Annotated in this window: 49 protein-coding genes (1 of these 49 running past the window's edge); 21 read left to right on the forward strand and 28 right to left on the reverse strand. The window is 62.4% G+C overall.

The features are described 5' to 3' along the window. Positions 1–106: 106 nt before the first annotated feature. Positions 107–991 carry a LysR substrate-binding domain-containing protein gene (locus tag N4Q37_RS22155; protein ID WP_260961769.1) on the reverse strand — a complete coding sequence of 295 codons (885 nt, stop codon included), beginning with the start codon at positions 989–991 and terminating at the stop codon, positions 107–109. A 108-nt stretch (positions 992–1,099) separates the two neighbouring features. Here N4Q37_RS22155 and N4Q37_RS22160 point away from each other — a divergent pair, with 108 nt between their 5' ends. The 4 genes from N4Q37_RS22160 to N4Q37_RS22175 all read left to right on the forward strand — a co-directional run bounded on the left by N4Q37_RS22160 (position 1,100) and on the right by N4Q37_RS22175 (position 4,778). After that, entirely contained in the window at positions 1,100–1,555 is a 456-nt protein-coding gene (locus N4Q37_RS22160; protein WP_260961770.1) for a PACE efflux transporter, read from the forward strand. A gap of 489 nt (positions 1,556–2,044) precedes the next feature. After that, a complete protein-coding gene (locus N4Q37_RS28135; RefSeq protein ID WP_260961773.1) occupies positions 2,045–4,027 on the forward strand; it encodes a methyl-accepting chemotaxis protein in 1,983 nt (660 codons plus the stop codon). A 21-nt stretch (positions 4,028–4,048) separates the two neighbouring features. Then, positions 4,049–4,462 (forward strand): hypothetical protein, encoded by a 414-nt coding sequence (locus tag N4Q37_RS22170; protein WP_260961774.1) that lies wholly within the window; start codon positions 4,049–4,051, stop codon positions 4,460–4,462. Positions 4,463–4,487: 25 nt separating this feature from the next. Then, on the forward strand, positions 4,488–4,778 hold the full coding sequence (locus tag N4Q37_RS22175) for a YceK/YidQ family lipoprotein (RefSeq protein ID WP_260961775.1): 291 nt from the start codon (positions 4,488–4,490) through the stop codon (positions 4,776–4,778). An 88-nt stretch (positions 4,779–4,866) separates the two neighbouring features. Here the strand turns inward: N4Q37_RS22175 and N4Q37_RS22180 are convergent, their stop codons facing one another. Continuing rightward, on the reverse strand, positions 4,867–5,295 hold the full coding sequence (locus N4Q37_RS22180; protein WP_260961776.1) for a DUF2628 domain-containing protein: 429 nt from the start codon (positions 5,293–5,295) through the stop codon (positions 4,867–4,869). Between the two features lie 332 nt (positions 5,296–5,627). Between N4Q37_RS22180 and N4Q37_RS22185 the strand changes: the two genes are divergently transcribed. Continuing rightward, positions 5,628–6,146: a DUF4765 family protein gene (locus N4Q37_RS22185; protein ID WP_260961777.1), complete on the forward strand. Its 519-nt coding sequence runs from the start codon at positions 5,628–5,630 to the stop codon at positions 6,144–6,146. Between the two features lie 711 nt (positions 6,147–6,857). Then, complete coding sequence (locus N4Q37_RS22195; protein ID WP_260961779.1) at positions 6,858–7,370, forward strand: RcnB family protein; 513 nt, start codon at positions 6,858–6,860, stop codon at positions 7,368–7,370. A gap of 52 nt (positions 7,371–7,422) precedes the next feature. Here N4Q37_RS22195 and N4Q37_RS22200 read toward each other — a convergent pair whose 3' ends face one another. Next, positions 7,423–9,285, reverse strand: coding sequence for a sigma-54-dependent Fis family transcriptional regulator (locus N4Q37_RS22200; RefSeq protein WP_260961780.1), 1,863 nt, complete (start codon positions 9,283–9,285; stop codon positions 7,423–7,425). A 293-nt stretch (positions 9,286–9,578) separates the two neighbouring features. Between N4Q37_RS22200 and N4Q37_RS22205 the strand changes: the two genes are divergently transcribed. The 6 genes from N4Q37_RS22205 to N4Q37_RS22230 are packed head-to-tail and all read left to right on the forward strand — an operon-like array spanning position 9,579 to position 15,532. Beyond that, positions 9,579–10,673, forward strand: coding sequence for an ABC transporter ATP-binding protein (locus N4Q37_RS22205; protein WP_260961781.1), 1,095 nt, complete (start codon positions 9,579–9,581; stop codon positions 10,671–10,673). Further along, a complete protein-coding gene (locus N4Q37_RS22210) occupies positions 10,673–11,782 on the forward strand; it encodes an ABC transporter ATP-binding protein (protein ID WP_260961782.1) in 1,110 nt (369 codons plus the stop codon). The genes N4Q37_RS22205 and N4Q37_RS22210 overlap by 1 nt, the downstream gene beginning before the upstream one ends. Beyond that, positions 11,779–12,645 carry a carbohydrate ABC transporter permease gene (locus N4Q37_RS22215; RefSeq protein WP_260961784.1) on the forward strand — a complete coding sequence of 289 codons (867 nt, stop codon included), beginning with the start codon at positions 11,779–11,781 and terminating at the stop codon, positions 12,643–12,645. Before N4Q37_RS22210 ends, N4Q37_RS22215 begins: the two co-directional genes overlap by 4 nt. A gap of 10 nt (positions 12,646–12,655) precedes the next feature. Beyond that, a complete protein-coding gene (locus tag N4Q37_RS22220) occupies positions 12,656–13,456 on the forward strand; it encodes a carbohydrate ABC transporter permease (RefSeq protein ID WP_260961785.1) in 801 nt (266 codons plus the stop codon). A gap of 10 nt (positions 13,457–13,466) precedes the next feature. Next, complete coding sequence (locus N4Q37_RS22225) at positions 13,467–13,739, forward strand: DUF2160 domain-containing protein (protein WP_260961786.1); 273 nt, start codon at positions 13,467–13,469, stop codon at positions 13,737–13,739. A gap of 50 nt (positions 13,740–13,789) precedes the next feature. Then, on the forward strand, positions 13,790–15,532 hold the full coding sequence (locus N4Q37_RS22230; protein WP_260961787.1) for an ABC transporter substrate-binding protein: 1,743 nt from the start codon (positions 13,790–13,792) through the stop codon (positions 15,530–15,532). A 186-nt stretch (positions 15,533–15,718) separates the two neighbouring features. Here the strand turns inward: N4Q37_RS22230 and N4Q37_RS22235 are convergent, their stop codons facing one another. The 18 genes from N4Q37_RS22235 to N4Q37_RS22320 all read right to left on the reverse strand — a co-directional run bounded on the left by N4Q37_RS22235 (position 15,719) and on the right by N4Q37_RS22320 (position 34,398). Further along, positions 15,719–16,027 carry an addiction module antidote protein gene (locus N4Q37_RS22235; RefSeq protein WP_260961788.1) on the reverse strand — a complete coding sequence of 103 codons (309 nt, stop codon included), beginning with the start codon at positions 16,025–16,027 and terminating at the stop codon, positions 15,719–15,721. Then, entirely contained in the window at positions 16,024–16,323 is a 300-nt protein-coding gene (locus N4Q37_RS22240; protein ID WP_260961789.1) for a type II toxin-antitoxin system RelE/ParE family toxin, read from the reverse strand. Before N4Q37_RS22240 ends, N4Q37_RS22235 begins: the two co-directional genes overlap by 4 nt. Before the next feature lie 87 nt (positions 16,324–16,410). Beyond that, the gene (locus N4Q37_RS22245; RefSeq protein WP_260961790.1) at positions 16,411–17,205 is read right to left on the reverse strand and encodes a ChbG/HpnK family deacetylase; all 795 of its coding nucleotides are present in this window, start codon (positions 17,203–17,205) and stop codon (positions 16,411–16,413) included. Next, entirely contained in the window at positions 17,177–18,355 is a 1,179-nt protein-coding gene (locus N4Q37_RS22250) for a GNAT family N-acetyltransferase (protein WP_260961791.1), read from the reverse strand. Before N4Q37_RS22250 ends, N4Q37_RS22245 begins: the two co-directional genes overlap by 29 nt. A 5-nt stretch (positions 18,356–18,360) precedes the next feature. Next, complete coding sequence (locus N4Q37_RS22255; RefSeq protein WP_260961792.1) at positions 18,361–19,050, reverse strand: N-acetyltransferase; 690 nt, start codon at positions 19,048–19,050, stop codon at positions 18,361–18,363. Further along, positions 19,047–21,038: a hypothetical protein gene (locus tag N4Q37_RS22260; RefSeq protein ID WP_260961862.1), complete on the reverse strand. Its 1,992-nt coding sequence runs from the start codon at positions 21,036–21,038 to the stop codon at positions 19,047–19,049. The genes N4Q37_RS22255 and N4Q37_RS22260 overlap by 4 nt, the downstream gene beginning before the upstream one ends. A gap of 23 nt (positions 21,039–21,061) precedes the next feature. Next, entirely contained in the window at positions 21,062–22,366 is a 1,305-nt protein-coding gene (locus N4Q37_RS22265) for an oligosaccharide flippase family protein (RefSeq protein WP_260961794.1), read from the reverse strand. Continuing rightward, entirely contained in the window at positions 22,363–23,367 is a 1,005-nt protein-coding gene (locus N4Q37_RS22270) for a polysaccharide deacetylase family protein (protein ID WP_260961796.1), read from the reverse strand. Before N4Q37_RS22270 ends, N4Q37_RS22265 begins: the two co-directional genes overlap by 4 nt. A gap of 12 nt (positions 23,368–23,379) precedes the next feature. Further along, positions 23,380–24,516 (reverse strand): glycosyltransferase, encoded by a 1,137-nt coding sequence (locus tag N4Q37_RS22275; RefSeq protein ID WP_260961799.1) that lies wholly within the window; start codon positions 24,514–24,516, stop codon positions 23,380–23,382. Next, entirely contained in the window at positions 24,509–25,468 is a 960-nt protein-coding gene (locus tag N4Q37_RS22280) for a glycosyltransferase (RefSeq protein ID WP_260961800.1), read from the reverse strand. Before N4Q37_RS22280 ends, N4Q37_RS22275 begins: the two co-directional genes overlap by 8 nt. Beyond that, positions 25,465–26,832 carry an O-antigen ligase family protein gene (locus N4Q37_RS22285; protein WP_260961801.1) on the reverse strand — a complete coding sequence of 456 codons (1,368 nt, stop codon included), beginning with the start codon at positions 26,830–26,832 and terminating at the stop codon, positions 25,465–25,467. The genes N4Q37_RS22280 and N4Q37_RS22285 overlap by 4 nt, the downstream gene beginning before the upstream one ends. Then, complete coding sequence (locus tag N4Q37_RS22290) at positions 26,829–27,932, reverse strand: glycosyltransferase family 4 protein (RefSeq protein ID WP_260961802.1); 1,104 nt, start codon at positions 27,930–27,932, stop codon at positions 26,829–26,831. The genes N4Q37_RS22285 and N4Q37_RS22290 overlap by 4 nt, the downstream gene beginning before the upstream one ends. Then, positions 27,929–29,521 (reverse strand): GumC family protein, encoded by a 1,593-nt coding sequence (locus N4Q37_RS22295; protein WP_260961804.1) that lies wholly within the window; start codon positions 29,519–29,521, stop codon positions 27,929–27,931. Before N4Q37_RS22295 ends, N4Q37_RS22290 begins: the two co-directional genes overlap by 4 nt. A gap of 14 nt (positions 29,522–29,535) precedes the next feature. Further along, positions 29,536–30,558 carry a polysaccharide biosynthesis/export family protein gene (locus N4Q37_RS22300; protein WP_260961805.1) on the reverse strand — a complete coding sequence of 341 codons (1,023 nt, stop codon included), beginning with the start codon at positions 30,556–30,558 and terminating at the stop codon, positions 29,536–29,538. Between the two features lie 20 nt (positions 30,559–30,578). Beyond that, positions 30,579–31,223, reverse strand: coding sequence for a CpsD/CapB family tyrosine-protein kinase (locus N4Q37_RS22305; RefSeq protein WP_260961806.1), 645 nt, complete (start codon positions 31,221–31,223; stop codon positions 30,579–30,581). Further along, a complete protein-coding gene (locus N4Q37_RS22310; protein WP_260961807.1) occupies positions 31,224–31,970 on the reverse strand; it encodes a sugar transferase in 747 nt (248 codons plus the stop codon). It lies immediately after the preceding gene. Next, on the reverse strand, positions 31,967–33,037 hold the full coding sequence (locus N4Q37_RS22315) for an NAD-dependent epimerase (RefSeq protein WP_260961808.1): 1,071 nt from the start codon (positions 33,035–33,037) through the stop codon (positions 31,967–31,969). Before N4Q37_RS22315 ends, N4Q37_RS22310 begins: the two co-directional genes overlap by 4 nt. Further along, complete coding sequence (locus N4Q37_RS22320; protein WP_260961809.1) at positions 33,034–34,398, reverse strand: UDP-glucose dehydrogenase family protein; 1,365 nt, start codon at positions 34,396–34,398, stop codon at positions 33,034–33,036. Before N4Q37_RS22320 ends, N4Q37_RS22315 begins: the two co-directional genes overlap by 4 nt. A 377-nt stretch (positions 34,399–34,775) precedes the next feature. On the opposite strand from N4Q37_RS22320, the gene N4Q37_RS22325 reads away from it, so the two are divergent. The 4 genes from N4Q37_RS22325 (at position 34,776) to N4Q37_RS22340 (ending at position 40,913) form a co-directional block, all read left to right on the forward strand. Further along, the gene (locus N4Q37_RS22325; protein ID WP_260961863.1) at positions 34,776–36,473 is read left to right on the forward strand and encodes a sulfatase-like hydrolase/transferase; all 1,698 of its coding nucleotides are present in this window, start codon (positions 34,776–34,778) and stop codon (positions 36,471–36,473) included. A 246-nt stretch (positions 36,474–36,719) separates the two neighbouring features. Further along, positions 36,720–37,388, forward strand: coding sequence for an ABC transporter ATP-binding protein (locus N4Q37_RS22330; RefSeq protein ID WP_260961810.1), 669 nt, complete (start codon positions 36,720–36,722; stop codon positions 37,386–37,388). Continuing rightward, positions 37,388–39,853, forward strand: a complete 2,466-nt coding sequence (locus N4Q37_RS22335; RefSeq protein WP_390897955.1) for an ABC transporter permease — start codon at positions 37,388–37,390, stop codon at positions 39,851–39,853. The genes N4Q37_RS22330 and N4Q37_RS22335 overlap by 1 nt, the downstream gene beginning before the upstream one ends. Then, positions 39,843–40,913: a lipocalin-like domain-containing protein gene (locus N4Q37_RS22340; RefSeq protein WP_260961813.1), complete on the forward strand. Its 1,071-nt coding sequence runs from the start codon at positions 39,843–39,845 to the stop codon at positions 40,911–40,913. Before N4Q37_RS22335 ends, N4Q37_RS22340 begins: the two co-directional genes overlap by 11 nt. A gap of 340 nt (positions 40,914–41,253) precedes the next feature. Here the strand turns inward: N4Q37_RS22340 and N4Q37_RS22345 are convergent, their stop codons facing one another. The 6 genes from N4Q37_RS22345 to N4Q37_RS22370 form a co-directional block, all read right to left on the reverse strand. Continuing rightward, complete coding sequence (locus tag N4Q37_RS22345) at positions 41,254–41,772, reverse strand: Hcp family type VI secretion system effector (RefSeq protein ID WP_260961814.1); 519 nt, start codon at positions 41,770–41,772, stop codon at positions 41,254–41,256. 217 nt (positions 41,773–41,989) lie between these two features. Further along, positions 41,990–43,366, reverse strand: a complete 1,377-nt coding sequence (gene hglS / locus N4Q37_RS22350) for a 2-oxoadipate dioxygenase/decarboxylase HglS (RefSeq protein ID WP_260961815.1) — start codon at positions 43,364–43,366, stop codon at positions 41,990–41,992. Between the two features lie 88 nt (positions 43,367–43,454). Next, positions 43,455–44,699: a glycolate oxidase subunit GlcF gene (glcF, locus tag N4Q37_RS22355; protein WP_260961816.1), complete on the reverse strand. Its 1,245-nt coding sequence runs from the start codon at positions 44,697–44,699 to the stop codon at positions 43,455–43,457. Position 44,700: 1 nt separating this feature from the next. Next, entirely contained in the window at positions 44,701–45,759 is a 1,059-nt protein-coding gene (gene glcE, locus N4Q37_RS22360) for a glycolate oxidase subunit GlcE (RefSeq protein ID WP_260961817.1), read from the reverse strand. Then, the gene (glcD, locus tag N4Q37_RS22365; RefSeq protein ID WP_260961818.1) at positions 45,759–47,258 is read right to left on the reverse strand and encodes a glycolate oxidase subunit GlcD; all 1,500 of its coding nucleotides are present in this window, start codon (positions 47,256–47,258) and stop codon (positions 45,759–45,761) included. Before glcD ends, glcE begins: the two co-directional genes overlap by 1 nt. Before the next feature lie 50 nt (positions 47,259–47,308). Then, a complete protein-coding gene (locus tag N4Q37_RS22370; protein WP_260961819.1) occupies positions 47,309–48,238 on the reverse strand; it encodes an alpha/beta fold hydrolase in 930 nt (309 codons plus the stop codon). A gap of 207 nt (positions 48,239–48,445) precedes the next feature. Between N4Q37_RS22370 and N4Q37_RS22375 the strand changes: the two genes are divergently transcribed. Next, positions 48,446–49,684 carry a M20/M25/M40 family metallo-hydrolase gene (locus N4Q37_RS22375; RefSeq protein WP_260961820.1) on the forward strand — a complete coding sequence of 413 codons (1,239 nt, stop codon included), beginning with the start codon at positions 48,446–48,448 and terminating at the stop codon, positions 49,682–49,684. Positions 49,685–50,210: 526 nt separating this feature from the next. Here the strand turns inward: N4Q37_RS22375 and xthA are convergent. Beyond that, positions 50,211–51,023, reverse strand: coding sequence for an exodeoxyribonuclease III (xthA, locus tag N4Q37_RS22380; RefSeq protein ID WP_260961821.1), 813 nt, complete (start codon positions 51,021–51,023; stop codon positions 50,211–50,213). 173 nt (positions 51,024–51,196) lie between these two features. Here xthA and N4Q37_RS22385 point away from each other — a divergent pair, with 173 nt between their 5' ends. The 4 genes from N4Q37_RS22385 to N4Q37_RS22400 form a co-directional block, all read left to right on the forward strand. Continuing rightward, positions 51,197–51,841, forward strand: coding sequence for a GNAT family N-acetyltransferase (locus N4Q37_RS22385; RefSeq protein WP_260961823.1), 645 nt, complete (start codon positions 51,197–51,199; stop codon positions 51,839–51,841). 78 nt (positions 51,842–51,919) lie between these two features. After that, the gene (locus N4Q37_RS22390) at positions 51,920–53,647 is read left to right on the forward strand and encodes an autotransporter assembly complex protein TamA (RefSeq protein WP_260961824.1); all 1,728 of its coding nucleotides are present in this window, start codon (positions 51,920–51,922) and stop codon (positions 53,645–53,647) included. After that, the gene (locus N4Q37_RS22395) at positions 53,644–57,330 is read left to right on the forward strand and encodes a translocation/assembly module TamB domain-containing protein (protein WP_260961826.1); all 3,687 of its coding nucleotides are present in this window, start codon (positions 53,644–53,646) and stop codon (positions 57,328–57,330) included. Before N4Q37_RS22390 ends, N4Q37_RS22395 begins: the two co-directional genes overlap by 4 nt. 171 nt (positions 57,331–57,501) lie before the next feature. Continuing rightward, on the forward strand, positions 57,502–57,671 hold the start of the coding sequence (locus N4Q37_RS22400) for a MarR family winged helix-turn-helix transcriptional regulator (protein ID WP_260961827.1). It continues 304 nt past the right edge of the window; 170 of the gene's 474 nt are visible here — the first part of the coding sequence; the start codon lies at positions 57,502–57,504; its stop codon lies off the right edge, out of view.

Below are 57,671 nucleotides of genomic sequence, written 5' to 3' on the forward strand. Positions count from 1 at the left end.
GAAGCGGTTTCTTTTTGGTTGGCATACATGCACCTCTTACTCATGTTATGCCCGAACACAAAATTTCTGACACCCTCTTAAAGCCGGGTCCAGCCGATCACAACCATCAGCCACCGTTCAGTCCCAATAGCCACTCACTAAAAGCCCGAATCTCTACCTGCCGCTCCCGCCCCGGCACGCACACCACCGTATACCGAGCGCCCTCCAAACGCACCTCAGGTCGATAGTCGATCAATTGCCCGCGCGCAACCGCCTCAGCCACCAGAACGTTGCTCGCGAGCACCAGCCCATGTCCGGCAATCGCCGCCTGCAGGGCATGTTGTTCTTCGTCATAACGTCGTAAACGAGCGTTATCCAGCCAAGTCAGGGTGCCGGCCTTGACGCACCAGGCAGGCCAGTCAACCGCCACGTTTGCGCCGCTTAGCCAAGGCACGTCGATCAGTTCGATGGGTGAACCCGCTGTCGGCGGTTGCCAGTCGGGGCGGCTATACACGCCAAAGTACTCGTCCAGCAAAGGCTGTTCGAACAGGTGTGGGTCGGGGGCGAAGAGGGCGCGGATTGCCAGATCGATGCTGGCGTCACGCCGCAGGTCTATCACGTCGTTGCTGCTGTGCAACCGGATGTCGATCTCCGGGTGCAGCCGATGAAAATCCCCCAGCCGCGGTATCAGCCACAGGCTGGCGAACGCCGGCGTTGTACTCACCGTCAGGGATTGCGCGGCACAAGTCGGTGAAAGCATTTGTAGACCGTGCTGGAGATCGAGCAAGGCGCGATGTACATGAGGGTGAAGGCGTTCGCCGGCGGCGCTCAGGCGCACGTTTTGGCTGGAGCGTTCGAACAGTTGCACACCGAGGAACGTTTCAAGGCTTTTGATCTGGTGGGATATCGCCGCGGGGCTGACGTTCAATTCTTGGGCCGCTGCCTTGAAGCTGCCCAACCGTGCGGCGGACTCGAAGCCGCGCAGGGCGGTGAGGGGCAGTTTGGCGAACATGGGCGGCAGGATTACTCAGGCTGAGCGTGGTTCAATTTAGCTCAATTGTGCGCGGAGGCTCAACTTGCCAGGCTGTGGGCTTCTCACCCTCAACCCGAGAGAGCCACGATGCAAGGTACCTCCCGCAAGATTCTCCAGGCGATCCTCTATGAGGTCGGCGGCGTGTTATTCGTAGCGCCTGCCCTGGCGCTTACCTACGGCCAGGGTTTGGTTTATTCGACCCAGCTGTCATTGGTGATTTCCGCCGTGGCGCTGGCCTGGAACATGCTGTTCAATGGCCTGTTCGAGTGGTGGGAGCGCCGCCAGTGCTGTCGCCAGCGCAATTGGCGACGACGCTTGCTTCATTCCTTGGGGTTCGAGGGGGGGCTGACGTTGATTCTCACTCCCGTGGTTGGGGCGTGGCTCGGCATCGGCCTTTGGCTGGCACTGGTCACCAATCTGGGACTGTTTGTGTTTTTCTTCTTCTATTCGCTGGTTTTTCAATGGATGTTTGATCGAGTGTTCGATGTGCCACTTTCGGCGCAGCCCGATCAGGATGTTATGGCCAGCGCCAACACCCCCTGAGTCAGTTTCTAATGCGGCAGCTCTTGGACAAGGCGTCGGGGGTTGTCGTTTCTTGTTGGTATTAAGCATGCTCGCCGTTCTAAGCCGGGATAAACGGTTGTCGATGAATTTTATTCGGGTGATCTAATTTAGTAATTATAAGGATATTGCAAATGCGGAGGTCGGATAAGCAGGTTTAAGTATGATTCGATAATCAGAAACGCGACTCGGATGGCTATCGGGGGATGCTGGTTTTTAAGTAGGGGAAGGCCTACCTGTAATCAGCAAAGTTCAGGGTTCAATAAGATCCAGATAGGAAAAAATGCTGGCTAAGTCATCATGCAGTCATAGTCTTTCTCCTAGAAAGATGAGAGGGGAAATCTTTTGTTAAATCTCCATTGAAAGATGGTGACAAAGTGACACTACTTATGAATAATCCGCCGCCAGGATTACACCGCCATATTGTTGGCGGTGCGTGTTGCTTAACTTACTGCCCGCTTGAGAATGTTCATGTCCAATCGCTCTCTGCACTCCAAGTTATTCTCGACGGCCCTGATTGGGACCGTCGTCGTCATGGCATTGTTGTTGGGTTCCATCGCTTATATTTCTTACGGTTCGTCAGTCAAGGTAACCCGTGCGCTGGTCGACGCTATTATCAAAGCCAATGTCGAGACGGTGGAGGGGGAGTTGGGGGTCGCTTTTGCCGTGGCGGAGTCCCTTGGTAGTGCCGGCTCCGCGATGCAACAGCAGAATGTCGATCGCAAGACCGCGGATGCCGTGACTCGTCGAATCTTCGAGGCCAACCCGCAGTTGTTTGGCCTCGCGACGTATTGGGAGCCCAATGCGTTCGATAACAAGGACAGTGAGTACGTCAATCAGCCGAATCACGATGCCACGGGTCGTTACCTGACTTACTGGCAGCGCGCGACGGGCTCCGTTCAATCGGAAGCGCTCACCGGTTATTTCCCGGAAGATGCGAGCAATCAGTATTACTACCAGCCGGTGCGCAGCCGTCAACCGTGGGCCTCCGAACCGTATATCTACAGTACGGGAAGTGGCCAGAAAGTCATGATGGTATCGGTGATGGTGCCATTGTTGCGGGATGGAAAAGCGTTGGGCGCGGCGGGTGCCGATCTTTCCCTTGACAGCATCAGCCGTCAGTTGGCGAAGATCGATGCTTACAAGGGATATGGCGCACTGTTGTCCAGCAACGGTGTATACGCCAGTCATCCTGATGCAAAGCGCTTGAACCAGCCGGCCGACGACTTGCCGACAGCGGCCAGGGATGCGATCAAGGCCGGTCAGCCATACAGCTTCCAGCGCGATGGCTGGAGCTATCAACTGCAGCCGGTGCATATCGGCAAGGCGCCAAATACCTGGTCCTTGATGGTCGCCTACCCGATGGCAGAGGCGACGGCGGACATTAACGAGTTCCTCTATACCGCCATCGTTATCGGTCTGGTGGCATTGCTGGCATTGGCGATTGTGCTTTGGTATCTGCTGGGGTGGCAGATTCGTCCGTTATCAGGCTTGACGACCGGCATTCAGGCCTGGGGCGGTGAGTTGGGTTTGCGTTTTCAACAGCGCAGCGGCGATGAAACCGGCAAATTGGCTGCCGCGTTCAACCAGTTCATCCAGCGCCTGAGCGACCTGGTGGGATCGATTCGTACCAGTAGCGTCGCACTGATGAAAATCTCCGATCATTTGGGCGATACGACTCAGGCTGTTGCCGAACGAGCGGCTTCGCAGCACACCGCGACTGAAGAAATGGCCAGCGGCGTCACCGCACTGGCACACTCGGTGACCGAAATGTCGCAGCAGGCCGACGACGTTGAACAGTTGGCGCGCAACACTGAGGCGTTGACCTCGCATATCTCCGAAGAGATGAACCAGACATTGGCCGGGATCACTCGCATTGACCAGACCATGGATGTTGTTGCCGGCGCTGTGGGCGATCTGGAAAAACGCTCTCAGCAAATTGCCGGGATCATTGCGGTGATTCGTAGCATCGCCGACCAGACCAATCTCCTGGCACTGAACGCTGCGATCGAAGCCGCACGGGCAGGGGAGCAAGGTCGTGGTTTCGCCGTGGTGGCGGACGAAGTGCGGCAGCTGGCGGAGCACACCAGTCGTTCGACCCGTGAAATCGGCGACATGATTGGTGCTATCGGTTCGGATGTACACAACACCGTTGCCAACGTTCAACAGGTCGGAGAAGCGGTGCGCCAAGGGGTCGCTCAACTGACCACTTCCTCCCGGGGTGTCGATCAGATTCGCCAGCATGCGCAGGATATCCTGACGCGCATCAGCGAAGTCGCGCGTCAGACCCAGAGCCAGGCCGCAACCGGCGAGCAGTTGTCGGTCGCCATCCAGGGCGTCAGCCGAATCTCCGAGCAGAACGACCATGCGATCCGCCATCTGCTCGATCAGTCCGTGCAATTGCGCAGTCAGGCCAGTTCGTTGAGCCAGCAGTTGACTCAATTCAAGGACTGATATTGCCTCAACGGGCGACTGATGAATCGCCCGTTATCCAGTTATCAAGTGCTCTGCTCATGCATTAATATTCCTTCCCAAAAAATTCAGGAGCATGTCGTGAGAAACAGATTCGTGATAGGTGGGTTTTTTCTGCTGATGGCCATGACTGCTCAATCTGCCTACAGCAGGGGGGTGGACAAGTCTGAAGAGAATGCCGAATTGCTGTCTCGAATCCTCGATGGCAACGATGCCTTGAACCAGGCATCTGAATTTTCGACTGAGCATCGTACGGTCAACATCTCCATAGACGGATCGGAAGAGGACGCCAAGAAGTTTTGCTCGCAGATCAGCGCCATCGTCGAGCAGCACGGCCTGTCTTTTTCAAAAGGCTGGGTGGTGGTGATCGCGTCGCCCAGCGCTGACTATGAAATTACCAACACGTGCCCGTTGTAGTGCGCGAGCTGCAAAAGAACGCCCCTTGTCCGCTATTGAGCAACTGATGAAATCTTTCTTAGGCGCGTTGACCGTTATGTTGTTGACCGGGTGTTCGACGCTTTCCGAAACCTTTGGCGATCGCCCCATGTGTGGCCCTCATCCCTATTGTGGAACCTCCACGGATGTTGAGCTGATCAAGGCTGCCACGGATGAAAGCGCCGGAGTCCTGCGCGTGCTGGTGCCGCTGGCGGTGATTGACCTGCCGTTCAGCCTGGTTGCCGATACGCTGTTCCTGCCGTACACCGCGTTTGCTTCAGAGCCTGCTCGAGATTGATGGGTGTGAGCCGAACGGCTGTTATCCACAAATAAAAAGCCCGCACACTCATCGCGAGGTGCGGGCTCTTGCCAACCCAGGCCTGCAATCAGAGGCGCATGCCTTTGAACGGGTTCCAGCCTTGTTCACCTTTCACTTCTTTGAGGTAGTACGCGTAGTTGGTCGAGAGCGCATACATCATCGACATGGCGATGCTCAGGCCGGTGTTCAAGGGGCGCGGGAACTCCATGCCGATGACCGCGAATATCACGCTCAATACAATGTTGATCGCCACGATGATGCCGATCAGGGCGAGGTTTTTCTTCCACAGGCCCAAGACGAACAGGTAAATGGGGCCGAAGAAAAACGCGATCACGTTGGCGTTGATCAGCAGTTTTTTCTTGAAGCCCGGCAGCGTCTTGAGGGCTTCCTTGTAGCGCGGGTCATTGGGCGCGCCGTAGGTTTCAAAGAAGTCAAAGCGTTCCTGCCACTTGGCGCTGTATTTACCGCTGCTTTGCACGTTTTCGGTGGTGCTCATGTTCAAGGCTCCTGCTTTCCATGAATGTTTTTTTCTTCCAAGAAATCCTGTGCTCGGTTCTGGAGCATGGATAGCTTTGTTTTTTGACGAGGGTTTCAACTGCATCGCCAGTGGCGTTTATTTTGCCGCTTTATGGTTGTTTGGGTAGGGCTTTGCGCCCTGGCAACTTAAGTGGTCGTCGGGTCTGTGATGCGTTTCACTCTATTGGCTTCAATGGTTCCTACTGTTCCAAGGCTGTCAGGTAGTCAGTCGCCTTCCGATACTTTCAATCCGGTCCAGGTCTGATGCCACCTATACTCGTTGCCCGGGCCCGGCCATTCGTCGGTGCCGTCATGGACGAGGAAGTCAACATGGCCGCCACCAGCAGCACACTTGCTCCAAAGGACGAAAGTGGGATTGTCAGCGCTTTGAATGGAGTCGTCACAAAAACAGAAGTCATTGCCGAGGCCATAAGGACTGGCCGTCACATAGACGTATGGTTGGTGCGAGGAGGGAGCGCGACAGGTTGCAACGCGGCAGTCACCACCAAAAGTGCAGGAGGAGAGCCGCCGAATGTGGCTTGTGGAGCGCCGACAATGCAACAGATGATCAGCCAGGTAGGGGGATCCCAGCCTGGGATACCTCAGGAAAAATTGCCAGAGTTCACCTCTGTCGCGGCCAATTCAGCGAAGTGGGCACGACGTGGCGGGTGGCTCGTGGTACAGATCAATACGAGGTATTTGATTGCCGGGGATGCCGGGGAAAGTGGGTGGATTTGCTTGAAGAATGCGCCACTGGTTTCAGCGGTCTTTCTGCCGCACCCCACACCGGTGTCTGCGCAGGAAGGAAAAGCGCTCCCTAATGCAGATTGAAGCAGGGCTGGAGCGTTCGAGCACAAGGCATGTCGCCCGTTCACGAGCGGGCGACTCATGAGTCAATGTCGGGGTCAAAAAGCCAGGGCTGCCGTCTCCCCACACGAACGGTCTTGTACCCCTACCAGCAGATGCAATGGCATTTCCTGGGTGGTTTGTGTGGACGGCCTCTCAAAGCTGGCGACTATCTGGCTTTGAAGCGCACTCAACCGTATCGACTCTTGCTCCTTTGCCTTTGCCATTCTCGCGTGGTTCGCTGCGATTTCGTTAAGCGTTGACACGGTATATCTCCGTTTGCTGACCAAGCATTGATGAGTGTGCCGCCGCGTCAGAGAGACGTCGTTCCGGGCTGTTGGGCCAACCCAAGCAAGGCCTGAGCCAGGCCCGACGGGCTGTTGGTTACCACATTCGTCAGGTGACGAACGGCAGGAGCCCAGCCAGGCAGGCAACGACACGGGCAACGTTGCCACTATGTCTCACCAATAAGTCACTGATAATACAAAGCGCTTTTGATGACGACTGAGCAACACACTGCTCTTAGGCTCTGTACGAAACGTCTTGAGACGAAGGTCAGGCTGTTTTCAACGCAGCATGAACGAGTATCAAGGCTTTTCGTACCGAGCCTAGGGGAGGAGAGCGGGGTGATGGGGAACTAGTGTCAACGTTAACGTCTACATTGATAGGGCAATATCCTTTTTTTCGAGGACCACCATGCTCAAATCGCGCTCATTGATTGTTGCCGTTACCTGTTTCGCTCTTGTAGCGGGCCCCGCGACGGTTGTCGCGGACCCGGGTAACGGCAAGGGAAATGCTCAATTCGATCAAGGCCCGGGTCAAGGACAAGGTAAAGGCGGGCACGGTAATAAAGGCGGGCAGGGCAATGCCGGAAACAAGGGTAACCAGGGCGGCAAGGGTTACTCGTCCGGTGGCGGTGGGGGCGATTGGCACAATGGCCCGAGCATCGACCGCAGCGGGATTCTTGGCGTGATTGGCGGCTATCGCGATTATTGGAGCCCCGGCCCGGCACTGCCGCCCGGTATCCAGAAAAATCTCGCCCGGGGCAAGCCGTTGCCTCCCGGCATCGCCAAGAAGCTCGATGGACGCCTGTTGGGGCGGCTGCCGCACTACGACGGTTATGAATGGCAGCAGGTGGGCACCGATCTGATCCTGGTGGCGATCGCTACCGGCATCATCTATGAAGTGCTCAACGGCGCGTTCGATTGACTCACTGGTCCCAATAAAATGAAGGGCAGCCTCTTTGGAGGCTGCCCTTGCATCAGTTTTCGACCTGCCGCAAGCGTTTGTACAAGGTGTTGCGGCTGACGCCGAGCCGTCGCGCCAGGTGTGAAATATTCCCGCCCACGGCCTGTAACTGACGGTTCAAGTCCTCGACGTCGTTCAAGTCCACCGTCAACGGTTCCGGGGTTTCCACCGGTTCCATCTCCAGGTCGACGAAGAAGTCATCCGGCAGGTGTTCCGGGCGGATCGGTTGTTCCTCGGCCATCGCCAGGGCCACTTGCAACACGCTGCTGACTTGGCGCAGGTTGCCTGGCCATGGATGGCGCTCGAACAATTCCATCACTTCGCGGCTCAGGCCGGCCCATTGCGTGGGTTCGCGGTGGTGTTCCCACAGGCGTTTGAACAGGGCCTGTTTGTCGCTGCGTTCGCGCAGGGGCGGCAGTTCCAGGGTCAGGCCGCCGATGCGGTAGTACAGGTCTTCGCGGAACCGGCCCAGTTGTACTTGTTCGCGCAGCGAGCGGTTGGTGGCGGAGATGATGCGGATATCCACCGGGAACAGTTCGGCGCTGCCCACCGGTTGCACGCAACGCTCCTGCAAGACCCGTAGCAGGCGGGCCTGGGTCGGCAGGGGCATGTCGCCGATTTCGTCGAGGAACAGCGTGCCACGATCCGCTTTGCGGATCAGGCCGATGCTGCCTTTCTGATTGGCGCCGGTGAAGGCGCCTTTTTCATAGCCGAACAATTCCGATTCCACCAACTCAGCGGGAATGGCCGCGCAGTTGACCGCAATGAACGGCTGCTTGCAGCGCGAACTGGCCTGGTGCAGCGCTTTGACGAACACTTCCTTGCCCACGCCGGTTTCGCCGTGGATCAGCAGCGGAATGTCCTTTTCCAGCAAACGCTCGGCCTGGCGCACGGCTTTTTCCACCCGGTTGTCGCCAAAGTGCAGGGAGTTGAGGCTGATGATATCGCCGGCCGGGGCAGACGCAGACGCAGGGGCAGGTGCGGGCGTTGGTTCGGTGAACAGACGGGGCTTGATCGACACCTGTTTCGGCCGCTTGAGCAGGCATTGAAAACGGTTTCGCCCGGCCGCTTGCAGGGAGAACGGCAGGCCGTCGGGCTGGTTGAGCAGTTCCATCAACGAGACCTTGAACAGGCTTTCGATGCTGACCCGCGACAGGCTCAGGCCCAGCAGGTTGTCGGCCCGGCGATTGGCGGAAAGCACCTGGCCGCTCTCGTCGAAAATCAGCAGCCCGGCCCATTGGCTGTCGAGGTTGTTCAAGCCGGTGTTGAAGGTCAGCTGGAAGTGTTCGCCGCGGAACAGGTTGAGGATCAACCGGTTCTCCACGGTCTGGCTCATCATCTTGACCATGCCCAGGGTATGGGAGGGGGGCAGGTAGCTGTCGCTGGACACGTCCAGCACGGCGATGACCTTGCGCTCGGCGTCGAAGATCGGCGCGGCGGAGCCGGTCATGAAACGGTTGGCCTTGAGGAAGTGTTCGTCATGCTCGATGTGCACCGCCTGCTCACAGGCCAGCGCGGTGCCGATGGCGTTGGTGCCGGTGCAGCGCTCCATCCAGCTCGCCCCGGCGCTGAAGCCGTGGGCCAGTTTCGGTTCGATGAAGCGCTGGGTGCCCCAGGAGGTCAGTACCTGGCCCTGGTTATCGGCCAGCATGATCAGGCAATTGGAGTTGCTGAGGATGTTCTCATAGTACGGCAACACTTCCTGGTGGGTGGTCTGCACCAGCGAATGCTGGCTCTCCAGCAACTGGGCGATGCCCTCGGCGGGTAATTGGTCGAAAGCGGGCACGCTCTGATGGTTCAGGCCAAAGGCGCGGCAGCGAGACCAGGAGGCCTGGATGATGGCGTCGTGGGACAAGGCAGGAGCTGGTGCGGCCATGGGGCTCTCTCGCAGAAGCTGTTTTTATTGTTGTGGTGAGTTTCGCACAGACTCCTTGTGCCGGGGCTGCTCCAGTCCAGGAAAATGCTCATTCATTGTTGTTCAGAATTGTTCATTGTCAATCGGCGAATTGTTCAGTTGTTCAATCATGCCTGTTCACTTGTGTTCATCCGTGAACGCATTTTTCCTACGGAAATCATTAAAGCCCAATAAATTCAGCGTGTTGAAGATTCTGGCACGCCTTTCGCTTTTAAGCTTCGGTCGCTTGACTCCAAAAATAAAAAGGCCGAGCCATGTCATTAACGCTTGAGCACATCTGTCGCACCGTCGAGGGCCAGCCCTGGATCGACGATGCGAACCTGAGTTTCGAACCCGGATCCTTCAATGTCCTGCTGGGCCGTACCCTGTCCGGCAAGACCAGTCTCATGCGGCTGATGGCCGGCCTGGACAAACCCGACAGCGGTCGCGTCCTGATGAACGGCGTCGACGTGACCAAGCGCCCGGTGCGGCTGCGCAACGTGTCGATGGTCTATCAGCAGTTCATCAATTACCCGACCATGACCGTCTTCGAGAACATTGCCTCGCCCCTGCGCCAGGCCGGTGTGTCGAACGAGATCATCCAGGACAAGGTCCTGCAGACCGCCCGCATGCTGCGGATCGAAAAATTCCTCAAGCGCTATCCCCTGGAACTGTCCGGCGGCCAGCAGCAGCGCACGGCCATGGCCCGGGCGCTGGTCAAGGACGCCGAGCTGATCCTGTTCGACGAGCCCCTGGTGAACCTGGACTATAAGCTGCGCGAAGAACTGCGCCAGGAAATGCGGGAACTGTTCCAGGCCCGCCACACCATCGCCGTGTACGCCACCACCGAGCCCAACGAAGCCCTGGCCCTGGGTGGTACTACGACGATTCTTCACGAGGGTCGGGTGATCCAGAGCGGCAAATCGTCCTCGGTGTATCACCAGCCGCAAACCGTGCTGGCCGCCGAGCTGTTTTCCGAGCCACCGATCAACCTGATGCCCGGGCGCATCGCCGGCAACGAAGTGAGTTTCGCCAATTTCGTGCACTTCCCGCTGAACGTCGACCTGCGGCCAGTGGGCGAGGGAGAGTTCCGTTTCGGCGTGCGTCCCAGCCACATCTCCCTGGTGCCGAGCAACGACGACGACCTGGAACTGGCGGTGACCGTCGAGGTCGCCGAGATCAGCGGTTCGGAAACGTTCCTGCATGTGCGCAACGAACATTTCCTGTTGGTGCTGCATTTGCCCGGCGTGCATGAGTACGACGTCGATGCGCCGATCCGCATCTACATCCCGACCCACAAACTGTTTGTCTTCGATGCCCAGGGCAAGTTGGTCCAGGCACCGGGCCAGCGTATCGCGAGGGTTGCCTGATGGCTGAAATTCGTTTGCAGAACCTCGCCCACAGCTACACCAGCACCCCGGCGGGCCCCGAGGACTACGCGATCCGCGAGATGAACCACATCTGGGAACAGGGCGGCGCCTATGCCTTGCTCGGGCCTTCGGGCTGCGGCAAATCCACCTTGCTCAACATCATTTCCGGCCTGCTCAGCCCTTCCGAGGGGCAGGTGATGTTCGACAGCAAGATCGTCAACGAGCTGTCTCCGGAGCGGCGCAACATCGCCCAGGTGTTCCAGTTCCCGGTGGTCTACGACACCATGACGGTGTTCGACAACCTGGCGTTCCCGCTGCGCAACCAAGGCATGGCCGAGGCGCGCATCCACACCAAGGTGCAGGAAATCGCTGAGGTCCTGGACCTGCAGAACCTGCTGGATAAAAAGGCCCGCAACCTCACCGCCGACGAAAAACAGAAGGTCTCCATGGGGCGCGGGCTGGTGCGCGACGATGTGTCGGCGATCCTGTTCGACGAGCCGCTGACGGTGATCGACCCGCACCTGAAATGGAAGCTGCGGCGCAAGCTCAAGCAGATCCACGAGCAGTTCAACATCACCATGGTCTACGTCACCCACGATCAGTTGGAGGCCTCGACCTTCGCCGACAAGATCGCGGTGATGTATGGCGGCCAGATCGTGCAGTTCGGCACGCCCCGTGAATTGTTCGAGCGCCCGAGCCACACCTTCGTCGGCTATTTCATCGGCAGCCCGGGGATGAACCTGATCGAGGTCACGCCGCAACCTGGCGGCGTCGGCTTCGGGTCGACCGTCTTGCCGTTGTCCGACACCTTGCAACAGCGCGTGGCCGAAGCCGAGGGCAAGCGCCTGAAGGTCGGTATTCGCCCGGAGTTCGTCCACGTCTGGGACGGGCCCTATGACGACGCGATGCGCGCCGATGTGGTCCACGTCGAAGACCTGGGCACCTACAAGATCCTGACCCTCAAACTCGATGGCGTGCCGCTGAAGGTGCGCCTGGCCGAAGACAAACCGGTGCCCGCCGGCACGGCGTACATCAGTTTTCCGGCGCAGTGGTTGATGGTCTATGCCGACGAATACCTGCTGGAACCCTTGAGCGAGGTGCAGCCATGAACAAGGTGCAGAACAACAAGGCCTGGTGGTTGGTGCTGCCAGTGTTCCTGCTGGTGGCTTTCAGCGCCGTGATCCCGATGATGACCGTGGTCAACTATTCGGTGCAGGACATTTTCGACCAGTCCAGCCGCTACTTCGTCGGTGCCGATTGGTACAAGCAGGTGCTACTCGACCCACGGCTGCATGACTCGCTGCTGCGTCAGTTCATCTACTCGGCGTGCGTGCTGCTGATTGAAATTCCCCTGGGCATCGCCATTGCCCTGACCATGCCGACCAAGGGCAAATGGTCGTCCCTGGTGCTGATCATCCTGGCGATCCCGCTGCTGATCCCGTGGAACGTGGTGGGCACCATCTGGCAGATCTTCGGCCGCGCCGACATCGGCCTGCTGGGGTCGTTCCTCAACGCCTTGGGCATCAACTACAACTATGCGGCCAATACCATGGACGCCTGGGTCACCGTGCTGGTGATGGACGTCTGGCACTGGACCTCGTTGGTGGCGCTGTTGTGCTATTCCGGGCTGCGGGCGATTCCCGACGTGTACTACCAGGCCGCGCGGATCGACCGGGCGTCCAACTGGGCGGTGTTCCGGCACATCCAATTGCCGAAGATGAAGAGCGTGCTGCTGATCGCGGTGATGCTGCGCTTCATGGACAGCTTCATGATCTACACCGAGCCGTTCGTGCTCACCGGCGGCGGGCCGGGCAACGCCACCACGTTCCTCAGCCAGACCCTGACGCAGATGGCCATCGGCCAATTCGACCTGGGGCCGGCGGCGGCGTTTTCGCTGGTGTATTTCCTGATCATCCTGTTGGTGTCGTGGCTGTTCTACACCGCCATGACGCACTCCGACGCCAACCGTTGAGGCCCGCCCAATGAACAAGAGAAAGCTGATCCCGTTGCTGATCTACATCCTGTTCCTGCTGGTGCCCATCTACTGGCTGCTGAACATGTCGTTCAAGAGCAACACCGAGATCCTCGGCAGCCTGACCCTGTGGCCCCAGGACTTCACCTTCCACAACTACAAGGTGATCTTCACCGACCCGAGCTGGTACAGCGGTTACCTCAACTCGCTGTACTACGTGAGCCTGAACACGGTGATTTCCTTGGGCGTCGCGCTGCCGGCGGCCTATGCGTTCTCGCGCTATCGGTTCCTGGGGGACAAGCATCTGTTTTTCTGGTTGCTGACCAACCGCATGGCGCCGCCGGCGGTGTTCCTGTTGCCATTCTTCCAGTTGTATTCGTCCATCGGGTTGTTCGACACCCACATCGCGGTGGCCCTGGCTCACTGCCTGTTCAATGTGCCGCTGGCGGTGTGGATCCTCGAAGGCTTCATGTCCGGGGTACCGAAAGAAATCGACGAGACCGCCTACATTGACGGCTACAGTTTCCCCAAGTTCTTCGCCAGGATCTTCATCCCGTTGATCGGCTCCGGCATCGGCGTCACGGCCTTTTTCTGCTTCATGTTTTCCTGGGTCGAATTGCTGCTGGCCCGCACGCTGACCTCGGTGAATGCCAAGCCGATCGCGGCGGTCATGACCCGCACGGTGTCGGCGTCCGGTATCGACTGGGGCGTGCTGGCGGCGGCGGGGGTGTTGACCATCCTGCCGGGCATGCTGGTGATCTGGTTCGTTCGCAACCACGTGGCCAAGGGCTTTGCCCTGGGCCGGGTCTGAGGAGTCGATGATGGAATGGATGAACTGGACCGTCCCCACGGCGGCCTTCTTTGGCGTCATCGCCTTGCTGCTGGCAGGCATGACCACGTGGGAATTGCGTTCGCCGAGCGTCCCTCGGCGCGGTTTCCTGCCGATTGCCACCACCCGTGGCGATCGGTTGTTTATCGGTCTTCTCGGTAGCGCCTACCTGCATCTGCTGGTGATCGGCGCCACCGACTGGAGCATCTGGATAGCGTTCGCGTTGTCCTGGGTGTGGCTGTTGGCAGTGATGCGGTGGGGCTAGTCGCGACAGACGATCGACGCTCAGCTCTTAAATCCAAACAGGAGGTCTCTATGTTCGATAAAAACAATAAGCTGCGACATAGCGTTTCATTGGCAGCCATGCTGGCACTCAGCGGGCTGAGTGCTGCGGCCTGGGCCGACGCCTATGAAGACGCCGCTAAAAAATGGATCGGCAGTGAATTCAAGCCGTCAACCCTGACAGCCGAGCAGCAGCTCGAAGAACTCAAGTGGTTCATCAAGGCGTCCGAGCCGTTTCGCGGGATGAAAATCAACGTGGTGTCGGAAACCATCGCCACCCACGAATATGAATCCAAGGTGCTGGCCAAGGCCTTCAGTGAAATCACCGGGATCCAGCTGACCCACGACCTGCTGCAGGAAGGCGACGTGGTGGAGAAGCTGCAGACCCAGATGCAGTCGGACAAGAATATCTACGACGGCTGGGTCAACGATTCGGACCTGATCGGCACGCACTTTCGCTATGGCAAGACCGAAGCGATCACCGACCTGATGGCCAACGAGGGCAAGAATTTCACCTCGCCGACCTTGGACCTGAAGGACTTCATTGGCACGTCGTTCACCACCGCGCCGGACGGCAAGCTTTATCAGTTGCCCGACCAGCAGTTCGCCAACCTCTACTGGTTCCGCGCCGACTGGTTCGAGCGGCCGGAGCTGAAGGCCAAGTTCAAGGAAAAATATGGCTACGAGCTGGGCGTACCGGTGAACTGGTCGGCCTATGAAGACATCGCCAAGTTCTTCTCCGAGGACGTCAAGGAGATCGACGGCAAGCGCGTCTACGGCCACATGGACTACGGCAAGAAAGACCCGTCCCTGGGCTGGCGTTTCACCGATGCCTGGTTCTCCATGGCTGGTGGTGGCGACAAGGGCCTGCCCAACGGCTTGCCGGTGGATGAATGGGGCATTCGCGTCGAGGATTGCCATCCGGTCGGTTCCAGCGTGACCCGCGGCGGCGACACCAACGGTCCTGCGGCCGTGTTCGCCACCACCAAATATGTGGACTGGATGAAGAAGTACGCGCCACCGGAAGCGGCGGGCATGACCTTCTCCGAATCCGGCCCGGTGCCGGCCCAAGGCAACATCGCCCAGCAGATTTTCTGGTACACCGCCTTCACCGCTGACATGACCAAGCCGGGCTTGCCCGTGGTGAACGCCGATGGCACGCCGAAATGGCGGATGGCGCCTTCGCCGCGCGGTCCGTATTGGGAAGAAGGCATGAAGCTGGGGTATCAGGACGTAGGGTCCTGGACTTTCATGAAGTCCACGCCTGAGAAGCAGAAACTCGCCGCCTGGCTCTATGCCCAGTTCGTGACGTCGAAAACCGTGTCGCTGAAGAAAACCATCGTTGGCCTGACGCCGATTCGCGAGTCGGACATCAACTCGCAGGCGCTGACCGACCTGGCGCCGAAGCTGGGTGGCCTGGTGGAGTTCTATCGCAGCCCGGCCCGCGTGCAATGGACCCCGACCGGGACCAACGTGCCGGACTATCCACGTCTCGCGCAACTGTGGTGGAGCCACATCGCCGAAGCTGCCAGCGGCGAGAAGACTCCGCAACAGGCACTCGACGGCCTGGCCAAGGATCAGGACGCGATCATGACCCGTCTGGAACGCTCCAAGGCCCAAGCCACCTGCGCGCCGAAAATGAACCCCGAGCGCGACGCGCAATACTGGTTCGACCAACCGGGTGCACCGAAGCCGAAACTGGCGAACGAGAAACCGAAAGGCGAAACCGTGAGCTACGCCGAGCTGCTGAAATCCTGGGAGGCAGCCCGCAAGTAAGCATCCCCTGCAATAAAAAAACGGCACCGAAAGGTGCCGTTCATGTTTCTAGGGCGGCTTTGCACAACCAGGCCAGCGAGTGCCGCTTCAGGTGAGAAATGAGGGTAAAAGCATCGAGGTGATTCGCTGTTCGAGGCAAAAAGCGTTTTAGCGGATTTGGTAATGGGATTACGGCTTGCCCTGAGCCTAAATCGTTGTGGGGTTCGAGACGTGACCGGGCTGCGCACATAGATCTATGCCTAATGCATGTAGCACCTTGAGTACAGTATCGAAACGTGGTTTCGCACCGGGAGCAAACGCTTTGTAAAGGCTTTCGCGACCCATGCCGGAGTCTTTGGCAATCTGTGCCATGCCTCTTGCTTTGGCAACGTAGCCAATGGCTCGCAAAAACTCTTCGTTATCACCGTCCGCCAATACTTGGGAAAGGTATTCGCTGATGGCTTCATCGCTGTCAAGCAATGTTGCCAGATCGAATGCAATCAGGGTCTGGCTCATACCTGTACCTCCTTCGCCATTTTTTTTGCTCGTCTGATATCCACTGCTTGAGATGATTTATTCCCTCCCGCCAGCAAGACGATAATCACGCCTTTACGTTGGGTGAAGTAAATACGATAACCGGCGCCGATATCCACACGCATTTCCGAGATGCCTTCGCCTAACGTCTTGAAGTCACCCAAGTTGCCCGTTGAGGCACGATCAATACGACGTGCGATTGCAATTTTAGCTCGCAAGTCACGGACTGAAGCATGCCATTGAAGGAACGTTGACGTCTGCTGGATAAGATAATTCATTTGAGAAATGTATCCAAATAGATACATTCTGATCAAGCATAGAGCCTCGGGCTTTGCTTGTCCTGATGTAACCGCCATCCCCACGAATCAATGCACATCCCCATACTCAGACAACCCCACCCCCCGCACCTCCCGGCTATAGGCCACCTTGGGCACGCCCTCCAGGCGTTTTTGCAGCACTTGGGTCAGGGAGTTGCCCGGCGGCAGGCTGGCGTCGCCGAAGTCGTCGTCCAGGTCCAGCGGATGGACGATCACTTCAAGCGAGCCACGGGGTGGCGGTGCGGCGTGGTCCAGGTCGGCGGGGGTGCAGATGTAGTCGGCCGTCGCGCCGCAGAGGCTGCGCAAGCGGTGGTTGAACAGGGTCTTGAAGACGCGCTTGGGCAGCGTCAGGTTCGCTCCCAGGTTACGCGCCAGTCGGATGGGCACGCCATGGCGGGCGGCGAAGCGCGCGACGATTTCGCCGACGGGCCAGATGTTGTGCACGTGCTGGTGGGAGTCGAGGTGGCTGGGGCGCAGGCCATGGTCCAGGCTGTGTTGCCATTGGGCTCGCAACTCCTCTTCCACGGCGGCGATGTCCTGCGGGCCCAGGCGCAGGCAATAGCGGGAAAGGTTCAGGTCGAATTCGCCATTGGCGTTGCAGAACGTCCGGCGCGAGGCAATTGCCTGGCCCAAGGGCGAACCGTAACTGAGGTTGAAGTGCAGGCCGATGCGTCCGTTGAGCAACGGTTGGCGGGCCAGTTCGCAGGCCTGTTCGAAGCCTGGCATGTTGGCCATGGCCGTGGCGGAACTGATCACACCGGCCTCAAAGGCCCGCAGGATGAGTGCGTTTTCGCTGAGGCTGAGCCCGAAGTCGTCAGCGTTGATGATCACTCGATGGGGCATGCACGTTCTCCTGGCGCTGTTGGGCCGGCGATGGGGCTGTTGCGGCGGCTTGTCCGCCCGGGCGCTTGCGCAGCCAGGGCTTGAGGCTTTTCCATAGCCGCAGGACACCTCCCAGGATCAGGCCACCAGGCTGCCAGGAGTAAAAGCTCCAGCGCCAGTGTTCCAGTTGACCGGTCATGCGTTCATGCAATTGATGGCTGGAGTTTTCCAGGCTGACCCGTGAAGCATCGACCCAGTGCCAGTTATCGTCCAGCCCCCAGCGAATCCACTCCTCGAGCAAGACCCGACCACTGCCCAGGTCGGCATGTTCCGGCAGGAACGCCAGGTTGTAATCGTATAGCCGTCCTTGATCCAGCAAGCCTAGGCGATAACTGATGCAGCGTCCCTCCAGCTCCAGCATCACGACCCGCACCAGGCCTTCGGCGGCGAGGGCGGTGAAGGCATGGTTGATCCACTGCTGATGCCTGGGCTCGGAGAAGATGCCGACACCTTTCTCGCCCTTCCAGCTGGCCGCTTCGACAGCGGCCAGGTCCCGTAGCAAGGGTCCCATGCTGATGGCATCGGGCGTCACCCGGCGGATCTCGGCCCCGCAGGCGGCAATGCGCTTGCGGGCCCGGCGCAGCTTGTAGCGAGGGGCGCCGGGGATTTCCTGGCGATCACTGTCACTGATCAGATGCACCGGTACCCGGCAGCTCAGTCGCCGTTCGCCGGTGGAACTCAACGCCATCCAGCTGCTGAGCACGCTTTGTTCGCCGACCGGCTCGGACACTTCATTCAATTGAAGCAGTGCGTGGGGCAGGTGTTGGCGAATCTGCATCAGCGCCTGGCCCATGCCCGTCGCGTCCAGGCGGGCCAGCACCGCGATGCGGTCGGTTAACGGATAACCCAGATGGCGCAACACCCGAAAGCGCAGGCCGCCGATGCGCTCGCGCGTCGAGACCAGCGGCAGGCACAGGCACAAGTCCTGGTCCTGCCAGCCGAGCAGCACGTTCAACTGTTGGTCAGGCAGCAAGGCGAACTGCGCCGCTTGCAACCAGGCCAGGCTATTGAACGGCGTGGTGTCGGCCACCTGGGCGCACAGCTGCTCATAAGCGCTCGTGGGAAAATCCGCAGCGCCCAGGGAGGTGCACCATTGGAACCGGATCGCCATGGGCGTCAGGCCGCCGCCGTCGATGCAACCGGTTGAGCCGGTTTACGAAAGGCGTCCAGCAGTGAGCCGCTGTAGGAGGTGTCGCGGAAAAACCGCCAGCGTCCGAACAAGCAGTACACATGGGTGATCTGGCCGCGTTCCAGAAACTCCATGCGAATGTGCATTTTGACCGATTGGATGTTTTGCAGGTCGCAGACATCGACCATTTTGCTGCAACCTTTGTCGGCCATGATTTTCCACATCTGCATTTGTACGTCTGTGGTCATCTTGGAACCAAAGTAGGCAGGGAGTATTTCTGCGCCGAACTGAAAGTACTCGCCAGGCTTGATCGGGAACCAGCAGCCATAGAAATGGCGGTCGAAATAGTCGCGCATACTGGCCCAGACGAAACCCACGGTGTCGCCCTGATCATCCAGGTACATCAGCCCTGTGTGGCCTTCGGCCGCCAGCTCGCGCATGGTTTCGACGCGGTCGCCGAAGTGCCGGGTAAACGCTGCGACGTTATCGACGGTGATGAACGCCTGGCGCAGGGGCGGGTACGGCCTGAGGTTGTTCGGCGGTAGCGGGACCATCACATCGTGCTCCAGCCACACCAGTCGCGAGTGGAAAAATACGTAGCGGCGGATCAGCAGTTTGAACAGGGAGCGCAGGCCTTTTTTCTGAATGCGATCACGCAATTTTTGCAGAACGTTCATGGTGCCTCCTGACGGGTGGCGGGTTGGGGAGAGACGGCGGCTGTCCAGCTCAGGGCAAACAGAGTTTCCCCGGGCAGCAGAAAATGGATTTGCCCGGCCTCGCAGTTGTACGGGGCGCTGCGGCTGTGGTTGTCGGGGCCGAAATACACCAGCTCGGCTTTCGCCGGCAGTGGTTGGGCAGGAGGGCAGGGCACGCCCTCCAGGCTGACCTGGTGCGCCCGGGTGCTTTTGTTCACCCCCAGCAGGCTGCGTCGGGCGTCGCTGGCCATGGCCAGTGCGTCCACTTCAAAGGCGTCGTTATCCAGGCGCAGCACCTGCCCGAGCCAGTGTTGCTGGATGAACTGCTGGGCCAGGCCCACCGGCTTGAGTTCGAAGCGCTCGTTCTCCAGCACGCGCACCATGCCCTTGGGGTATTCCGGTTCGTCGGCGGACTGGAACCAGTTGAGCATGTCCAGCAGGCCGTCGGCGGACGCGTTGATCACCACGGACGCCCACCAGAGGGCGGCGTAATGGGTTTCCTGGTCATAGGGGCTCAGGCTCGAACCGCTGGACAGGTTGGTCTGGTCCAGCAGCAGGGCCTTGCGCGGCCGGCCCTTGTTGTCCAGGCCTACCAGGCCGGCGGCACGGCGTACGCTGTGGCGGTAGACGCGGGTGGCGAGCAGGTCGCGGATCATCCATTCATGCCAGGCCAGTGCGTCGATCTGGTCGCCGGACTTGGCCAGCAGGCGCCGCGCCCAGTCGATGCCACGTTTGTCGGCCGCGTTTTCGGCCAAGGGGCCGTTGGTGAATCGGGAACTGGCCGGGATTGCGATGCGGACCCCGGCGCGGGCGTTGGCGGGAATGGCGCGAACTTGAGCGGCCATGCTTTCGAATAATTGCTGGTAGCTGGCGAAGTCGGCGTAGTTGAGGTTCGGTTCATCGGCGAAGCTGAGGTAGTGCAGGCCTTTACCGCCCAAGGCCCGCGTGGCTTTGAGCCAGGCCTGCAAACCGCTGTTGCTGATGCGGTCGGCCCGCAGATCGGCCTGGCGCTGGCTGCCGGCCAGCAGCGTGATGTCCTGGGTGATGCCGAAGCGGTCCTGGTACAGGCGCCGGAAACGGTCTTCATAGTCCGGCTTGCCGGCCGTGATGTCGACGAGGCTGTAGTAGCTGGCGGCCTGGGGCTTGAGGGCGTCGAGGATGCTGTAGCTGGACGGCGGTGGCAACACGTAGGGCAGGGAGATGCCCAGCTTGGGGGTTGGTCCGAGCAGGTTGTCGTGAAGGGTCAGGTGGGTTTGTCCCGGGTCCTGGCGTAGCGGTTGCAGGTGCGCCGGGTCCTGGGCAAACAGGTTGGCGGTGCCGTCCAGCCAGAACGCCACCTTGCCATTGCCTTGCAAGTGCAGGCGCCAGACCTGTTCGACGTCGGCGACGGGCAATGCCACCTGGTCGAATTGCCAATAGGCGCGGTACGGCTTGAGGTTCAATTGCAGCTGCTTGCCGTCTGCGACTCGCCGGGCTTGTAGGTTTTGCACGCCCCCGTGGAACTTGCCCGCCAGTATCGCTCGTTCGCCCGGCGCGACCTTGAAATACAGTTCATCGCTGTCGTGGGCTTCGGCACTGAAATGCACTTTGGCCGGTGCGAAAAGGGCCCGGGTGTGGGTATCGTGCTCGACGCTGTAGCGGCGAAAACTGTAGCCGGGGATTTCCAGGCGATAGCTGGCAGCGCCGGGTTGCAATGGCCACTGTTGTTCGCCCCGTGGCTGGTCCGCCTTGATCAGGCGCTCGCCCACCAACCGCCCCTGGCCATTGAGCAGATAGATGTGTTCCGAGTTGGCGTCGGCCTGCCAGGCCGGCACCCAGCTCACGATCAGGCAATCCGGGCGGTCGGTTTGCAGGTACAGGCTGCCGTCGCGGATGCCGCTCCAGTGCATGGGCGCACCCTGGGCCAGCAGGGCCAGGCCCCACAGACACAGGCTCGCGCCGACTCTCCGGCCGAACCGCGTTGGCCCCATCGCGAGCAGGCTCGCTGCGGTATTCATACCGATTTCCCCAGCAGCATCTGGCGCATCGGCAGCAGGTCGCTGGGCAGGATGATCAGGGTTTGCCACAAGGCCACGCCGCTGAGGCGGCAGTACATCGCCAGCAACGCCAGGGTGACGCCCAGGTAGGCGATCGACGAGGCGGCAGCGGCGCCTACAATGCCGTAGCGCGGGATCAGCGTCACGTTCAGCGCCAGGTTCAGCAAGGCGCCCGCGCCCATCAGCAGCGAAACCGTACCGGGCCGGTTTTTCCCCAGCAAGTCCAGGCGCAGGATGCTCGCGTAGCACAGCCCAAACAGCCCCGGCAGCAACGCCAGCAAGGCCGGGTAGGCGGGCCGGTAGGCGACGCCGAACAGCGTGACGATCAGCCACTGGCCGATCAGTGCCATGCCCAGGCAGGCGCCGAGCATCACTGTGGCGGTCAGGCGCAGGGCCAGCGGGGTGAGGCGCTGCATGTCGCGGTCCTGCTGCAACAGGCGTTTCATCAGCGGCGTGGTGACCGCTTCCGGCACGATCAGCAGCAGTTCGGCGGCCGCGCTGGCCATGGCGTAGTGCCCCAGGGCCGTGCTGCCCAGCAGCGCGCCGATGAACAGAAAGTCCGAACGCAGCATCACTTGCTGGAATAACAGATCCGGATGGCTGCGGGCCCCGTAGAGCAACAGCTCGTTCTGGCTGGCCCGGTCCCATTGCAAGGTCACCCGTTGACCGCGTCGCAGCCAGGCCCAACCGACCAGCACCACCAGGCCCAGGCCCACCAGCCAACTGAACAGTGCCACCTCCAGGGCCGCGTCTTTCCATAGCCAGAACAACGCCAGGAACAACACCAGTGGCGCCAGGGATTCCACCAGGCGCAAGGCATTGAAGGCCACCACGCCACCGCTGGCATTGTGCAGGGTCAACAGGCCGCTCTTGAGCACGGTCAATGGCACGGCCAGCAACAGCAGCCAGGCCAGCAATCCCAATTGCTGGGTGATGTCCAGTTCGCCACCGAACGCGCGCACCAGCGCCACCACCAGCAAGGTCAGCAACCCGGCCAGCAGGCACCCGAAGACCAGCACCTGACTGAGCAGCAACCCCATCGGCCGCTGCTGCGCGGCCTGATAGCCCACGGCAGAATTCAGCCCACCGCTGGTGACCGCGCTGATCAGGTCCGGCAGGCTGCTGAGCAGCGCAAACAGGCCGCGTTCGCTAGGCCCCAGGATTCGTGCCAGCAAGACGTTGCGCAGCAACCGCAGGCCAATCATCGCCAGGCGCGTGCCCATGCTCAACGCCAGGTGCTTGAGGTAACGCGCGCGGCTCATGGACGTGCCCCTCGGCTGATACGCCAGGCCAGCAACTCGGGCTGGTGGGCGTTGTGCTGGCTGACGCCGAAGCGTGGCACGTTCAGGGGATCACCATCATTGCGATACAGCCCGGTCTCGGTGCCCAGGGCGAACGCAAAACCGTGGGCCGCCACCTGCTGGCGAACCCGCGCATCGTGATTGCCATTGGGGTAGCAGTACACCGGCAGCGGTTGGGCGCAGCCGTTTTCCAGGGCGATGCGGCTGCGACCCAGTTCTTCGTGCAAACGCTGGTCGTCCAGCCCGGTGAGGATCGCGTGGCTGGCGCCGTGGGGACCGAAGCGGACCAGGCCGGAATCTTCCAGCATGCGCACCTGGAACCAGTCCAGCGCCTGGGGCTGGGCGCCGCGCGGGCAGGCGTCGGTGAGGTGACTCAGGGTGTGTGGATCGAGGGTCTTGAGGCTGTGCAGGTAGTGCAGCAGCGAGACACTGCGACGCTGCTCGTCCAGGTCATCGAGCATCACCGGCAACGGCCGGCCAGCGTGCTGCAACTGTTCGATCAACGGTTGTCGCGCCGCCTGGCCATGGCTGCCCCACAGGGTTTCGCCGATGCTCTCCCACCAGAAAGGCTGGCGACTGCCGATGAAGTCGGTGGACAAGAAAATGCTCGCCGGTATCTGGTACTGGCGCAGCAGGGGAAAGGCGTTCGTGGCGTTGTCGCGCCAGCCGTCATCAAAGGTCAGGGCCACCCGAGGGCGGTTCGGCACGCTTTCGGGGTCGGCCAGCAACAGGGTCATCAGCGGCACGCATTCGAAATGACGTTGCAGCCAGATCAACAAATGCTCGAAAGCTTCGGGGCCCACGCACAATTCATTGCGATGGGGCAGTTCGGCGGCGCGGTCGTTGTTCAGGACACGGTGCAGCATCAGGATCACGCCGGCACCGCGCAGCGGGTGGCGACCCAAGGGCGTGTTCAGGTACAGCCAGCCGCCGGTGCGCTTGAAGACCTGTTTGATCGACATCGGCCATTCTCCTCAGCGGTTCTGCTCGGGGTTCCATTGGCTGTAGCGCCGCCCACGCAGGAACTGCCACAGCCCGATGCTCATGCCCGCCAGGGTCACCAGCACGAACGCGGCCAGGCGAAAGGGCTTGGGCAGGCGGTGGCCGGTGTCCAGCAACCCGATCAGGGCCATGGTGTAGCCGATCAGTTGCGCCACCAGGCTCAAGCGATAGAACGGAGAGTCGTTCCACAACCAGGCATTGCTCAGCAACAGCGGCAGCAACAACACCGGTGCCAGGCGACGGATCAATTTGTGGCTGATCAGCCCGATGGCATACAGCCCGTGTCGCCGCGGGTCGAGCAGCTCGCGCCGCTGGGCCAGGCTTTGCAGGCCACCGACGGTGACGCGCTGGCGACGGCGAAACTGTTTATCGGCTTCGTCCACGCCCTGGTCAGTCACCTGGGCCCGTGGGGCATAGACGATGGGCTTGCCGGCGGCCGGTGCGCAGGTGCTGAGGAAAAAGTCATCGTTGACTTGCGCGGGTATCGGCTCGAACAACTTGCGCCGCAGGGCGAGCAGGGCGCCGTCCGCCGAGACCATGCAGCCGGTGCGGCTTTCGAGCCGGCGCAACCAACCCTCGTAGTGCCGGTACAGGCTGTCGCCCAGGCTCAGGCCCTTGCCCGGTACCGGGATCTGCATGTGTCCGGCACAGGCGCCGACTTCCGGATCGCCCAGCGGTGCCAGCAGGTGGCCGAGGGTGTCGAGGGCCCATTGATTGTCCGCGTCGGTGAACACCAGGATCTCGCCACGGCTGTGGGCCACGGCGGCATTGAGCGCGGCCGCCTTGCCCAAGCGAGGCAGGTCGAGCACGGTGACGCGGGGGTCGATCACCTTGCGTGCGCAGGCCACCGTGTCGTCGGTGGAGCCGTCGCTGGCAAGGACGATTTGCAGCGAATGGGCTTGATAATCCTGGGCCAGCAAGGTGCGCAGTTTCGCTTCGATGTGCCGCGCCTCGTTGTGGGCGGCAATGACAATGCTGATGTCCATCGGCAATGCCTTGCCGTAGTAGCGGTTCGGAAACAGCGGCGCCAGCAGGCAAAGCAGCAACGGATAACCGAGGTAGGCGTACACCGGTAGCAACAGGCACGACCAGTAGATGAATTCAGCCACGGGCAGGTCTCCTGACGTTCCATTGACATAGATTGAGCAGCAACGCGACGCCGGTCAGGTGCAGGCGCAGCCCATGCAGGGCCCACAATTGCAGCATCAGGCGCAGGTCGCGCCGGCTCTGGCGCAGGCTGAGGAACAGGGCCGGCAGCGCGGTGAGCAGCCACAGCATCAGCGCCAGGCGCGGTTGGCCTTGGAGCAGGGCGAGCAGTGCCAGCAGGTCGAGCCCCCAGGTGCCGAGGGACAGTGCCGGAAAGCGCAGCAGGCGCAGGCTCGCGCCATGGCTGCGGAGCAATTGCAGGTGACTGCCCTGGCGCCACAGTTCCTTACTGATCCATTCGCGCCAACTGCCTTCATAACCCCAGTGCAGGGCCACGCTTTGATTGGCCAGCAGCAACTGCGCACCGGCCTGGCGCAGGCGCAGGGAGAAATCCTTGTCTTCGCCGGTGCGCAGGGTTTCGTCGAAGCCACCGACCTGGTCGAACCATCTGCGACGCATTAACAAGTTGGCACTGGGCAGCCACTGCACGGGGTGCAAGAGACGTGACCCTGGACGCTGGCTGCGACGCTGCCAGGCTTCAGCGAACCACGGCGCCTGCCGCGGCGTGTCCAGGTCCAGGGCCAGTACGTCGCCCCGGTGGCCTTCAAATTCCAGCAAGAGTTGGAGCCAGTTGGCCGGCATCTCGATGTCGGCGTCGATGAACGCCAGCCAGTCGCCGCTGGCGGCAGCCGCCCCGCGATTGCGCAGGGCGCCGATATGCACCCCGGGCACTGTCAGCACCCGAGCCCCCCATTCACTGGCGAGGCGCGGGCCATCGTCATCGGAGCCGTTGTCCACCACGATCAGCTCGCAGTCCACCTGTGCATGATGCGCGGCACGTTGCACGGCCAGCAGTGTACGGCCGATGTGCCGGGCCTCGTTGTACATCGGGATCACCACGCTGACGCAGCTCATGATTGCGCCTGCTGCGGCGCGGCCTGTTCGGCCTCGTAGCGCAACACGCTGCTGAGGGCGAGCATGATCCACAGCAACTTGTGGTTCGGTGCACTGAGGAACATCAGGAACAACGTCAGGGACAGGAAACTCATGCCCAGGTGCGTCAGCAGGTCCGCTTGCACCCAGTCCCGGCGCTGCAACCAGATTCGCCGGGCATGCACCAGGTTGTACAGGCCCAGGCCGAGCATGGCGACGAACATCAGCCCGCCCGGGATGCCGATTTCACTGAAGATTTCCAGGTAGGTGTTATGCGCTCGGCGATACAGGTCACCGAGCTTGCGATTGGCCGAGAACGCCTTGGCATAGCCGGTGGGGGCGTAGTGCAGGGGGAAGGTGCCTGGACCTGCGCCCAGTATCGGGTGTTCCTGGATCATCTGGCCCCCGACGAGGATGTACGAGGCGCGGCGCCCCAGGGATTCATCCTGGGCCTTGGCGCCGGCGCTCAGGATGCTCAACGACTGGATACGCGCCACGTATTTGGCCGGCATCACGGCAACCGTCACGGGCACTGCGATGGCCAGGCCGAGCATGGCGAACCCCAGGTGTCGCGGACGGATGCGCGGCAACTGGGCGCGGTAGTGGTACAGACCGATCAACAGGCTGAGCAGCAGCACCACCAATCCGGAGCGTGAATCAGTCTTGGTCATGCCCCCCAGCAGCAGGATGAAACAGCCGCCCCAGAACAACCGGTGCAGTAGGTTCGGGCCGCGCACGATCAGCAACAGCGCCAGCGGTGCGGTAAAGGCGATCAGCAGGGCGAAGACGTTCGGGTCCGACAACAGGCCGGAGGCGCGGCCCTGATCCTGGTATTTGGCCGAGAACATCGCCAGCACGCAGGTCGTGGTCACGCTCAGGGTCAGCACCCGGCAGAACAGGTCCAGGTTCAGGCCGCGCCCGATCAGCAGGGTAATCACGAACAGGATCAAGCCTACGCTCAGCTCGCGGAAATGGCTCAGCGAACGGTCCATGCTTTCCGACAGCACCAGGCTCAGGCCATACAGCAGCAGGAAGCCGATCAGCGGCCGCCAGATATTGCTGCGCAGGCGCGTGGCGGGTATCTGGTGCAAGGCCAGTTGCAGCATCAGGATCAACGCCAGCGCCAGGCCGAAGAACTTGGTGCCGGAAAACACGCTGTCCTTGAACAGGCCCTCGAACGGCACCAGCGCGGCGATGGCCAGCAGGCCCCAACCGGGTTTGCGGTACAGCACGGTGACACCCACCAAGCCCAGAACGGCTCCCGGCGCCAGGAAGGGATAGGGGCTGGCCAGCAGTGCCAGGCACACCAGGCCCAGCAGGCTGACGATCGAGAGCGGGACAATCATGAGCTTGCCTCCCGTGCCGTGCGGATGTAGAGCTGCGCCCAGCGTTCGGCCAGGGTGCGCAGGTCGTAGCGATCCCGTTGGGTGCGACGCGCGTTGTCGACCAGGATTTGCGCCAGGCGCGGTTCGCTGAACAGGGTTTCGATCTGCCGGGCCAGCTCGGCGCTATCGGCAGGCCTGGCGAGCAGGCCGTTGTAACGGTCTTGCAACACGTCGGGAATGCCGCCGACGCTGAACGCCACCACCGGCACCCCGGCTTGCATGGCTTCGAGCAGGATCATTGGCGTGCCTTCGGTGCGCGAGCTGATCACCAGGGCATCGAGACGACTCCACCAGGCGTTCATGTCGGTCTGGTAGCCGGGCAGCTCGATGCGTGTCGGTAGCCCCGCCTCGGTGATGCGCTTGAGCAAGACCTGGCGCTCCGGGCCGTCGCCGAGCATCACCGCGTGCAGCGAGGCATGCCGCTGGCACAGCGGGATCATGGCGTCGAGGAACAGGTCCGGGCCCTTTTCGTGGCTCAGCCGGCCCACGTAGCCGACCCGCCAGTGCCGCCCGTCGTCGCGGTGGGCCAGCGGTGTGGTGGGCGCTGGCAGGCCGTTGGGTATGACGTCGAGCTTTTCCGCCCGTACGCTGGCCTGGCGGTGCAGCGCGGCGATGCTTTCGGCCACGCAGACCACGCGCTTGACCGACGCGGTGCGGCACAGTTGCAGACTCAACCAGGTATAGAAACGCTGCTTGGGGCTGCGCGGTGTGAAGCCGTGCTGGGTGATCACCAGCGGCAGGCCCAGCATCGTCGCGGCGGCCCAGCCGAACAACAATCCCTTGAAGTTGTGGGTGTTGAGCAGCGGTCGTTCCGCGCGGCGCTGGCGCAGGTGCTGCAACAGCTCGGCCCAGCTGGCGCAGTGGCGGCAATCGACCCCGGCCTGGCGGAAACGCCTGATCAAGGTCGGCGGTGCCGCCAGGAACAGCACCTGGTGCTGGCCGGGCGTCGCCAGGCAATGATCCAGCAGCATCCGCTCGGCCCCATAGAAGCCGCCGCTGTCGAGCAGATGAATGATCGACAGGGCGCTGCCGTGGTGGCCTGGGCCGAACGGCGCGTTCAATTTTTCACCCAATAGACAAGGCTGGGCAGGCTCCAGTTACGGTGCGGGTTGATCTGGTCGGGCGCCTGCTCGTTGATCACCAGCAGCACCGGCAGGTCCAGTTGCTGGCTGATCTGCGCCGGATGCTTGAAGCGATGGTCGAAGAACTCACGCACGTAGACCAGGGCAATCGCCAGCAGCAAGCCGCTGAGCAGGCCGAAGGCAATAATCAGCCCGGGCTTTGGAAACGCCGCGGCGGTCGGTTCGAACGGTGGGCTCAGGACCCGGGCGTTGGACAGGTCGTTGTCCAGCGAACGGACGGTGCTGGCCTCGGCAAACCGCTGGGCGTAGGTGGAGAACGCCGCGTGCAGGGCATTGATCTCGGTGTCCATCTGCTGCAGCTTGCTCTGGGTTTCCTGCAACTGATGAATGCGCTCCTTGAACGTGGCGATGCGTGCGGTCTTCTGGTTGATCACCGAGCTGACCACTGCCAGGTCCGTGGTGCGTTCCTGGATCCGGTTGCTCACCACCTTCAGGAACTGCTGGCGGGTGCGCACGATCTGTTCGCGAGCCAGCAGCATCGGCTCGCTGCCAGGCTGGAACACCGCCAGGTCATTCATGTAGCGGGCGACCTGGCCGGTCAATTGCTCGCCCAGCTGTTTGATTTCCCGGTCTTCGAAGGCGATGTTGTCCACGGTGGTGGTGAAGGTGAAGGGGAAGGTGTAGTCGTTGAACCGCGAGCTGTTGGCCGCCGCCAGGCTGGTCTTGAGGTAATCGAGCCAGCGTTGGCTTTGCAGCAAGCGGTCCTGGTACAGGTTCAGGGCCTGTTCCTCGGTGTTGATGGCGTTCAGGCGGAAGGTGATTTCCTCCTTGGGATCGGCCGAACCGATGCTTTCCAGCAACGCCAGCCGGGTGCCTTCCAGGCCATCGAGGCGGGTCTGGTACTGGGTTTTCTTTTGTTCGTAGAAGGTTTGCGGCAATTCGATCGACTGCATGTCCTGGCGGCCGGACAGGTAGTTCTGCAGCAGTTGTTCGACGAACCGGGTGCCCTGGGCCGGGTCACCGAAGCTGTAGACGATGGAGATCACATTGGAGCCGGGCAGGGTCTCGATCTTCAGGTTGTCGATGGCTTCGTCGGTCAGCGTGTCGAGCACCGTATCGCGTACCGGATCGACCTCCAGGCCCAGGCTGTCACGAACCGGGTTGACGACGTACTGGCGCAGCGGCGTGGTGATGTAGCGTTTGAAGGGGTCGCTCACCCACTGGTTGAAGATACCCAGGTTGGGGGTGTATTCACCCTTGTCGCGCAGGGCGCTGATGGTCTGTCGGATCAGGGCCGGCGAGCGCAGGATATTGCTCTCGGTCTCCATGTCCGCCAGTGACGGCGGAATGAACGTGGCGCTGTCCTGGTTCAGTGACGTGGTCGCGTCACCCTGGGAGAGTTTTTTCGACTGGACGATCACTTGGGCGGTGATGTCGAAGCTCTGTTTGAGCACCAACGGCAACGCCAGGGCGACCACGGCGAAAATCAGGAAGATGCGCTTCACCCACAGCTTGTTGGCGAAGAAGATCCTGAAGAACTCATGCAGATAGTTTTCCTTGGGATTCATGGTCGATCACCTGATCAGTTGTTGCTGCCTTTGTTGTCGAGGCGGTAGGCGAAGCTGACTCCCACACCCTGGAACAGCACCACGTCGGCCAGTTGCCTGGCCAGTTCGCCAGCGCTGGCCAGCCTGGTCTTGGGCACGAAGAGCATGTCTTCCGGTTGCAGGTAGGCGATCTGGGTCGCGTCACCGCTCAGGGCCTTCTCCACGTCGTAGTGCCGGGCTTCGACCATGTTGCCGTTGCGGCGCATGATCACCACCGAATCGAGGCGGGCCTTGACGTTCGTGCCCCGGGCCAAGGTCAGCGCCTCGAGGACCGAGATCGGCCGGCGGATCGGGTAGGAGCCCGGTTGGCCCACTTCACCCAGCACATAGATTTCATTGCCGGCGGTGGACTTGAGCAGCACGTCGACGGTCATGTGGCCGGGCAACTGGGCGTAGCGCTCGTTGAGGAAGGTTTCCAACTGGTTGACGGTCATGCCTTGCAGCGGCACGGAACCGATTTCCGGGAAGCTGGCGTAGCCATCCCGGCCCACGGTGATCTCCCGGCTCATGCCAGTGGCCGGGTGGCTCAAGGTGTTGCGCAGGTTCGACTCGCTGGACAGCGGGCTGGTGACCTGCACCGTCAACTGGTTGCGGTTGGGCTGGAACAGCATTTTCTGGTCATAGGCACGCTGCACCGCCAGGCGGGCTTCGTCGGTGGTCAGGCCGACGATCTTCACCGAGGTGTTGGCCCCCGGCAGTTCGATGGTGCCGTCGGGCATCACCTGCTGCGTGCCATTGAGCTGGCTGGCGGCGGTGAAGTTCAGGGCTACCTGGTCGCCGGCCTGTACACGATAGGCCTGCGGTCCGGTGGTGCTGATGTGGAAAATCACGTCCAGCACATCCTGGGGCCGCAGGGTCTGTTCGACCTTGGGCATGTCGGTGGCCTGGGCATTGGCCGGCGGAGCCGTGAGGATCTGCACCGGCATCGAGCGGGTATCGTTAGTGCTGGTGCAACCGGCAAGCGGCAGCAACAGCAGGACAAGCATTCTGGCGTTCATCTCGTCATCCTTTTGCAGGCTTACAGGTTGTTGTAGAGCCACTTGGGCATGTAGTACTTGCGGCGGTTGAACACGCTGCCCACCACTTTCGCACCGGCCTGGACCAGGCGCTGGCGGGTGGCCTGGGCCACCTCCCAGCGGGTGTCTTCACCACGCACCACCAGCACCACGCCGTCCACCTGGGTGCTGAGCACCAGGGTGTCGCTGGCCGAGTACACCGCATCGGCGTCGATCACCACGAAGCGGTACTGCGCCGCCAATTGCCGGAACAATGGGCGCAACCGCTCGGCGCTCAGGCGCTCGGCGTTGTGGCCCAGGCGCCCGTAGGGCAGCACGTCGAAAGGCAGGCTGGAGACTTGCACCACGCAGTCCTGCAACAAGGGCGGGGCGAGGCTGTTGAACAGCAGGTCGCTGAAACCGCGCTCCTTGTGCAACGACAGTTGCTGGCTGAGGTTGCGCGGTGACTGGCTGGCGTCTACCAACAGCACCCGGCCGCTGCTCATCTGCGCCAGTTGCGCGGCCAATGCCATCGCGCTGGTGCTGGTGCCTGTGCCGGTGTTGGCGGATGTCAGCAAAAGGATCCGCAAGGAAGGGTCGAGCACGGTTGAGGTCAGGTTCGTCTCACTCGGGCTGGCTATGGTCAGGATATTGGTTGAACCGTCCATTTAACTCGCTCCGTGGCCGCTGAAAACTTTGAAGGGGGTCATCACCAGGATCTTCAAATCCAGCAACAGGCTCTGTTCAGCGATATAGCTGAGGTCCAATTCCACGCGCTGGTCGAAGTCGATATTGCTGCGCCCGGAGATCTGCCAAAGGCCGGTCATGCCGGGGTAGACGCTCAGGCGCACAAGATGGCTGTCCTTGTAGCGGTAAGCGTTGAACGAGGTCGGCCGTGGGCCCACCAGGCGCATGTCGCCGGTCACTACGTTGATCAGGTTGGGCAGCTCGTCGAGGCTGCTGCGCCGCAGGAATCGCCCGATGGGGGTGATCCGCGGGTCGTTGTCGATCTTGAAGTCGATGGCGTCGGCGCCGTGCTTGTTGAGGTGGCGCAACGATTCCTTGAGGGCCTCGGCGTCGGCGACCATGGTGCGGAACTTGTACATGCCGAAGACCCGGCCACGGTAGCCGGTGCGTTTCTGCACGAACAACACCGGGCCGGGGCTGGAAAACTTGACCAGCACCGCCAGGCCCACCAGCAGCGGGCAGAACAGCACCAGGATCGCCAGGGCGCCCAGGCAGGCCACCACCCGATTGGTGCGCGAGAGGGTCCACGGCCGACCGCCGTCACGACCGGTCAACCAGCCGCGGCCCTGTCGGTGGATCGCGGCGTCCAGGCGCCTGCGGTGGACGGGGTCGATACGTTTGTCGCGTCCGGGAGTATCGATCGCAATGCCGTGCTCATGCCGGGTCATGGATGCCTCCGTTGAGGTTCGGTCACCAGTGCTCGGCCACCAGCGACGGATGGGGAGGGCTGCGTGTAGTAGCCGAGGAACCACTGGATGAAACGGCCCAGGCCGTCGTCCAGCCCGATGCACGGTTGGAAACCGGTGGCCCGGGCCAGATCGCTGGCGTCCGCGCAGGTGTTGAGCACATCCCCTGCTTGCAGGGGCAGCAGCTCGATGCGGGCGGTTCGCCCCAGGTGTTTCTCCAGCAGCGCCACGTAGGTGCGCAGGGCCACTGGTTGTTGCCCGCCGATGTTGTAGATCCGCCAGGGTGCGCGGCTGCTGGCCGGGTCCGGTTGCGCCTGATCCCACTGGGGTGTGACGTGGGGCGGTAGGTCGATCAGCCGGACGATGCCTTCGATGATGTCGTCGATGTAGGTGAAATCGCGCTGGTGTTCGCCATGGTTGAACAGTTGCAGCACCCGGCCTTCGGTGATGGCGCGGGCGAACTGGATGGGCGACATGTCCGGCCGGCCCCAGGGACCGTACACGGTGAAGAAGCGCAGGCCACTGCTGGGAATGCCGAACAGGTGGCTGTAGCTGTGGGCCATCAACTCATTGGCTTTTTTACTCGCCGCGTACAGCGACAGGGGATGATCGACGTTGTCTTGCACCGAATAGGGTGTGTGTGGGTTGGCGCCGTACACGGAGCTCGAGGAGGCGTAGATCAGGTGCTTGACCGGGTAACGACGGCAGCTCTCGAGGATGTTCAGGAACCCGCTGAGGTTGCTGTCGACATAGGCCCGTGGGTTTTCCAGGGAATAGCGCACGCCGGCCTGGGCGGCGAGGTGGATCACCACGTCGGGGCGGCGGGCGTGGAACAGCCCGTCGATGGCCGGCGCGTCGGCCAGGTCGATGCGCACCAGCGGGAATTCACCGACCTGGTCTTTCACCCAGGCCACGCGATCGTGCTTGAGTTGCGGGTCGTAGTAGTCGTTGAAGTTATCCAGCCCGCAGACCCGGTGGCCGTCGCGTATCAGGCGCTGCACGCAATGGGCGCCGATGAAGCCGGCCGCGCCGGTGACCAGGATGTTCATGCTTGCGGCCCCGGCGCAGGGGCGCAAGGCTCGGCGTGCCGCAAGCCGATGCCGCGATACACCAGCCCGGCGGCCGCCAGTTGTTCGGGGTTGTACAGGTTGCGACCGTCGATGATCACCCGGGCGCGCAGCTTATTGGCCAACAGGTCGAAGTCCACCACGCGAAAGTTCTTCCACTCGGTGCAGATCACCAGGGCGTCGGCGTCCTCGAGGGTGTCGTCGCGGGTCGCGCACAGGTTCATGTCCTTGCGATAGCCATAGAGGCGACGGCATTCGGCCATGGCTTCCGGGTCGTACGCCTGGACCCGCGCACCTTCGCGCCACAGCGCCTCCATCAGGTAGCGGCTGGGGGCTTCGCGCATGTCGTCGGTGTTGGGCTTGAAGGCCAACCCCCAGATGGCAATCGACTTGCCGGCCAGGCCGCCTTTGAACTGCTGCGCCAGTTTCTCGAACAGGATGTGCCGCTGGCTGTCGTTGACGTCGGTGACGCTGCGCAGCAGGCGCAGGGGCATGCCGTTTTGTTCGGCGGTGTGCAGCAGGGCGCGCAGGTCCTTGGGAAAGCACGAGCCACCGAAGCCGCAGCCAGGGTAAATGAAGTGATAGCCGATGCGCGGGTCCGAGCCGATGCCCTTGCGTATCGCTTCGATGTCGGCGCCCAACCGTTCGGTGAGGTTGGCCAGTTCGTTCATGAAACTGATGCGGGTGGCGAGCATTGCGTTGGCGGCGTACTTGGTCAGCTCCGCGCTGCGGTTGTCCATGAACATCAGCTTTTCGCGGTTGCGGCAAAAGGGCGCGTAGAGCTCGCTCATCTGCTCGCGCGCCACCGGGTCGGCAGTGCCGATGATGATCCGGTCGGGGCGCATGCAGTCGGCCAGGGCGCTGCCTTCCTTGAGAAACTCGGGGTTGGACACCACGCGCACATTCAGTTGTTTGAGGCAGCGGCGAGCCAACACCTGGCGGGCGCACTCGGCGACTTTGTCGGCGGTGCCGACCGGCACCGTGGACTTGATGATCAGGGTGCGGTCGCTGTCCATGAAATCGGCGATCTGCCGGGTGACCGCCAGCACATGGCTCAAGTCCGCCGAGCCGTCTTCATCGGCTGGGGTGCCGACGGCGATGAAAATCAGCTCGCCATGGTTCACCGCGTCACTGGCCTGGGCGCTGAACGAGAGGCGTCCGGTCTTGATGGTGTCTTCGAGCAATCCGGACAGCCCCGGTTCGCTGATCGGCGGCACGGCTTGCTGCAGTTGACGGATCTTGTTCGGGTCAATGTCGATGCACAGCACACGATGCCCGACGTCGGCCAGCGCCGCGGCCTGGATCAGCCCCACATATCCCGTCCCAAATACGCTCACGTCCATCGTAGGCACGCCTCGCAGACCGACTGATGTAACTCGGATGAAACTGTTAAAGGGGGGTATAGCGCAGCTTCGCAAAAGCGTGTCAGCAAAATGACAGTTGTCACTGTTGGCAAAACTAGAGAAGACTTGGCGTTCTGATATCAAGTCCTTGACTGATTTGAAGAAGTGCCATTTTTAAAGGGATATAGCGTTTTTTTAAAAAACGATGAACGGTATTTATCCATAGAGATTGACGATTTTTAGACACAAAGCGTGTCATTTTTGAGCTAACTTTTTTTTGACGCTTTTGCGTAGGAGTTTTCTTGCGCTTTACGAAGGCGCTGCTAGTGTCCAGGTACGAACGCTCTTTTCATCGCCTTGAAACCGTCGAGAAAGCCATGGCCCGATACCTCAAGGAATTGTTGCTGGCGCTGTACCTGGCGCGAGGGTACGCGTACTACCTGGAGCGCCTGGACGCGTTGGGCCTGGGCTTTGCCACGCTGTTGTACGGGGCGATGTTCGTGGCGTTGGTGCTGGCGTTGTGGATGACGGCGCACATCCGCATGACCCTCGTGCGGCATCTGTTCGCGCTGGTGATGTTCGTCTCGGCGGTGTTCTTCGAGGTCTATGTCCGGGTCACGGACAGCTACCTGACCTACAGCCAGTTTGTCTCGCTGGTGTATTCCGGTGGCTTCATCCAGGAAGCGGCCTATCAGTACCGTGAGACGATCATCAGCGCGGGGGCCGGTGGGCTGTTGCTGCTGTTGGGCCTCGGCCTCAAGCCGCGCCATCGCCTGCCGGTCCCGGGCTACCTGCCGATGGCCGCGCCTGTGCTTGGGGTGTTGCTGCTCAGCGCCGTGCTGTTCGTGCGCGCGGGCGAGGGCGCGCGCGGGTTGCCGGTGATGTACACGCCGCTGGCCTACCTGAACCTGTTCGCCTACGAGGCCTTGCACAATACGGTCGGCCCTCGGGAGCCGGTGCGTCTCGTGCGGCGAGCGGGGGCTGTCGGGCACGACATCGTGCTGGTGATCGATGAAAGCGTTGCCGGTAATTACCTGGATATCAACACTCCGTTCGGCGTGCACACCGGCCTTGAGACACCCCCCGACGGCGTGACGCTGTTCAATTTCGGCTACGCCGCTTCCATCGCCAATTGCAGTGCCGACACCAACGTCACCCTGCGCTACGGTGGCACGCGCGCCGACTACATGCGCATCAACAGCACGCTGCCGTCGATCTGGCAGTACGCCAGGAACGCCGGGTTGCGCACGGTCTACATCGACGCGCAGCGCACCGGTGGCAATCTGCAGAACCTGATGACCGATCTGGAAAAACGTGACATCGACGAGTTCGTCCAATTCGACCAGGTCCCCGTGCGCGACCGCGACATGGCTGCGGCGGCGAAACTGATCGAACTGCTCGGCGATGACCGGGCCGAGCTGGTGGTGATCAACAAGCTGGGCGCGCATTTCCCGGTCCACGACAAATACCCCGACGCCTTCATGACCTACCGCCCGGCGTTGCCCCGTGGGCAGTTCCAGGACGTGGCCGACACCGGCAAGCGCGATGGCTTCAACGGCCAGAAGGACGACTGGATGCTGTACCGCAACGCCTACCGGAACACTTTGCTGTGGAATGTCGGTGAGTTCTTCAGGCGTATCTTCCAGCAGGCGGACTTGAGCAACGCGGTGCTGATCTACACCTCCGACCACGGCCAAGACCTGCACGAGCGCGGCAACCCGGGGCTCAATACCCACTGCGGTGGCGACCCGGTAGCGGAAGAGGGGCTTGTCCCGTTGGTGGTGATGCAAGGTGCCCAGCTGCACACCCTGGATTGGCAACGCGCCTGGGCACAGAACAAGGACCGCTCCAGCCACTACAACATCTTCCCGACGCTGCTGCAGTTGATGGGGTACGAACCGGCCGGGGTCGAAGCGATCTACGGCAAGTCCCTGAGCGAGCCGACCGAAGACGCCTTCACCTTCAACTACCGTTTCAATGCGCGCCTGGGCGCCGTGCCCGAGTGGAAACACATCGACCTCAGCCGCATTGTCACACCTGGGCCGACACAGGCCGAAATGGCGGTGGGGCACTGAACTATTTTCTCTGCTGAGGCGAGGTTGCCCACCGACCGTGCGGCCATCCCCATTCCCCTGTGGGAGCAATGCTTGCTCGCGATTGCGGTGGGTCAGTTGGCGGCGATGCTGAAAGTGCCGTCGCCATCGCGAGCAAGCTTTGCTCCCACAGGCTCGCTCCCATCCGTTTTTCTGAGGTAACGAGCGTTCTCGCTGTATCTCAACCTCCGCTATCCTGACTTCCTCGCTCATCTGCCGGGCTTTGCCATGCTTGAGGTTCACGATGTCTTCAAAAGCTACGCCACCCCCCAAGGCCCGCTGCCCGTGTTGCAAGGCATCGACCTGACGTTGCCCGCCGGCAGTAGCCTGGCGCTGATGGGCGAGTCGGGCAGTGGCAAGAGCACCTTGCTGCACCTGGTCGCCGGCTTGGACAAGGTCGACCGCGGCAGTATCCGCAGCGGCGGTTATCGGCTCGACGGCATGAGCGAGCGTCAATTGGCGAACTGGCGACGGACCGAAATCGGCCTGGTGTTCCAGCAGTTCAACCTCATCAGCAGCTTGTCGGTGGAGGACAACCTGGCGTTCCAGGCACGCTTGTGCGGTCGCCATGACGCGGCCTGGCAGGCTCACCTGGTGCAGCGGCTCGGGCTGGCGGATGTACTGCGGCGCTATCCCGAGCAGTTGTCCGGCGGGCAGCAGCAGCGGGTCGCGTTGGGGCGAGCGCTGGCCTCGCGACCGCCCTTGTTGCTGGCCGACGAACCCACCGGCAGCCTCGACGAAGCCACTGGTGACGAGGTGTTGCAACTGTTGTTGGAATTGCTCGAGGCCAGCGCCACGAGCCTGTTGATGGTGACTCACAGTCTGCGAGTGGCGGCTCGTCTGGCCCGCCGCGTAGTACTGCAGGGCGGGCGTCTCGCCGAGGTAGCCCCGGCGTGATGATTTTTCGCCAGGCCCTCAAGGCCCTGCTCAGCCATTGGCACCAGCACCCGGTGCAGTTCTTCAGCGTGTTGACCGGACTCTGGCTCGCCACCAGCCTGCTCACCGGTGTACAGGCGTTGAACAGCCAGGCCCGGGAAAGCTATGCCCGTGCCAGCCAGCTCATCGGCGGCGAGCCCCAGGCCAGCCTCAGTGCGCCGGGTGGCGGCACGTTCCCCCAGCAATGGTTCATCGATCTACGACGCCAGGGTTGGCCGGTGTCGCCGCTGTTGCAGGCGCGGGTGCTGCTTCAGGGACACGACGATTTTCGCCTGCAAGTGATGGGCATCGACCCGGTGTCGCTGCCGCCCGGCGCGGCACTGGCGGGGCAGGCGCGGGAGATGCGCGAGGTGGTGGCGTTTTTTACCGACCCGGGGCGCACCTGGATCGCCCCCCAGACCATGCAAGCATTGGGGCTGCGCGAGGGCGACCGGCCCCGGACCGTCGATGGCCAGGCTCTGCCGCCGCTGCAAGCCCAGGAGGACATGGCGCCGGGCGTGCTGTTGATGGACATCGGTTTTGCCCAACAGGTGCTGGGCTTGCCGGAGCAACTGTCGCGACTGTTGTTGCCGGCCACGTTCAACACGGCGTTGCCGCGCGCGTTCGAGGGGCAGTTGCAATTCAAGCGCGCCGACGAAGAAAACAACCTGTCGCGCCTGACCGAGAGTTTTCACCTGAACCTCGATGCCCTGGGGTTCTTATCGTTCGTGGTGGGGTTGTTCATCGTCCACGCGGCGATTGGCCTGGCCCTGGAGCAACGCCGCAGCCTGATGCGAACCTTGCGCGCCTGTGGTGTCAGTGCGTGGGTGCTGGTCAGCAGCCTGGCCCTTGAACTGGGGGCGCTGGCCGTGGCGGGCGGGATCGCTGGAGTGATCAGCGGCTATTGGCTGGCGAGCCTGTTGCTGCCCGATGTCGCGGCGAGCCTGCGCGGGCTGTACGGCGCGGAAGTGCCCGGGCACTTGAGCCTCAGCCCATGGTGGTGGCTCAGCGGCGTGGGCTTGAGCCTGCTGGGCGCGCTGCTGGCTGGCGCCGACAGCCTGCTGCGGGCGGCGCGCCTGCCGTTGCTGGCGCTGGCCAATCCCCAGGCCTGGCACCAGGCCCATGGGCGATGGCTGCGCCGCCAGGGTTGGGTGGCGAGCCTGGCGGTGTTGATCGGCGCGGCGGCGCTGATCTGGGGCGATAGCCTGGCCAGCGGTTTTATCCTGATGACCGCGTTGTTGCTGGGGGCGGCGCTGGCGCTGCCGGTATTGCTCAACCGCGCGCTGAACCTGTCGCTGCGCGGTAGCCGCTGGGTGCTCGGGCAATGGTTTCTCGCCGATTGTCGTCAGCAGTTGCCGACGTTGAGCCTGGCGCTGATGGCCCTGCTGCTGGCATTGGCGGCGAACATCGGTGCCGGCAGCATGACCGCCGGTTTCCGCCAGACGTTCAACCACTGGCTCGAACAACGGCTGACCGCCGAGCTGTACGTCAGCCCGCAAACCCCGGCGCAGGCAGACGCGTTACACGCCTGGCTCAAGCAGCAACCGGCGGTCAGTGCCGTGTTGCCCAACTGGCAAGTGAACCTGGCCTTGCAAGGCTGGCCGACGGACCTCTTTGCGATCATCGATCACCCTAACTACCGCCAGCATTGGCCGCTGCTGGAATCGGCTGACAAGCCCTGGGAGCAACTGGCCGGCGACGACACGCTGATGCTCAGCGAGCAATTGGCCCGGCGCCTGGAGGTGAGCGTGGGTGACCGGTTGACCCTGCCCACGCCACAGGGCCCCTGGGCGCCGCGCATCGTCGGGATCTATGCCGACTACGGCAACCCCAAGGGCCATATGCTGGTCAATGCCGATCACTTGCTGGCGCACTGGCGCCAGTTGACGCCGTATCGCTTCAACCTGCGCATCGAGCCATCCGCCATCCCGGCGCTGCTGACGGCGTTGCAACAGCGCTTTGCCCTGGATGACAGCCGTATCGTCGATCAGGCCCGGCTCAAGGGTTGGTCGGCCCAGGTGTTCGAGCGCACCTTCGCCGCCACCGCCGCCCTCAACAGCCTGACCCTGGCGGTGGCCGGGGTGGCGCTGTTCATCAGCCTGCTGACCCAGAGCCAGAGCCGCCTCGGCCAGTTGGCGCCGCTGTGGGCGCTGGGGGTGACGCGCCGGCAACTGATGCTGCTCAACCTCGGCCAGACCTGGATGCTGGCGTTGCTGACCCTGGCACTGGCCCTGCCGTTGGGCATCGCCCTGGCCTGGTGCCTGGATGCAGTGATCAATGTGCAGGCTTTCGGCTGGCGCCTGCCGCTGCAGGTGTTCCCATGGCAATTGGCGCAATTGCTGGCCCTGGCGATGTTCGCCACCTTGCTCGCGTCGGCCTGGCCGCTGTACGCCCTGTACCGCACGCAACCGGCGGACTTGCTGAGGACGTTTGCCCATGAAGATTAGGTGTGTGCTGATGCTGCTGGCATTGCTCGGCGGTTGTGATGACTCGGCACCGACGCAAAAGGGCTTCGCCGGCCTCGGCGACCAGGCTGTGGCGTTCACGCCGGTAGTGCCGGGGCGGGTGTTCAGTTTCCCGGCCGACCACGGCCTGCATGACGGTTTTCGCGTTGAATGGTGGTACGTCACCGCCAACCTCAAGGATGCCCAAGGCCACGATTTTGGCGTGCAGTGGACGCTGTTTCGCAGCGCCCTGGACGCCGCGCCCCAGGCCAGCGGCTGGCGCAACCAGACGATCTGGCTCGGTCACGCCGCTGTCACTTCTGCCACTGCGCACTACGCGGCCGAGCGCTACGCCCGAGGCGGTGTAGGGCAGGCCGGCGTGCGGGCGGTGCCCTTCGATGCCTGGATCGACGACTGGCAGTTCAGCACCCAGGCCCCAGGGATAGAGCCGTTGGCAGACATGCAACTGAAGGCTCGTGACCCGCGTTTCAGCTACGTGCTGCGGCTGACGTCGAGCCGTCCGCTGGTGTTGCAGGGGGATCAGGGTTTCAGTCAGAAATCCGAGCAGGGCCAGGCGTCGTACTACTACAGCCAGCCGTTTTTCCAGGCCCGTGGCGAGTTGGAAATCAACGGCCAGCGCTACCAGGTCAGCGGTCCGGCCTGGTTGGACCGCGAATGGAGCAGCCAGCCGCTGACGGCCAACCAGACCGGCTGGGACTGGTTTTCCCTGCACCTGGACAGCGGCGAACAGCTGATGCTTTACCGCATGCGCCACAAGGACGGCGCGCCATACCTCACCGGCACCTGGATCGACGCCGGGGGCCAGTCGCAAACCCTGCACGCCGGGCAAATCAGCCTCGTGCCACAGGACACCGCCAAGGTGACTGGGCGCTCGATGCCGGTGCGCTGGGCCATCAGGATTCCCGGCAAGCAACTCGACATCACTACCCAGGCCCTGAACCCCAACGCCTGGATGAACCTGCGCATTCCCTATTGGGAAGGGCCAGTGAAGGTGAGCGGTAGTCACGGCGGCGAAGGTTATCTGGAAATGACCGGTTATTGAGAGGACGGCAAGGCGAGCCCGGGGCGGGCGACACCGATGCACAAAAAACCGGACGGCGCGGGTGAGCCCGAATGCAATGACTGTGTTCTTTCAGAGCGAGAGAAAAATCCCCTCGCCAACGCCGTCACAAGTTAAACAATTATTTAAACAGCGGCGCGGACATCGCCAGGAAGTTCCATTATTATTGGCCCGTTCGCCCAGTGTCAGGCTCTTTACCAGTGCATGGAATGCCGAGGCCGTCGCACTGGGCGAACACCGTCCCGGAGCAAAAAATCCAACGATCTTGATCGCAGCACATCGACCAGCAGGACTGGCCGATGCGCGAATGGCTGTGCTCTATTCAGCCGGCGACGGGCGCGCGCCAGTCGTCGATACCCAGGCTTGGGCTTTTCTCATGGTTCCAGCTGATCTTGCGATAGCTGAAATGCACATCTTGCAGGTGGGTGAAATGCGCATTCGCCGGGTCCTGGCAGTTGAGCATGTAGTCCTTGATCTCGACGATGACCGCGTCTTCCATTGTGGTGGTGTAATAGTGCTCCTGGACGCCAGCGGTGGAAGTGCGATACCACTTGATTGCGACGTTGGGCAGGACTTCGCCCTTGCACAGGATTTCCAGCAACAGGGGCGAGGTTCTGTCAAACACTTTGGTGATGGTCAAGGGCTGGTGTACGCGTAGACCGGTTGGCTGGCCGGATTGAGGATCCCGTGGGACGAGTATCTGATGGTGAAAGGCTTGCACCATGATCTCGTCGGTATGGCCTTCCTGATAGATGTTCCCCACCGACTCGGCGGTAAACGCATTCTTGGTGAGCAGTGTTTGATTGACGTCTGTAATGGACATATACGCGGGGGTAGCCAATGGATGCTCTCCTTCCTGGATAACTAAGGGCCTGGGACGGGAGTCGCCCCGAGGTGGCCTGACGGTTATCAAGCGCTATGCCACTTTTATAAATTTATTATTTATCAAGTAGTTGTGATGATTTTTGCATTTGCGTCCCCCGCGAAAGGCAAGAAAAGGCGCAACAGCCTACTGAGCATCGACGCCATTTCTTGCCGTCCTGGCCTACAGACCTTTCCTATAGGCCTAGGGCAGTCAGGCATTCCTCGAGCGAACGCTCTTGCGTCTGGGCATACAGCGCCAGTTCATCGAGGGGCGCGCGTCCCAGCGCCGCTTCGAAGGCCTGGCGATTGGACCGGCCGGCATAGTGGCTCTGGGCGGCGTCGCCGAGGTTCGACTGGAAGATGCCGGCGGCGCTGACCGGCAGGAAATCCTCGTAGACCAAGGGTTCGGCGCGCAGGTAATGCTGCTCCAGCAAGTGCTCCAGCGAGGTTGACGGGTCGACCGTGCCTTTGGCAGCCAGGCCCTTTGGCGTCACGAAATAACGGAAATACGCCAAAGCCTGCCGACGCAATTCATCGTGGTCATCCGGGAACGGCGCGAAGTGCTCGATCATCAGCGCGTTGTAGCGCTCGGCATTGGCCTCGCTGGGGAACGCCCCCAGCGCATCGCGCGCGGCGTTCAGCAATTGATCGTAGAGCGCGCGGCCCTTGGGTGTGAGGGCGGCGCCGCGTTGTTCGATTTCACCGAAGCGCGCGCTGTGGCTGCCTTGGGTGTCCGGTTGATCGGTGAAGGCGACCGGCTCGTCGAGGGCCTTGAAGCTGGTCTGGCGCAGCAGGATCGGGCACTGGCGACGGGGTGGGCCTTCGATCACAGCCTTGGGGGTGATGCCGTGCACCGGCATCTGAGCCTGGACGATATCGATGTCCAGGGTGCGTGGCGTCAGGTGATTGATGTGCGGACCCTTGAACGCCACGACGTCGGCGATCAGCCGGTGCTGGGCGCTCAGTTGCCGGTACTGTTCGGCGGTGACGGTGGCGCTGTGGTGCCAGCGAAAGGTTTCCAGGGCTTGTAGGACGAAGTCCTCAGCCTGCGCTTCCGTCAGGCCACCCTGGCGTTCGGCCAGGTCGATGAGTTCGAGGGCGCCGGGGGTGAAGATCTGCCGCTTATCCAGCACCGATTCGGCGAAGGCCCGAAGCTCGGCATTCTCGATCAGTTCCAGGCGCAGCAGCGAAGTGAACACCCGGAACGGGCTGACCTGCAACGCACTTTCATGCACGGCGCGGAACGCGGTGGAATGCACCGGCACCCCGGCCGGGGTGAGGTCGTAGTAGCCCACCGGCTGCATGCCCATGACCGCGAACAGGCGTGCCAGGGTCGCCAGTTCGGCGGCGGTGCCGACGCGGATCGCACCGTGGCGTTCCAGATCCAGGCGCTGGCGTTCGCCGGTGCTGTCCAGGTGGGCGGCCAGGGATGGATGCTGTGCCAATACCTGGGCATTGGTGTGCTCCACCAGTTTCATCAGCGCGCCGTACAACGGCACCTCGTCGCGGTACATGTCGGACATCGCCTTGGAGAAGCGTTGGCGGATCAGGTCGGGGCTGACGAAGCTCATCGTGAGAATTCCTGGCGAGGGCTGTGGGAAAGTTGGACGAAAGATCGCAGCCTTCGCCGGCCCCGGCAAACGAAGAATCTTCAGGACTTCATTCTGCCAGGGACTGATCCACCAGCTCGATCCAGTGCCGTACGGGCGTGCGACCGGCGCCGTCGAGGTGGGTCTGGCAGCCGATATTGGCGGTGACGATCAGTGTCGGCTGGCCGCTTTCCAGCGCATTGAGGCGGTTGTCGCGCAGTTGCCGCGCCAGGGTCGGCTGGGTCAGCGAATAAGTCCCCGCCGAGCCGCAACACAGATGGCCGTCGGGTACGTCGGTGAGGTTGAAACCCAGCCGCGCCAATAGCGCTTCGAGACGGCCGCCGAGTTTCTGCCCGTGCTGCAAGGTGCAGGGGCAATGGACGGCGATGCGCTGGTTGCGGGCCGCGCAGATCTGCTCCAGCGGTTCCTTTTCGAGCACTTGCACCAGGTCCAGCGCCCGTTCACTCACTTGCCTGGCCTTGGCGGCGTAGGCCGGGTCGTGTTCCAGCAGGTGTCCGTAGTCCTTGATGAAGGCGCCGCAGCCGCTGGCGGTCTGGACGATGGCTTGGGCACCGTTTTCCAAGTGCGGCCACCAGGCGTCGATGTTCTGCCGGGCACGCTCCAGCCCGGCGGCCTGGGCGTCGAGGTGATAGTCCAGCGCACCGCAACAGCCGGCCGCTGCGCAAGGGATCACGCTGATACCGAGCCGATCCAGCACCCGCGCCGCCGAAGCGTTGGTGTTGGGCGAGAGGCCCGGTTGCACGCAACCTTCAAGCATCAGCACCCTACGCGAATGTCGGACCGCCGGACGCTCGCCTGGGGCTGGGGCTGGGGCTGGGGCTGGGGCTGGGGAGCGGCGCGGTAGCTTGGCCTCCAGGCTCGTCGGCAACAGCGGGCGAAAGACCGTCCCAAGCGCCAGCAGTGCCTTGAACCGTGCCGGGCTGGCGGCAAGGCTGCGCAAACCCAGGCGCAGTGCACGTTGACCGGCAGGGCGCGGTACGGCCTGATCGACCGCCGCCCGGCCGATGTCCAGCAGGTTGTGGTAATCCACGCCGGACGGGCACGTGGTCTCGCAGTTGCGACACGACAGGCAGCGGTCCAGGTGCAATTGGGTGCTGGCGGTCGCCGGCTGGCCTTCGAGCACCTGCTTGATCAGGTAGATGCGTCCCCGCGGGCCGTCCAGCTCATCGCCGAGCAACTGATAGGTGGGGCAGGTGGCGTTGCAGAAGCCGCAATGCACGCAGGTGCGCAGGATCCGTTCGGCTTCTTCGGCGCGGGGCAATTCTTTGGCTTCATCGCTAAAACGAGTCTGCACGCTAAACCTCCGGATACATCCGGCCAGGGTTGAAAAGCCCCAGGGGATCGAGCCGGGCCTTGAGTTGCCGGTGATAACGCAGCAGCGCCGGGGCCAGCGGCTGGAACGGCCTGTCGGTGGTGCCATGACTGTAGCAGGTGGCATGGCCACCCACTTCATGGGCCAGGGCTTGCACCGTGTCGGCAGTGGTTTTCAACCAGCGCTGGGCGCCGCCCCAGTCGATCAGTTGTTCACCGGGCAGGGCGAGTGGGCCGGTGGCGTTGGGCAACGACAGACGCCACAACGGCAGGCTTTCGTCGAAAAAGGCCAGGCGCTGTTCGTTCAGGTCCGTCCAGTACTGGCTATCGATCACTTCGCCGCCGAACCGCTGTTGGGCGGCGCTGACCGAACCTTCACCGCCTTCCAGGCGCAGGTGCAGGCAATGGCCGTCATGGCTGGCGGCGCTGATGGGTAGCGGTTGCCGACCCCATTCGACGAGTTTCGCCAGGGCCTCGGTGCTGTCCAGCTCCAATCGAAGGCTCAGGCAGTGGCGGGGTTTGGGCAGCACTTTCAAGGAGACCTCGGTGATGACCCCCAGGCAGCCGAAACTGCCCGTCAGCAGACGCGAGAGGTCGTAGCCGGCGACGTTTTTCATCACCTCGCCGCCAAAGCGCAGCATCGTGCCGTGGCCGCTGATCAGGCGCGTGCCGAGGACGAAGTCGCGCACCGATCCTGCCCATGGGCGGCGCGGCCCTGACAGCCCGGTGGCGACCATGCCGCCCACCGTGGCGTCGTCGCCGAAGGCCGGTGGCTCGCACGACAACTGTTGCCCGGCGGCGTCGAGGGCCGCCAGCAGTTCGCGCAACGGCGTGCCGGCGCGGGCGGTGATGACCAGCTCGGTGGGGTCGTAATGGACGATGCCACGGTGCGCGCGGGTGTCCAGCACTTCGCCGGCCACTTCGCGCCCCAGGAACGCCTTGCTGTTCGAACCCTGGATGCGCAGCGGCGTGGCGTCGGCGCGGGCGCGGTTGACCTGGTCCAGCAACAGGGCGCTGGCGTCGCAGTCCGCGTGTTCGATCATCAGAAACGCTCCAGCTCAGGAAACGGCAACTGTCCGCCATGAATGTGCATCGCGCCGAACTCGGCGCAGCGGTGCAGGGTCGGGATGTTCTTACCGGGGTTGAGCAGGCCGTGGGGATCGAACGCCGCTTTTACCGCGTGGAACAGGTTCAATTCGTCGCTGTTGAACTGGGTGCACATCTGATTGATTTTTTCCCGACCGACCCCGTGCTCGCCGGTGATGCTGCCACCCACCTGGACACACAGTTCGAGGATTTTTCCGCCCAGGCTTTCGGCGCGCTCCAGTTCGCCGGGCTGGTTGGCATCGAACAGGATCAGCGGGTGCATGTTGCCGTCGCCGGCGTGAAACACATTGGCGACCCGAAGGCCATGCTCGGCGCCGAGGCTGGCGATGCGTTGCAGCACCTCGGGCAAAGCGCGGCGCGGAATGGTGCCGTCCATGCAATAGTAATCCGGCGCCAGGCGGCCCACCGCCGGGAAGGCGTTCTTGCGTCCGGCCCAGAACCGCAGGCGCTCGGCTTCGTCCCGCGCCTGGCGCACCTCGGTGGCACCGGCCTGTTGCAGGACCTGGCGCACGCGTTCGCAGTCGTCATGCACGTCGGCCTCGACCCCGTCCAGCTCGCACAGCAGGATCGCTTCGGCGTCCACCGGGTAGCCGGCGCGGATGAAATCTTCGGCGGCGCGGATCGCCAGGTTGTCCATCATTTCCAGGCCGCCGGGGATAATGCCGGCGGCGAGGATGTCGGCCACGGCCCGGCCGGCCTTGTCCACCGAATCGAAACTGGCCAGCAGCACCTTGGCGACCTGGGGGCGGGGCAGCAGCTTGACCGTCACTTCGGTGATCACCCCCAGCAAACCTTCGGAGCCGGTGAACAAGGCCAACAGGTCCAGGCCTGCCGAGTCGAGGGCTTCGCTGCCCAGGGTCAGGTGTTCGCCTTCGATCGTGAGGACTTCCACTTTCAGCAGGTTGTGCACCGTCAGGCCGTACTTGAGGCAGTGCACGCCGCCGGCGTTTTCCGCGACGTTGCCGCCGATGGAACAGGCGATCTGCGACGACGGATCCGGCGCGTAATACAACCCGAACGGCGCCGCGGCCTGGGAGATCGCCAGGTTACGCACCCCCGGCTGAAGCCGTGCGGTGCGCGCGTCGGGGTCGATGTGCAGGATCTGGTTGAACCGCGCCATCACCAGCAACACGCCGCTCGCCAGGGGCAGGGCGCCGCCGGACAAACCCGTCCCGGCGCCCCTGGCGACCACCGGGACATTCTGCCCATGGCAAAGCTTGAGCAGCGCCTGCACCTGTTCGACGCGCCGGGGCAAGACCACCAGCAGCGGTGTGGTGCGGTAGGCCGACAGCCCGTCGCATTCGTAGGGCTTGAGGTCTTCCTCGCGGTGCAGGATGTCCAGGTCGGGAACCTGAGCCTGCAAGGCTGCAAGCAGGGCCTGTTTGTCTACCTTCGGCAAGGGGCCGTCGAGGTGTTCGTCGTAGAGGATGTTCATGGATCAAGGCCTCGGAGGAGATGACCTGTGGCGAGGGCAGGTCTTGAGTGTCACTGCCCCAACCCCTTGAGAAATTCCCGATACAGCGCCGCAGTCCGTTGCGGCTTTTCAATCGGCGGCAGGTGCCCGAGTCCGTCCCAGATTTCCACCCGCAGATCCGCGATGCCCTTGCTCCACACCGGCACGCAACTGACGTCGATCATTCTGTCCTGGCGGCCCCAGAGTAGCAGCGACGGGGCGCGGATGTCGGCCAGGCGCGGCTCCATCGGCGGGCTGGCGTTAAAGTCCGTATAGATCTCCGCCAGCTCTTCCCGGCACTGTACATACTTCTCGGCCACCGCCGCCAACACCACCCCCGGTACCCAGGGCGGCGAGTCCATGCTCATCGCGTAGAACGGTGCGAAATCACTTCGCGAGGACATCAGGGAGGGATTCTTGCCGGCGGCCACGTGGCGGTCCATGTCGCTGGGCTGGGGCGACGTCACGCCGGCCGGGTTGAGCAGCGCCAGGGTCAGCACGCGCTCAGGCGAAGTGGCCGCCAGCCAGGCTGCCAGATAACCGCCCATGGAATTGCCGATCACATGGACCTTGTCCAGGCCACAGGCGTCGAGCAACTCGATCACCCGCCGGGCCTGGGTCGGAATGTCATAGCCGCCGCCGGCCTTGAAGCCGGTTTCACCATGGCCGGCCAAGTCGGGGATGAGCACCCGGTAGTCACCGACAAATTGCCGGGCAAACCGCAGCCAGAGGTTCTTGTCGGCACTGTAGCCGTGCAGCATCAGAATGCTGCCGGACGCCTCATAAGGCCCGCCTTGCAGGGTCGATACCGTCATTTCGCTGATGGGTACGGTGATCTTGTGCAGCCGGGAAAGACGCGTGTCTAGCGCCATGCCCAGGTCGAACAGCACCTGGCCGATGCCCGGATAAGTCAACCAGCTCCAGACGATGAACACGGCGAGGAGTACCCACAACACCAGCATGTCTTTCTCTCCATGAACCACGACGGAATGTGTTCGGCCAGCGTGGGCCGATTGAGGTGGCCGGTGCTTACCTGTCAATCCTCCTTGTCATGTATAGCTAAATCTGAGGAGGACTACAGGAATTAACCCCTGCCTTCGGGTAGCGACTGCCCCTTGGCTCGGGTAGGGTGCCCGTGCAGTCTTTCTTTACGGAACAAGGATGAAACCATGACGACTACCGCTCTTCGCTCCCGCCTGGCCATCAGTCTCGGCTTGAGCCTGGCCCTTGGCGCATTCGCCCCCGTGACGTTCGCACAGCCCCAGCAACCGGTCCTGACACTCGCCGAACAATCCAAGGGCGAGGCCCTGAAACTGTTGGAAAGCCTGGTGAACATCGACTCCGGCTCCGGTTATGTGCCGGGGCTGAGCCAGGTGGGTGACATTGCCATCGATGAGTTGCAGAAGTTGGGCGCGACCATCGAAAAAGTCCCCAACTCGGACGGCACCCAGCACATCCTGGCGACCCTCAAGGGCACCGGCAAGGCCAGGATTTTGCTGATGGCCCACATGGACACGGTGTTCAAGGAGGGCTCGGCCGCCGAGCGTCCCTTCCACATCAAGGACGGCCGGGCCTATGGGCCGGGGGTGATGGATGACAAGGGCGGTATCGTCGCCGGGATCTATGCACTGAAGGTGCTCAAGAATCTCGACTTCAAGAATTATGCGCAAATCACCTTCCTGCTCGATGCCAGCGAAGAAACCGGCTCGGACGTGGCCACCGACCTGATCAAGAAAACCGCCAAGGCCCATGATGTGACCCTCAACCTTGAACCGGGGCGCCCGGCCGACGGGCTGGTGGTGTGGCGCAAGGGCAGTGCCACGGCGCTGGTGGAGGTCAAGGGCAAGGCGTCCCATGCCGGTGTCGCGCCGGAACTGGGGCGCAATGCGGCGATGGAAGTGGCGCATCAGATTCTGCAACTGGGCAAGCTGGGCGACGCGGAAAAGAAAACCACCATCAACTTCACGGTGCTCAAGGCCGGCGACCGGACCAACGTGATCCCCGATCAGGCGAGCGCCAAGGCTGACGTGCGGGCGGCGGTGCCGGAAGAGTTCGACCGCATTGAAAAAGACCTGGCGCGGGTCTCGCAGGACAAGCTGATCGCCGACACCGAAGTCACCACCAGCCTCAAGCGCGGCCTGCCGCCGATGCCGCAGACGGCGGAGTCGGACCGCTTGATGGCCATGGCCCAGGGCATCTATGGCGAACTGGGGCGCAAACTCACCGAAGAAGGCAGCGGCGGGGCGGCGGACGCCAGCCTGTCGGCCGGTGTGGGCACGACGACGCTGGACGGTTTTGGGATTGTCGGCGGCAATATCCACACGCCGGAGGAATATGCCGAGGTCGAGAGCGTGGTGCCTAGGATTTATCTGTTGTCGCGGATGATCATGGAGTTGGCGGGGCGGTGAGGCTGACCTCAGCCCTATAAGGCATGCATGTTCCTGTGGCGAGGGAGCTTGCTCCCGCTGGGTGGCGAAGCCGCCCCATGAATTTTGTGAAAACACAAAAATTAGGTGGCGGCCATACGCAGGTTGGTAGACCGGGTACCAAGGCAAACCCAGCGCGCCACAAGGGCGCCCCGCGCACAGCCGCCATAACAAATCTGCCGACGAAAGTCGTCAGCGGACTGTATCTGCCGGCGCTGTGCGCCTTAGTTTTACCCGGGCTACCAAACCCGATCGCTGATTCGTCAGCAACCGGAAAACGATAAAGCCCAGGCCTCAAGGCGCACAAGCCGGCGGATTCTGGCGTAGTTGTAGGTAATGGCGCAAGGCACGGTAGCCCGTTCCTACGCCGCAGCCAGTCCCGATAAACACACAGGCTTTTGTGACCCTGCACAGTTGTGGGGGCAAAGCTTGCCCGCGATGACGGCGGCACATCCAGCATCGATGCAAGCTGACCCACCGCTATCGCGAGCAAGCTTGAGGGCTTGGGTCAGCTCAATTCCAACCAGATCGGCGCATGGTCCGACGGCTTCTCCATGCCACGCAGTTCATAGTCCACGCCGGCATCCTTGACCCGGGGCAGCAGGCCGTGGGAGGTGAGGATCAGGTCGATGCGCAGGCCACGCTTGGGTTCGTCCTCGAAGCCGCGGCTGCGGTAGTCGAACCAGCTGAAGCGGTCGGTGACGTCCGGGTTCAGGTGGCGGAAACTGTCCACCAGGCCCCAGTTCTTCAGGCGTTCCATCCACTCGCGTTCTTCTGGCAGGAAGCTGCATTTGCCGGTTTTCAGCCAGCGTTTCATGTTGTCCGGGCCGATGCCGATGTCGCAATCTTGCGGGGAGATGTTCACGTCGCCCATCACTACCACCGGCTGGTCGTTGCTAAAGCGGCTCTCCAGCAATTGTTGCAAGTCGCTGTAGAAGCGTTCCTTGGCCGGGAATTTGGTCGGGTGGTCGCGGCTTTCGCCTTGTGGGAAGTAGCCGTTCATGATGATCACCGGCACGCCGTTGGCGTCGGCGAAAGTGCCCCAGATGAAACGGCGCTGGGCGTCCTCATCGTCACTTTCAAAACCTTTGTACAGGCTCAGCGGCGCCTGGCGTGAGAGTAGGGCGACGCCGTAGTGGCCCTTTTGTCCGTGGTAATGCACGTGATAGCCCAGGGCTTGCACTTCGGCCAGGGGGAACTGTTCGTCGTGGACCTTGGTTTCCTGCAACCCGATCACGTCCGGCTGATGCTTCTCGATCAGTGCCGCCAACTGATGGGGACGGGCGCGCAGGCCGTTGATGTTGAAGGAGACGATCTTCATGGTCGGCTGTCCTAGCAAAACTGCGATGCTAGCTGACATGTGGGAAGGGAGCCAGCGTGGCAGTAGGACAAATGCACTGCTAATGTCCTTGGCATGTAGGAACGGTCGCGACCCATCGAGTTCGTACTCAATAAGAGCAGGGCCACACCGAGCCCGCCCAGGAGAGCCATGCCATGCCTGAAAACGCCATCGCCGATATTCATATGCTCGACAGCGGCTATTCCCGCGAGGCCCGATCCTTGCTGTACCAGGCCTATCGTCATGAACCGACCTTCAGCTACCTGTTCGAGTCCGAGCGCCCGGGGTATGAACAGCGGGTGCGGGCCACGGTGCGTGAGCTGGTCAAGCAGCATTTTCTCCAGGAACTGCCGGCGATTGGCCTGCTGGTCAACGACCGTCTGATCGGCATTGCCCTGATCGCCCCACCGCAGCGCCGCCTGGGGATCACCGAAAGCTGGGCCTGGCGCCTGCGGATGGTGCTCAGCACCGGGTTTCGCTGCACCCGGCGCTACCTCGATTACCACGCGGCGGTGCTGGCTTGCCTGCCCTCGGACGCGGTCCACGTGCTGCCGTTGCTGGGCATTCATCCGCAGTTCCAGGGGCAGCATTTTGGCGAGCAGTTGCTGGGTGCGGTGCACAATTGGTGCGCGGTGGACGAAAACTCCCAAGGCGTGGTGCTGGACACCGGCAACTCCCGTTACCTGGCGTTCTATAAACGCCAGGGCTATGAGGAAATCGGTGAAATAGCGGTAGGACCGATCCGTGAGCACGTGTTCTTCCACGCCAATCCGCAGGTGCTACAGAGCGCGACGGCATAGTCCTGCGGTATAGTCCGGCGAACTTTTGAGAAATGTCCGGCTCTATCAGGTTTCCAAGCCCGTGATAGCATCCGCGCCATGAATTTCCCAGGACGAATGACCAGTGGCGCGCTCTTGCTGGTCCTCAGCGGCGCGGCGCTGGCACAAAGTGAGTTGGACGTGCGGATCAAGCCCTCCAACAACGAACTCAAGGCCAACGTGGAAGGGTATATCGGTGGCCTGGGGGATCGCGACGAGGAGGCCTTGCTGCGCTTCAGTCGCGGTGCCGAGGAGCAGGCGCGCAAAGCCGCCCAGGCGTTGGGTTACTACCAACCGCAGATCGACAGCGTGGTCGAGGCCGGCAAGGTCCCGCGCCTGGTGTTGACCATCGAGCCCGGCGAGCCGGTGCACCTGCGCAACGTAGTCATTCGCGTCGACGGCCCGGCGGCATCGCTCAAGGCTTTTCGTCTGCCTCGCGACGCTGCGCTCAAGCCAGGCGCGGTGCTCAACCATGGACACTATGAAGACGCCAAGCGGCTGATCCAGAACCAGGCCTCGCGCTATGGGTTTTTCAGCGGGCGATTCGTCAGCCAGACACTGCGGGTGGATCCCCAGGCCGGCATTGCCGATATCGAACTGATCTACGACAGCGGCCCGCGTTATGCCCTGGGCCCGGTGAGTTTCGAGGGCGACACGCCGTTCGATGAGGACCTGCTGCAACGCATGGTGCCGTTCAAGGCCGGCACGGCCTATGACTCCGAACTCATTGCCGAACTCAACCAGGCCTTGCAGTCGAGCGGCTACTTCGAGGGCGTGCGGGTGGATGCCGCACCCACCGCGGCTGTCGATAACGTCGTCCCGGTGGCGGTCAAGGTCGATACCCGCAAGCCGCGCACCATGGGCCTGGGCCTGGGCTTTTCCACCGACGTCGGCCCACGGGCCAAAGCCAATTGGACGCGTCACTGGGTCAACCCCCAAGGCCACAGTTATGGCTGGGAAGCGGAAGTGTCGGCGCCCCGGCAGAACGTCGGCCTGTGGTACGACGTGCCATTGGACCCGCCGCTGACCGACAAGCTGCGCTACGCCGGCGGTTATCAGAACGAAGAACTGGCCGGCACCGACACCCTCAGCAAGCTGCTCACCGTGGGCCCCGAATGGCACAGCAAGTTGCCCAGTGGCTGGCAACGGGTGGTGTCGCTCAAATGGCAGCGCGAGGAATACCGCCTCGGCGACGACGCGGGCTTGAGCACGCTGCTGATGCCGGGGGTCAGCTATTCCTACCTGCGCAGCGACAACCGCATCGATCCCCACAACGGCTACCGGCTGCAGTTCGACGCCAAGGTCGCCAAGGAAGGACTGGGTTCGGACAACAACCTTTTATACGGCACGGCCATGGTCAAGGGCCTGACCACCGTGTTCGACAAACATCGCCTGCTGGCCCGCGCCCAGGTCGGCGGCAGCGCCACCAACGGCTATAAGTCGATCCCCCCGTCGTTGCGCTTTTTTGCCGGCGGCGACCAGAGCGTGCGGGGCTACGATTATCAGAGCCTGTCCCCGGAGAACGCCGAGGGCGACCGCATCGGTGGGCGCTACATGGTGGCCGGCAGCCTCGAATATCAATATTCGATCGCCGAAAAATGGCGGGTGGCGACGTTCATCGACCAGGGCAACTCCTTTAACAGCCTCGAACTGCCGAGCCTCAAGACCGGTGTCGGTGTCGGCGTGCGCTGGGTGTCGCCGGTGGGCCCGATCCGCCTCGACCTGGCCCATGCCATGGACGACGAGGGCGGCATTCGATTGCACTTTTCCATGGGGCCTGAGCTGTGACGCGTGGCGTGAAGAGAACCCTGCTGGCCCTCGCCGGGGTGCTGGCGACGCTGGTGCTGGTCTTGGGCATTGTGCTGGGCACGGCCTTCGGCAGCCGCTGGGCCCTTGGCCTGGTGCCGGGGCTGGATGTGGAGAATTTCCAGGGCCGGCTGGGCGGGCAGTGGAGCGCCGACCAGGTGCTGTGGCAGCAGGGCGACAGTCGGGTGGAAGTGAGCCGACCGATATTCGCCTGGTCGCCGCTGTGCCTGGCGCGCATGACGTTGTGCATCGAACAGCTCAAGGCCGACCAGGTCGCCGTGCAGTTGCCGGCCTCTGCCGATGAGCCGAGCAGTGGCCCGCTCACCTTGCCGGATCTGGACCTGCCCCTTGCCGTCGAGCTGGGGGATGTGCAAATCGGGCGCCTGTCGTTCAACGGCAGCGAGCAACTCAAGGGCTTGCAATTGGCAGCGCATTGGACCGCCGAGGGCTTGCGGATCGACTCGGTGCACCTGCAACGCGATGAACTGAGCCTGAACCTGTCCGGCCTGCTGAAGCCCGGCGGCGACTGGCCGTTGACCGCCAAAGGCCGCTTGACCTTGCCGGCACCCGGCGCAACGCCGTGGGCGCTGGACCTGAAAGTCGCCGGCGATCTGCTCAAGACCCTCAACCTCAACGCCGACAGCAGCGGCTACCTGCAAGGCCGGTTGAGCGGTGAACTGCAACCGTTGGCGGACAACCTGCCGGCCAAGGTGCGGATCACCGCCGACGGCTTCAAGGCCGATGCCGAACTGCCGGACACGTTGTTGCTCAACCAGCTGGAACTGACCGGCGAAGGCGATCTGAAAAACGGCTACCAACTGCTCGGCAAGGCCACGCTGCCTGCCGAGAAGGGGCCGGTGGCGTTGCGCCTGCAAGGCTGCGTGGACGCCAACGGCGCCCAGGTTGCCGCGCTCGACCTGGACGCGGGCGAACAGCAAAGCCTGACGCTCAGCGGCCAGCTGGACTGGCGCGAAGGCCTGGACGCCGGGGCGAAAATCGCCTGGCGGGATTTCCCCTGGCATCGTCTTTATCCGCTGATCGACGAGCCCCAGGTGACATTGCGCCGCTTCGACGGCGAAGTCTCGTACACCGACGGTCAGTACCTGGGCAACTTCCAGGCCGCACTGGACGGACCCGCCGGGGCCTTCAGCGTGGACAGCCCGTTCAGCGGCAACCTTGCGCAAGTCCATTTGCCGCAGCTCAAGCTTGCGGCGGGGCAAGGCAAGGCCGAAGGGCACCTGGACCTGCAATTTGCCGATGGCGTTGCCTGGGACACGGCGCTGGAGCTGTCGGCGATCAACCCGGCGTACTGGCTCGCCGAATTGCCCGGCAACCTGGCCGGGCCGTTGCGCAGCCAGGGTGCGCTGAAAGACGCCAGCCTTGCCCTCGATGCCAACCTGGACCTCAAGGGCAAATTGCGCGGGCAACCCGCATTGCTGCAGGCCAAGGCCAGCGGTGCTGGCGAGCGTTGGAGCCTCAGTGCGCTGGACATCCGTCTCGGCGATAACCGCATCAATGGCAGCGCCAGCCTGCAGGAAAAACTCACCGGGCAGATCGACATCAAGCTCGCGCGCCTGGCCCAGCTCTGGCCGCAATTGCGCGGCCAGGTCATGGGCCGTGTCGACGTGGCCGGCACGCCCAAGGCGCCCCAAGGCAAACTCGCGCTACAAGGCTCGCAACTGGCGTTCCAGGCGAATCGCCTGCAAAGCCTGAACCTGGACGCGACCCTGGACAGCGCGCAACGCGGGAAAGTCGACCTCAAGGCCAGCGATATCCGCGTCGGCGAAACCTCGCTGGGCGTGCTGACGGTCAGCGGGCAGGGCGACATCAAGCAGCAAAAACTCAACCTGGACCTGCAAGGGCCGCAGCTCGACACGACCCTGGCACTCGATGGCGCGCTCGACCAAGGCAACTGGCGCGGGCGCCTGGCCAGCGGCGACGTGCAGGTCGGTGGGCAGGATTGGCGCCTGCAAGGCCCGGCGAAGCTGGAGCGCCTGACCAATGGCACGCTCAATGTAGGCGCGCATTGCTGGCGTTCCGGCGAGGCCAGCCTGTGTGGTGAAGACCAGCGGTTGATGCCCGAGCCGAAGCTGCGCTATCACCTCAAGCAGTTCCCCATTGAAAGCCTGGCCCAGTGGATGCCCAAGGATTTTGCCTGGCAAGGCCGGCTCAACGCCGACCTGCAACTGGACCTGCCGGCCAGCGGTCCGAACGGCCGGGTCCTGGTGGACGCCAGCGGCGGTACGCTACGGCTTCGGGATAAAGAGCGGGATAAAGATCATTGGCTGGATTTCCCCTACCAGACCCTGACCCTCAACAGTCGCCTGACCCCCAAGCGCATCGACACCGACCTGAATTTCGTCGGCGCCAGGCTGGGTGAGCTGATGCTCCAGGCGCAGATCAACCCGCTGCCGGCGAGCAAGCCCCTTAGCGGTTCGTTTCGCCTGACCGGCCTGGATCTTTCGGTGGCGCGGCCATTCGTGCCGATGGTGCAGACGCTCACCGGGCACTTGAGCGGCAGCGGCACCTTGTCCGGTGGGCTGCTGGCGCCGCGGGTCAACGGCAACCTGCTGCTCAGTGACGGCGAGGTATCTGGACCTGAGCTGCCGGTCAGCCTGGAAGCTTTGCAGGTACGGGCGATGATCGCGGGCGAAAGCATGCGCCTGGATGGCGACTGGAAAAGTGGCAAGAGCGGTCAGGGCCGTCTCAGCGGAGACATCGGCTGGGGCGAGGCGTTGTCCATGAACCTGGCGCTCAAGGGCTCGCAGTTGCCGGTCACCGTCGAGCCTTATGCGGTGCTCGACGTGGCACCGGACCTGAACATCACGATGCACGGTGAGCGGCTTGCCATTGCCGGCAAGGTCCTGGTGCCCAAGGGCGAGATCACCATTCGCGAGCTGCCGCCGTCCACCGTCAAGGTCTCCGGCGACACGGTGATCGTCGGCCACCAGACCGAAGAGGGCAAGGCGCCGATGGCCATGGCAATGGATGTCGATGTCATTGTCGGCCAGGACAAACTGGCGTTTTCCGGCTTCGGCCTGACGGCCAACGTGCAAGGCCAGGTGCACATCGGCGACAACATGGACACCCGTGGCGAACTCTGGCTCAACGACGGCCGCTACCGGGCCTATGGGCAGCGGCTGACGGTGCGTCGGGCGCGGCTGCTGTTCGCCGGGCCCATCGACCAGCCTTACCTGGACATCGAGGCGATCCGCCAGACCGACGACATCATCGCCGGTATCCGCTTGAGTGGCAGCGCCGAACAGCCGACCACGCAGATCTTCTCGGAGCCGGCCATGAGCCAGGAACAGGCGCTGTCCTACCTGGTGCTGGGCCGACCGTTGAGCACCACCGGCGAGGACAACAACATGCTCGCCCAGGCGGCGCTGGGGTTGGGCTTGATGGGCAGTTCGGGAGTCACCACCAGCCTGGCCAATAACCTGGGGATCGAGGATTTCCAGCTCGACACCCAGGGCAGCGGCAATGCCACCAGCGTCGTCGCCAGCGGCAACCTCTCGGAAAAACTCAGCCTGCGCTACGGCGTCGGCGTGTTCGAGCCGGCCAACACCATCGCCCTGCGCTACAAGCTCAGCAAAAAGGTCTACCTCGAAGCCGCCAGCGGCGTCGCCAGCTCGCTGGATATCTTCTACAAGCGCGATTTCTAAAAGCATTCCCCCCCCCCCGAATCCAATGTGGGAGCGAGCAGGTTCGTTCCCTCGGGTTCTTCTACGTTCGTCGGACTTTTATTTAGCCTGCTAACTATTTGTTTGACATTGGCTGCCTAAGCAGTAACATCTCGACATACATTCACTGCCTAGGCAGCAAACGGTGGTCAGATGAAGCATTTCACCCCAGACGAATTCCACAATTGCCATCTCGGCCTGCTGCTCGGGCGCGCCGCCATGCTCAAGGATCGGATCATCGATACCCACATGGAACCTCTCGGCATTACCGCCGCGCAGTTCAAGGTACTGATCATCATGGTCCAGTTCGGTTTCGACACGCC

Origin of the sequence: Pseudomonas citri (assembly GCF_025336485.1) — a bacterium.
Lineage (GTDB): Bacteria > Pseudomonadota > Gammaproteobacteria > Pseudomonadales > Pseudomonadaceae > Aquipseudomonas > Aquipseudomonas citri.

Bases quoted from the DNA above. Each gene is read 5' to 3' on its own strand.
- N4Q37_RS22230 (WP_260961787.1), top strand. From the start codon at position 13,790: ATGTTCGATAAAAACAATAAGCTGCGACATAGCGTTTCATTGGCAGCC.
- N4Q37_RS22295 (WP_260961804.1), bottom strand. From the start codon at position 29,521: ATGAATCCCAAGGAAAACTATCTGCATGAGTTCTTCAGGATCTTCTTC.
- N4Q37_RS22210 (WP_260961782.1), top strand. From the start codon at position 10,673: ATGGCTGAAATTCGTTTGCAGAACCTCGCCCACAGCTACACCAGCACC.
- N4Q37_RS22250 (WP_260961791.1), bottom strand. From the start codon at position 18,355: ATGGCGATCCGGTTCCAATGGTGCACCTCCCTGGGCGCTGCGGATTTT.
- N4Q37_RS22200 (WP_260961780.1), bottom strand. From the start codon at position 9,285: ATGGCCGCACCAGCTCCTGCCTTGTCCCACGACGCCATCATCCAGGCC.
- N4Q37_RS22325 (WP_260961863.1), top strand. From the start codon at position 34,776: ATGGCCCGATACCTCAAGGAATTGTTGCTGGCGCTGTACCTGGCGCGA.
- N4Q37_RS22320 (WP_260961809.1), bottom strand. From the start codon at position 34,398: ATGGACGTGAGCGTATTTGGGACGGGATATGTGGGGCTGATCCAGGCC.
- N4Q37_RS22375 (WP_260961820.1), top strand. From the start codon at position 48,446: ATGACGACTACCGCTCTTCGCTCCCGCCTGGCCATCAGTCTCGGCTTG.
- N4Q37_RS22335 (WP_390897955.1), top strand. From the start codon at position 37,388: ATGATTTTTCGCCAGGCCCTCAAGGCCCTGCTCAGCCATTGGCACCAG.
- N4Q37_RS22305 (WP_260961806.1), bottom strand. From the start codon at position 31,223: ATGGACGGTTCAACCAATATCCTGACCATAGCCAGCCCGAGTGAGACG.
- N4Q37_RS22185 (WP_260961777.1), top strand. From the start codon at position 5,628: ATGGACGAGGAAGTCAACATGGCCGCCACCAGCAGCACACTTGCTCCA.
- N4Q37_RS22300 (WP_260961805.1), bottom strand. From the start codon at position 30,558: ATGAACGCCAGAATGCTTGTCCTGCTGTTGCTGCCGCTTGCCGGTTGC.
- N4Q37_RS28135 (WP_260961773.1), top strand. From the start codon at position 2,045: ATGTCCAATCGCTCTCTGCACTCCAAGTTATTCTCGACGGCCCTGATT.
- N4Q37_RS22280 (WP_260961800.1), bottom strand. From the start codon at position 25,468: ATGAGCTGCGTCAGCGTGGTGATCCCGATGTACAACGAGGCCCGGCAC.
- N4Q37_RS22205 (WP_260961781.1), top strand. From the start codon at position 9,579: ATGTCATTAACGCTTGAGCACATCTGTCGCACCGTCGAGGGCCAGCCC.
- N4Q37_RS22340 (WP_260961813.1), top strand. From the start codon at position 39,843: ATGAAGATTAGGTGTGTGCTGATGCTGCTGGCATTGCTCGGCGGTTGT.
- N4Q37_RS22235 (WP_260961788.1), bottom strand. From the start codon at position 16,027: ATGAGCCAGACCCTGATTGCATTCGATCTGGCAACATTGCTTGACAGC.
- N4Q37_RS22220 (WP_260961785.1), top strand. From the start codon at position 12,656: ATGAACAAGAGAAAGCTGATCCCGTTGCTGATCTACATCCTGTTCCTG.
- N4Q37_RS22240 (WP_260961789.1), bottom strand. From the start codon at position 16,323: ATGAATTATCTTATCCAGCAGACGTCAACGTTCCTTCAATGGCATGCT.
- N4Q37_RS22180 (WP_260961776.1), bottom strand. From the start codon at position 5,295: ATGAGCACCACCGAAAACGTGCAAAGCAGCGGTAAATACAGCGCCAAG.
- N4Q37_RS22245 (WP_260961790.1), bottom strand. From the start codon at position 17,205: ATGCCCCATCGAGTGATCATCAACGCTGACGACTTCGGGCTCAGCCTC.
- N4Q37_RS22385 (WP_260961823.1), top strand. From the start codon at position 51,197: ATGCCTGAAAACGCCATCGCCGATATTCATATGCTCGACAGCGGCTAT.
- N4Q37_RS22390 (WP_260961824.1), top strand. From the start codon at position 51,920: ATGAATTTCCCAGGACGAATGACCAGTGGCGCGCTCTTGCTGGTCCTC.
- N4Q37_RS22265 (WP_260961794.1), bottom strand. From the start codon at position 22,366: ATGAGCCGCGCGCGTTACCTCAAGCACCTGGCGTTGAGCATGGGCACG.
- N4Q37_RS22260 (WP_260961862.1), bottom strand. From the start codon at position 21,038: ATGGGGCCAACGCGGTTCGGCCGGAGAGTCGGCGCGAGCCTGTGTCTG.
- glcE (WP_260961817.1), bottom strand. From the start codon at position 45,759: ATGATCGAACACGCGGACTGCGACGCCAGCGCCCTGTTGCTGGACCAG.
- N4Q37_RS22215 (WP_260961784.1), top strand. From the start codon at position 11,779: ATGAACAAGGTGCAGAACAACAAGGCCTGGTGGTTGGTGCTGCCAGTG.
- N4Q37_RS22255 (WP_260961792.1), bottom strand. From the start codon at position 19,050: ATGAACGTTCTGCAAAAATTGCGTGATCGCATTCAGAAAAAAGGCCTG.
- N4Q37_RS22370 (WP_260961819.1), bottom strand. From the start codon at position 48,238: ATGCTGGTGTTGTGGGTACTCCTCGCCGTGTTCATCGTCTGGAGCTGG.
- N4Q37_RS22225 (WP_260961786.1), top strand. From the start codon at position 13,467: ATGGAATGGATGAACTGGACCGTCCCCACGGCGGCCTTCTTTGGCGTC.
- xthA (WP_260961821.1), bottom strand. From the start codon at position 51,023: ATGAAGATCGTCTCCTTCAACATCAACGGCCTGCGCGCCCGTCCCCAT.
- N4Q37_RS22285 (WP_260961801.1), bottom strand. From the start codon at position 26,832: ATGATTGTCCCGCTCTCGATCGTCAGCCTGCTGGGCCTGGTGTGCCTG.
- N4Q37_RS22330 (WP_260961810.1), top strand. From the start codon at position 36,720: ATGCTTGAGGTTCACGATGTCTTCAAAAGCTACGCCACCCCCCAAGGC.
- glcD (WP_260961818.1), bottom strand. From the start codon at position 47,258: ATGAACATCCTCTACGACGAACACCTCGACGGCCCCTTGCCGAAGGTA.
- N4Q37_RS22160 (WP_260961770.1), top strand. From the start codon at position 1,100: ATGCAAGGTACCTCCCGCAAGATTCTCCAGGCGATCCTCTATGAGGTC.
- N4Q37_RS22310 (WP_260961807.1), bottom strand. From the start codon at position 31,970: ATGACCCGGCATGAGCACGGCATTGCGATCGATACTCCCGGACGCGAC.
- N4Q37_RS22155 (WP_260961769.1), bottom strand. From the start codon at position 991: ATGTTCGCCAAACTGCCCCTCACCGCCCTGCGCGGCTTCGAGTCCGCC.
- N4Q37_RS22170 (WP_260961774.1), top strand. From the start codon at position 4,049: ATGAATCGCCCGTTATCCAGTTATCAAGTGCTCTGCTCATGCATTAAT.
- N4Q37_RS22315 (WP_260961808.1), bottom strand. From the start codon at position 33,037: ATGAACATCCTGGTCACCGGCGCGGCCGGCTTCATCGGCGCCCATTGC.
- hglS (WP_260961815.1), bottom strand. From the start codon at position 43,366: ATGAGCTTCGTCAGCCCCGACCTGATCCGCCAACGCTTCTCCAAGGCG.
- N4Q37_RS22270 (WP_260961796.1), bottom strand. From the start codon at position 23,367: ATGTCGATCAAACAGGTCTTCAAGCGCACCGGCGGCTGGCTGTACCTG.
- N4Q37_RS22195 (WP_260961779.1), top strand. From the start codon at position 6,858: ATGCTCAAATCGCGCTCATTGATTGTTGCCGTTACCTGTTTCGCTCTT.